This is a genomic window from Mesorhizobium huakuii, assembly GCF_030160235.1.
GTDB classification, from domain to species: domain Bacteria; phylum Pseudomonadota; class Alphaproteobacteria; order Rhizobiales; family Rhizobiaceae; genus Mesorhizobium; species Mesorhizobium huakuii.
This window is the reverse complement of the sequence record NZ_BSNY01000012.1, coordinates 115344-173014: the sequence shown is the minus strand read 5'-3', so window position 1 is coordinate 173014 and position 57671 is coordinate 115344. Positions and strand designations below refer to the sequence as shown.

At 62.8% G+C, this 57671-nt stretch carries 51 protein-coding genes and 1 pseudogene (2 of these 52 cut by a window edge); 28 read left to right on the top strand and 24 right to left on the bottom strand.

Annotated features, from left to right (window positions below; all coding sequences use genetic code 11):
- Positions 1-1008, bottom strand: partial view of a substrate-binding domain-containing protein gene (locus QQK95_RS05605; protein WP_284269806.1) — the 5' portion only. It extends 24 nt beyond the left edge of the window; only the first 1008 of its 1032 coding nucleotides appear in the window; its start codon is at positions 1006-1008; its stop codon lies off the left edge, out of view.
- Between the two features lie 175 nt (positions 1009-1183).
- On the opposite strand from QQK95_RS05605, the pseudogene QQK95_RS05600 reads away from it, so the two are divergent.
- Positions 1184-1389 (top strand): annotated as a pseudogene (locus QQK95_RS05600) (hypothetical protein); the annotation flags it as partial.
- On the opposite strand, the gene QQK95_RS05595 reads toward QQK95_RS05600, so the two are convergent.
- The 5 genes from QQK95_RS05595 to QQK95_RS05575 form a co-directional block, all read right to left on the bottom strand.
- Positions 1346-2425, bottom strand: coding sequence for an ABC transporter ATP-binding protein (locus QQK95_RS05595; protein WP_284269805.1), 1080 nt, complete (start codon positions 2423-2425; stop codon positions 1346-1348). The pseudogene QQK95_RS05600 and the gene QQK95_RS05595 sit on opposite strands and share 44 nt — an antisense overlap.
- Before the next feature lie 10 nt (positions 2426-2435).
- The gene (locus tag QQK95_RS05590; RefSeq protein WP_284269804.1) at positions 2436-3281 is read right to left on the bottom strand and encodes a carbohydrate ABC transporter permease; all 846 of its coding nucleotides are present in this window, start codon (positions 3279-3281) and stop codon (positions 2436-2438) included.
- Complete coding sequence (locus QQK95_RS05585; protein ID WP_284269803.1) at positions 3274-4176, bottom strand: carbohydrate ABC transporter permease; 903 nt, start codon at positions 4174-4176, stop codon at positions 3274-3276. The genes QQK95_RS05590 and QQK95_RS05585 overlap by 8 nt, the downstream gene beginning before the upstream one ends.
- Positions 4177-4283: 107 nt before the next feature.
- Positions 4284-5516 carry an ABC transporter substrate-binding protein gene (locus QQK95_RS05580; RefSeq protein ID WP_284269802.1) on the bottom strand — a complete coding sequence of 411 codons (1233 nt, stop codon included), beginning with the start codon at positions 5514-5516 and terminating at the stop codon, positions 4284-4286.
- Positions 5517-5643: 127 nt separating this feature from the next.
- Positions 5644-6279, bottom strand: a complete 636-nt coding sequence (locus QQK95_RS05575) for a GntR family transcriptional regulator (RefSeq protein WP_407660590.1) — start codon at positions 6277-6279, stop codon at positions 5644-5646.
- Between the two features lie 133 nt (positions 6280-6412).
- Between QQK95_RS05575 and QQK95_RS05570 the strand changes: the two genes are divergently transcribed.
- On the top strand, positions 6413-7588 hold the full coding sequence (locus tag QQK95_RS05570) for a mandelate racemase/muconate lactonizing enzyme family protein (RefSeq protein WP_284270544.1): 1176 nt from the start codon (positions 6413-6415) through the stop codon (positions 7586-7588).
- A 435-nt stretch (positions 7589-8023) separates the two neighbouring features.
- Here QQK95_RS05570 and QQK95_RS05565 read toward each other — a convergent pair whose 3' ends face one another.
- From QQK95_RS05565 to uxuA, 13 genes are all read right to left on the bottom strand, one after another.
- Complete coding sequence (locus QQK95_RS05565; RefSeq protein WP_284269800.1) at positions 8024-8860, bottom strand: SMP-30/gluconolactonase/LRE family protein; 837 nt, start codon at positions 8858-8860, stop codon at positions 8024-8026.
- Positions 8861-8867: 7 nt separating this feature from the next.
- The gene (locus tag QQK95_RS05560) at positions 8868-10637 is read right to left on the bottom strand and encodes a CoA-transferase (protein ID WP_284269799.1); all 1770 of its coding nucleotides are present in this window, start codon (positions 10635-10637) and stop codon (positions 8868-8870) included.
- 14 nt (positions 10638-10651) lie between these two features.
- Complete coding sequence (locus tag QQK95_RS05555; RefSeq protein WP_284269798.1) at positions 10652-11668, bottom strand: hypothetical protein; 1017 nt, start codon at positions 11666-11668, stop codon at positions 10652-10654.
- Positions 11665-12453, bottom strand: coding sequence for an enoyl-CoA hydratase/isomerase family protein (locus tag QQK95_RS05550; protein WP_284269797.1), 789 nt, complete (start codon positions 12451-12453; stop codon positions 11665-11667). The genes QQK95_RS05555 and QQK95_RS05550 overlap by 4 nt, the downstream gene beginning before the upstream one ends.
- 2 nt (positions 12454-12455) lie before the next feature.
- On the bottom strand, positions 12456-13661 hold the full coding sequence (locus QQK95_RS05545; protein ID WP_284269796.1) for a CaiB/BaiF CoA transferase family protein: 1206 nt from the start codon (positions 13659-13661) through the stop codon (positions 12456-12458).
- A 19-nt stretch (positions 13662-13680) separates the two neighbouring features.
- On the bottom strand, positions 13681-14466 hold the full coding sequence (locus tag QQK95_RS05540; RefSeq protein WP_284269795.1) for an SDR family NAD(P)-dependent oxidoreductase: 786 nt from the start codon (positions 14464-14466) through the stop codon (positions 13681-13683).
- A gap of 1 nt (position 14467) precedes the next feature.
- Positions 14468-15463, bottom strand: a complete 996-nt coding sequence (locus QQK95_RS05535; RefSeq protein ID WP_284269794.1) for an ABC transporter permease — start codon at positions 15461-15463, stop codon at positions 14468-14470.
- 48 nt (positions 15464-15511) lie between these two features.
- Positions 15512-17044 carry a sugar ABC transporter ATP-binding protein gene (locus tag QQK95_RS05530; protein ID WP_284269793.1) on the bottom strand — a complete coding sequence of 511 codons (1533 nt, stop codon included), beginning with the start codon at positions 17042-17044 and terminating at the stop codon, positions 15512-15514.
- On the bottom strand, positions 17034-18017 hold the full coding sequence (locus QQK95_RS05525; protein WP_284269792.1) for an ABC transporter permease: 984 nt from the start codon (positions 18015-18017) through the stop codon (positions 17034-17036). The genes QQK95_RS05530 and QQK95_RS05525 overlap by 11 nt, the downstream gene beginning before the upstream one ends.
- 68 nt (positions 18018-18085) lie before the next feature.
- A complete protein-coding gene (locus QQK95_RS05520; protein ID WP_284269791.1) occupies positions 18086-19069 on the bottom strand; it encodes a sugar ABC transporter substrate-binding protein in 984 nt (327 codons plus the stop codon).
- Between the two features lie 76 nt (positions 19070-19145).
- On the bottom strand, positions 19146-19997 hold the full coding sequence (locus QQK95_RS05515) for an IclR family transcriptional regulator (RefSeq protein WP_284269790.1): 852 nt from the start codon (positions 19995-19997) through the stop codon (positions 19146-19148).
- Complete coding sequence (locus QQK95_RS05510) at positions 19997-21139, bottom strand: ABC transporter substrate-binding protein (protein WP_284269789.1); 1143 nt, start codon at positions 21137-21139, stop codon at positions 19997-19999. The genes QQK95_RS05515 and QQK95_RS05510 overlap by 1 nt, the downstream gene beginning before the upstream one ends.
- A gap of 119 nt (positions 21140-21258) precedes the next feature.
- Entirely contained in the window at positions 21259-22443 is a 1185-nt protein-coding gene (uxuA, locus tag QQK95_RS05505) for a mannonate dehydratase (protein WP_284269788.1), read from the bottom strand.
- Positions 22444-22598: 155 nt separating this feature from the next.
- Between uxuA and QQK95_RS05500 the strand changes: the two genes are divergently transcribed.
- The 4 genes from QQK95_RS05500 to QQK95_RS05485 are packed head-to-tail and all read left to right on the top strand — an operon-like array spanning position 22599 to position 25960.
- Positions 22599-23363, top strand: coding sequence for a FadR/GntR family transcriptional regulator (locus QQK95_RS05500; RefSeq protein WP_284269787.1), 765 nt, complete (start codon positions 22599-22601; stop codon positions 23361-23363).
- Complete coding sequence (locus QQK95_RS05495) at positions 23356-24141, top strand: SDR family NAD(P)-dependent oxidoreductase (protein WP_284269786.1); 786 nt, start codon at positions 23356-23358, stop codon at positions 24139-24141. Before QQK95_RS05500 ends, QQK95_RS05495 begins: the two co-directional genes overlap by 8 nt.
- A gap of 2 nt (positions 24142-24143) precedes the next feature.
- Positions 24144-25262 (top strand): mannonate dehydratase, encoded by a 1119-nt coding sequence (locus tag QQK95_RS05490; RefSeq protein ID WP_284269785.1) that lies wholly within the window; start codon positions 24144-24146, stop codon positions 25260-25262.
- Positions 25259-25960 (top strand): RraA family protein, encoded by a 702-nt coding sequence (locus QQK95_RS05485; RefSeq protein WP_284269784.1) that lies wholly within the window; start codon positions 25259-25261, stop codon positions 25958-25960. Before QQK95_RS05490 ends, QQK95_RS05485 begins: the two co-directional genes overlap by 4 nt.
- Positions 25961-26092: 132 nt before the next feature.
- Here the strand turns inward: QQK95_RS05485 and QQK95_RS05480 are convergent, their stop codons facing one another.
- Positions 26093-26413, bottom strand: a complete 321-nt coding sequence (locus tag QQK95_RS05480; RefSeq protein ID WP_284269782.1) for a hypothetical protein — start codon at positions 26411-26413, stop codon at positions 26093-26095.
- Positions 26414-26667: 254 nt separating this feature from the next.
- On the opposite strand from QQK95_RS05480, the gene QQK95_RS05475 reads away from it, so the two are divergent.
- Positions 26668-27102: a hypothetical protein gene (locus QQK95_RS05475; RefSeq protein WP_284269781.1), complete on the top strand. Its 435-nt coding sequence runs from the start codon at positions 26668-26670 to the stop codon at positions 27100-27102.
- A gap of 222 nt (positions 27103-27324) precedes the next feature.
- The gene (locus tag QQK95_RS05470) at positions 27325-27480 is read left to right on the top strand and encodes a hypothetical protein (RefSeq protein WP_284269780.1); all 156 of its coding nucleotides are present in this window, start codon (positions 27325-27327) and stop codon (positions 27478-27480) included.
- Between the two features lie 346 nt (positions 27481-27826).
- Here QQK95_RS05470 and tssH read toward each other — a convergent pair whose 3' ends face one another.
- Positions 27827-30664, bottom strand: coding sequence for a type VI secretion system ATPase TssH (tssH, locus tag QQK95_RS05465; protein WP_284269779.1), 2838 nt, complete (start codon positions 30662-30664; stop codon positions 27827-27829).
- Positions 30665-30995: 331 nt separating this feature from the next.
- Between tssH and tssA the strand changes: the two genes are divergently transcribed.
- The 17 genes from tssA to QQK95_RS05380 all read left to right on the top strand — a co-directional run bounded on the left by tssA (position 30996) and on the right by QQK95_RS05380 (position 50983).
- Positions 30996-32171, top strand: coding sequence for a type VI secretion system protein TssA (gene tssA, locus QQK95_RS05460; protein ID WP_284269778.1), 1176 nt, complete (start codon positions 30996-30998; stop codon positions 32169-32171).
- 5 nt (positions 32172-32176) lie between these two features.
- Positions 32177-32713, top strand: a complete 537-nt coding sequence (gene tssB / locus QQK95_RS05455) for a type VI secretion system contractile sheath small subunit (RefSeq protein ID WP_140722556.1) — start codon at positions 32177-32179, stop codon at positions 32711-32713.
- 3 nt (positions 32714-32716) lie between these two features.
- Positions 32717-34222, top strand: coding sequence for a type VI secretion system contractile sheath large subunit (tssC, locus tag QQK95_RS05450; protein WP_284269773.1), 1506 nt, complete (start codon positions 32717-32719; stop codon positions 34220-34222).
- 82 nt (positions 34223-34304) lie between these two features.
- Positions 34305-34754 carry an Hcp family type VI secretion system effector gene (locus tag QQK95_RS05445; RefSeq protein WP_284270542.1) on the top strand — a complete coding sequence of 150 codons (450 nt, stop codon included), beginning with the start codon at positions 34305-34307 and terminating at the stop codon, positions 34752-34754.
- A complete protein-coding gene (gene tssE, locus QQK95_RS05440) occupies positions 34741-35493 on the top strand; it encodes a type VI secretion system baseplate subunit TssE (protein WP_284269772.1) in 753 nt (250 codons plus the stop codon). Before QQK95_RS05445 ends, tssE begins: the two co-directional genes overlap by 14 nt.
- A 1-nt stretch (position 35494) precedes the next feature.
- Positions 35495-37369, top strand: a complete 1875-nt coding sequence (tssF, locus tag QQK95_RS05435; RefSeq protein WP_284269771.1) for a type VI secretion system baseplate subunit TssF — start codon at positions 35495-35497, stop codon at positions 37367-37369.
- Complete coding sequence (gene tssG, locus QQK95_RS05430; protein ID WP_284269768.1) at positions 37333-38400, top strand: type VI secretion system baseplate subunit TssG; 1068 nt, start codon at positions 37333-37335, stop codon at positions 38398-38400. The genes tssF and tssG overlap by 37 nt, the downstream gene beginning before the upstream one ends.
- A complete protein-coding gene (gene tagH / locus QQK95_RS05425) occupies positions 38397-39857 on the top strand; it encodes a type VI secretion system-associated FHA domain protein TagH (protein ID WP_284269766.1) in 1461 nt (486 codons plus the stop codon). Before tssG ends, tagH (QQK95_RS05425) begins: the two co-directional genes overlap by 4 nt.
- A gap of 3 nt (positions 39858-39860) precedes the next feature.
- On the top strand, positions 39861-40313 hold the full coding sequence (gene tssJ, locus QQK95_RS05420; protein ID WP_202355662.1) for a type VI secretion system lipoprotein TssJ: 453 nt from the start codon (positions 39861-39863) through the stop codon (positions 40311-40313).
- A gap of 34 nt (positions 40314-40347) precedes the next feature.
- A complete protein-coding gene (gene tssK / locus QQK95_RS05415; protein WP_010910851.1) occupies positions 40348-41682 on the top strand; it encodes a type VI secretion system baseplate subunit TssK in 1335 nt (444 codons plus the stop codon).
- A 4-nt stretch (positions 41683-41686) separates the two neighbouring features.
- Entirely contained in the window at positions 41687-43015 is a 1329-nt protein-coding gene (gene tssL, locus QQK95_RS05410) for a type VI secretion system protein TssL, long form (RefSeq protein WP_284269754.1), read from the top strand.
- Between the two features lies 1 nt (position 43016).
- Positions 43017-46559 carry a type VI secretion system membrane subunit TssM gene (gene tssM, locus QQK95_RS05405; protein ID WP_284269752.1) on the top strand — a complete coding sequence of 1181 codons (3543 nt, stop codon included), beginning with the start codon at positions 43017-43019 and terminating at the stop codon, positions 46557-46559.
- Entirely contained in the window at positions 46541-47083 is a 543-nt protein-coding gene (gene tagF / locus QQK95_RS05400; RefSeq protein ID WP_284269750.1) for a type VI secretion system-associated protein TagF, read from the top strand. Before tssM (QQK95_RS05405) ends, tagF begins: the two co-directional genes overlap by 19 nt.
- Positions 47083-48186 (top strand): DUF2169 family type VI secretion system accessory protein, encoded by a 1104-nt coding sequence (locus QQK95_RS05395; protein ID WP_284269748.1) that lies wholly within the window; start codon positions 47083-47085, stop codon positions 48184-48186. Before tagF ends, QQK95_RS05395 begins: the two co-directional genes overlap by 1 nt.
- Positions 48183-49208 carry a beta-ketoacyl synthase N-terminal-like domain-containing protein gene (locus QQK95_RS05390; RefSeq protein WP_284269746.1) on the top strand — a complete coding sequence of 342 codons (1026 nt, stop codon included), beginning with the start codon at positions 48183-48185 and terminating at the stop codon, positions 49206-49208. Before QQK95_RS05395 ends, QQK95_RS05390 begins: the two co-directional genes overlap by 4 nt.
- Positions 49205-50140 (top strand): DUF4150 domain-containing protein, encoded by a 936-nt coding sequence (locus tag QQK95_RS05385; protein WP_284269744.1) that lies wholly within the window; start codon positions 49205-49207, stop codon positions 50138-50140. The genes QQK95_RS05390 and QQK95_RS05385 overlap by 4 nt, the downstream gene beginning before the upstream one ends.
- 3 nt (positions 50141-50143) lie before the next feature.
- Complete coding sequence (locus QQK95_RS05380) at positions 50144-50983, top strand: hypothetical protein (RefSeq protein ID WP_284269741.1); 840 nt, start codon at positions 50144-50146, stop codon at positions 50981-50983.
- A 155-nt stretch (positions 50984-51138) separates the two neighbouring features.
- Here QQK95_RS05380 and QQK95_RS05375 read toward each other — a convergent pair whose 3' ends face one another.
- The 3 genes from QQK95_RS05375 to tssI are packed head-to-tail and all read right to left on the bottom strand — an operon-like array spanning position 51139 to position 54238.
- The gene (locus QQK95_RS05375) at positions 51139-51474 is read right to left on the bottom strand and encodes a hypothetical protein (RefSeq protein WP_284269739.1); all 336 of its coding nucleotides are present in this window, start codon (positions 51472-51474) and stop codon (positions 51139-51141) included.
- A complete protein-coding gene (locus QQK95_RS05370; RefSeq protein ID WP_284269736.1) occupies positions 51474-51899 on the bottom strand; it encodes a DUF6484 domain-containing protein in 426 nt (141 codons plus the stop codon). The genes QQK95_RS05375 and QQK95_RS05370 overlap by 1 nt, the downstream gene beginning before the upstream one ends.
- 11 nt (positions 51900-51910) lie before the next feature.
- A complete protein-coding gene (tssI, locus tag QQK95_RS05365; protein ID WP_284269734.1) occupies positions 51911-54238 on the bottom strand; it encodes a type VI secretion system Vgr family protein in 2328 nt (775 codons plus the stop codon).
- Positions 54239-54484: 246 nt separating this feature from the next.
- On the opposite strand from tssI, the gene tagH (QQK95_RS05360) reads away from it, so the two are divergent.
- The 3 genes from tagH (QQK95_RS05360) to tssM (QQK95_RS05350) all read left to right on the top strand — a co-directional run.
- The gene (tagH, locus tag QQK95_RS05360; protein WP_284269732.1) at positions 54485-55564 is read left to right on the top strand and encodes a type VI secretion system-associated FHA domain protein TagH; all 1080 of its coding nucleotides are present in this window, start codon (positions 54485-54487) and stop codon (positions 55562-55564) included.
- A gap of 293 nt (positions 55565-55857) precedes the next feature.
- Entirely contained in the window at positions 55858-57372 is a 1515-nt protein-coding gene (gene tssL / locus QQK95_RS05355) for a type VI secretion system protein TssL, long form (protein ID WP_284269730.1), read from the top strand.
- Positions 57372-57671: the 5' end (the start) of a type VI secretion system membrane subunit TssM gene (gene tssM, locus QQK95_RS05350; RefSeq protein ID WP_284269728.1), read on the top strand. It continues 3231 nt past the right edge of the window; only the first 300 of its 3531 coding nucleotides appear in the window; its start codon is at positions 57372-57374; its stop codon lies beyond the right edge, outside the window. The genes tssL (QQK95_RS05355) and tssM (QQK95_RS05350) overlap by 1 nt, the downstream gene beginning before the upstream one ends.

Here is a 57671-nt window from a genome sequence, read left to right as displayed (position 1 = left end):
GCGACGCTTGAGGTACTTGTCCCAGTAGAAGTCGTCGGCATTGTCCTTGGAGACGATGGAGAATCCATTGTCGACGAAGGGCACGCTCATCGGATTGAAGCCCGAGCGCTTGGCGTCGTTCATCGGGTCGATCAGGTCGGGATGCTTGGCCATCCACAACAGCATGAAGCCCATATAGCCCTGCATGCCCTGGTTCGGATTGACCGAGCCGAAGATTTCGCCGGCCTTGATCATGTCGAGGATCTTGGCATTGACGTCAGCGAGCATGACGCGGATCTTGCCGCCGCCTTCCTTGGTCGCCTGGGCAGCGCCGATGGCCGAGTTGGCCTCCGGCATGAACACCGCACCGAGGTCGGGATGCGCCTGTGCCAGGCTCAGCACCGCCTGATAGGCCTTGGTCGGATCCTGGTTCGAAGCGGCGCGGCCGACGAGCTTCATGTCGGGCCATTTAGCCTCCATGCGGGCGACGAAGGCGTTGACGCGCTTGTCGTGGTTGTCCTGGCCTGGATTCTCCAGCACGGCATATTCGCCCTTGCCGTCCATTGCCTTGGCGACGGCGTCGGCGGCATAGGTGCCTTCGGCGACATTGTCTGACGTGATGTAGGAGACACGCTTGGAATTCGGCGAATCGGCGGCGAAGGTCACCACCGCCGTGCCCTGTTCGATGGCGCGGTTGATCGGCTCGATGAACGGGTCGGAGTTCATTGGGTGCACCATTATACCGGCCGGCTTCTGCGCCAGCGCCTGGTCGAAGGTGGCGATCTGCTTGTTGACGTCGTATTCCGGCGTGCCCGTATAAGCGGTCTCGCAGCCGAACTGCTGGCCGGCCTGCTTGAACATTTCATAGACCGGGAACCAGTATTCGACGCCCGAGACCATGACGTTCATGACGTATTTTTCACCCGGCTCGCATTTGAACGGGTTGGCGGTTTCGGCGCGTGCCAGCATCGGCCCAAAGCAGGTCGATGCAGCCGCCGCGATTGCAAGCGTGCTCAGAAATTTGCGCAAGTTTCCTCCCTTGGCCGAAGCCATCCTCAATGACCGCCGCAGACGCCCTGCGAACGCTGCCGTATGGATTTGATGAAGCCGGCCTTCCTCCGAAAGCCGACGACCCGGACATTACAGTCCCGGCGCGTTCTGTCAATATAATTCATATAGTGAAATATATTTCAGAAGGGATGATAGCGCCTTCCTCTATCGCTACCGCAACCTCGTCGAACGCTTCTTCAGCAAACGCAAACACTTCCGCGCCGCCGCCAGCCGCTTCGAAAAGCACAGCGAAAACTACCTTGCTCTCGTCAAACTCGCTCAGCCAAAATCTGGATGCGCTTTATGAGTCGGTGCCTTAGATATCGATGCGCTGTTCGCTGCCGGGGTCGAACAGGTTGACGCTGGCCGGATCGACGGCAAGGGATATCGGCTCGTTTCGCCGGCCAGCAAACCTCGGCGGCAGGCGGGCGATGATCGACTGGTCGCCAACCTGCACCGTCACCATGGTTTCAGGCCCTGTAGGCTCCACAACGTCGATCACCCCGGTGACCGACGCTTCATCGCGCCCGGCCACCTTCAGCTCTTCAGGCCTTATGCCCAGGATCACCGGGCGCTCGGAATCAACCGGCTGCTTGCCGGCCTGCAATGCGACCGATACGCCGCTTGCTGCGAAACGCACGCCATTGGCGTCCGAGACCAGGCGCCCGGGCAGGAAGTTCATTGCCGGCGATCCGATGAAACTCGCGACGAATACGTTGGCCGGCCGTTCATAGATGGTGCGAGGATCGGCAAACTGTTGGATGTGGCCGCCCTTCATCACCGCCACCTTGGTGGCCAGCGTCATCGCCTCGATCTGATCATGTGTCACATAGACGATGCTCGTGCCGAGACGCTCGTGCAGGCGCTTGATCTCCGTGCGCATTTCAACACGAAGCTTTGCATCGAGATTGGAAAGCGGCTCGTCAAAAAGGAACAGTTCCGGGTCGCGCACGATCGCGCGCCCCATTGCAACGCGCTGCCGCTGTCCTCCCGAAAGATTGGCGGGGCGCCGGTCGAGCAGATGCGAAATCTGCAGCAGCCGCGCGGCATCGTCGACGGCGCGCTTGCGCCGGTCGGCGTCCACGCCACGCATTTCCAATCCAAAGCCGATATTTCTCTCCACCGACATGGTGGGGTAAAGTGCGTAGGACTGGAATACCATCGCGATATTGCGGTCCTTAGGCGCGAGATCCACAACCGAGCGTCCGCCGATCAGGATGTCGCCGCCCGACGTGTCGTCCAGGCCCGCAATCATGTTGAGCAGGGTCGACTTGCCGCATCCCGATGGTCCGAGCAGAACCAGAAAGCCTCCGTCCTCGAGCTCGATATCGACCCCGTGAAGGACTTGAACGGAGCCATAGGACTTGCGCACGTCCTTGATGGAAAGTGTCGCCATGCGAATACTCCTAACCTTTGATGGCGCCCGCGGTCAGCCCCTGAACCATGGTTCGCTGGACGATGGCGAAGAGGACGATGACAGGCAGAATGCTGAGAATGCCGCCTGCCGCCAGGACACCCCATGGAAGCTGGAATTCGCCGACCATCAACTGCAGGCCCACGGGCCAGGTGCGGGATCCCTGCCCCGTGGTCAGCATCAGCGCGAACAGGAACTCGTTCCAGGCGGCGATGGCGATGAACACCGAACTTGCCACCAGGCCGTTGCGTGCGAGCGGCATGACGATGCGGACCATGGCGCCAAGCCGTGTCGAGCCGTCGATGCGCGCCGCGCTCTCGAGTTCCTTGGGTGCGGAATCAAAGAAACCTTTGAGCATCCACACGAACAGCGGCAAAAGGAAACTCGTATAGGCAAGCGCAAGTCCGAAACGGCTGTCGACGAGGCCGACTCCGCGCATGACGACATAAAGGGGAATGATCATCATGACCGCGGGGAACATGCGTACCACGAGATAACCGAGCATGAGCTGCGTTCGGCCGCGAAAGGCGAAGCGTGAAAATGCATAGGCAGCAAGCGTGCCCGTGGCGACGCAGATCGTCACCGTCAGGAAGGTGACGACCAGGCTGTTGGCTATCAGCCGCGGAAAGCCGGACTGCGTCCAGATCGCCACATAATTGTCGAAGGTGACGCGCCTCGGTATGTACTGCATGGTCTGGGTGACAATGTCGGCCTCGTATTTGAGCGATGTCAGAAACATCCAGATCATCGGACCGATGCAGAACATCGACAGGGTCGCGAGGACGAAATAGGTGGCGATGTTGGCAATCACCCGCCGGCGGCGCTTGCTTTCAATCATCGCCCTCTCCCTTGGTAATCCTGGACAGGCGGATATAGGCCGCCGCGAAGATCATCAGGATCACGAACATGACCACCGACAGCGCGGATGCGTAGCCGAAATTGAATTCCTTGTAGGCGGTCTGGAAGGCGTATAGCGACAGGACCTGCGTGGCGTCTCCCGGTCCGCCGCCGGTGAGAATGAGGAGCAGATCGGGCGAATTGACCAGACCGATGACGCGCAGGATCACCGCCGCCGCTATCACGGTCTTGAGCATGGGCAAGGTGATCAGCCTGAGCTGCGCCGAGACGCCCGCGCCGTCCACCGCCGCTGCCTTGTAAAGATCTTCGGGAATACTCTTCAGGCCCGCAAGCAACAGCAGCGCGAAGAATGGAAATCCGTGCCACGCCTCGACGAGGACGGTCGCCGCGAGCGCGGTATTGGGATCCGCGAACCATGCCTTGTAGGTCTGCAGGATGCCCGCGCGAACAAGGAGATCATTGATGACCCCAAGCCTCGGATCGAGCAGCAGGGCCCACATATGACCCGCCACGACGTTGGGCAGGAAATAGGGAAGCAGGATCAGCACGGCAAAGACCTTCGTGCCGGGCAAATCCCTGTTGAGAGCCGTCGCGGCGAGAAGGCCAAGCGCCAGTTCCAGCACGACGGCCGCCGTCACCCACACGACCGTATTCTTCAGGGCGATCCAGAAGACAGGGTCGGACCACATTGCCGCATAATGTTTGAAGCCGACCCAGCCACCCAGCCCGGGACGCGTCAGACGCATCTCACGAAAACTGATGGCCATGCCGTAAAGCGTCGGATAGGCGATCACCAGGAGGATCATGACGAGGCTGGGAAGGAGCAGCAAATAGATCCAGTACCGGGTCTCGGACAGTTCGCCGAGAGCCCGCAAAGGCCGATATCCGCTCGAGCTTGGTGTCATGGATCCGCGATGCGAAGGCATCGTCCCGTTGCGTTCAGGGCATGGCCGCAAGTCGGAGCAGGCCGTGCGGGGATGTATCAGCGAAGGGCAGCCTCGAGGCCCTGGATCATACGGTCCACAGCCTGTTCCGGTGTCGACTGACCGGTGAGCACCGATTGAAAAGCCGGGTTGACGACATTTTCGGACCAACCCGCCGCGCCGACGAAATTGTTCGGCAGACGACCGAACCCGAGCGTTTCGACCGCCGCGTGATAGATTGGATTGCCGGTGATCCGCGGATCTTGCAGGGCAGCTGCGGAGGCCGGGAAATAGCCCGTGCCTTCGAGCAAGGCCAGGGCAGCTTCGGTCTCGCCCCAGAAACTCACCCACCGCCAGGCAGCCTCTATATTGTCTTCCTTCATGATGCCATTGCCGGCGTAGGCAACGCGAGCGATATGCGCTTTCGGACCAGCCGGCATGGGCGCGGTCGAGAATTGTTTGCCCTGCTTCATCGCGGCCGAGATTTCATTCAGCGAACCGGTGTGGTGCCACACCATTGCCGTCTGCCCGGTGCGGAAGCCCTCCATGATCTGGCGGTAGCTGTCGTTGGGCGCGCTCGGCGGGACGACCTTTTCCTTCAGGAAGAGATCGGAATAGAACGTAATCGCCTCGATCGCCGCGGCCCTGTCGATGGCTGGCTGCCCATCCTTGACGATCGGCGAACCGAACGCCTCCATGACATCGATGACATATTTGAAACCGCCGGCGCCGGCGCGCATGCCGAAGGCATATCTACCCTTCGACGGATCGGTCAGCTTGCGGCAGGCGCTCAGGAATTCGTCGAAATTCCGCGGCGGCCCGGCCAGTCCGGCTTCCTCGAAATGGTCGGCGCGGTAGTACATCCAATCGACGAAGGCGGGAACCGCGTAGATGGCGCCGTTGCTGGAAAGCCCGGTCCAGCGATTTTCGGGGAAATTGGCCTTGCCCTTCCAGCCGTTCACCCGCTCGGTAAGATCGACCAACCCCTCCATCGCGGTAAGATCAGCGAAACGCTCGGCGATCACCATGGCGGTGTCCGGCCGGCCACCGGCCAGCACGGCCGAAGAGACCTTCGCCATATATTCGGAGTTCGGGATGTTCTCCTGCGTCACCGCCACATCGGCATTCGCCGCCTGAAACAATGCGATAATCTTCAGCAGGCTGGCCATTTCCGACTGGCTGGTGAAATGGTGCCAGTAACTGATGGCACTCGCGGCGCGGGCGCCGCCGATATGCCCTGCCATCGCCAGGGCCGCCGAACCCATGAGAAACTGCCTCTTGTTCAACTGCATGCGATCTCCTCCAAGATATCAGATCATCAATCTGATCGATCAGTTGACGTTTGGGTAGCATCCTTTCCCACGCCATGCAACCGCCCCGGAGCGCAACTGGGCAAAGCGACGGATCGTCATTGACGTGTCAGACAAGACCCAGGCTTCGCTGCATCGCCGCCTGGAAATGCGCCTGCAGTTTTGCCTCGGCGGCGTCGGCATTCCTTGTGCCGCAAGCCTCGAGGATGTCGAGGTGCTCCTTGAGCGTCCGGATCATGATGGGTGTCGTGATCTTCCTGTCGAGCCGCAGCAGGCGCAGATAATTGTGCATGCGCCGGTAGGTGCTGTCGATCAGGGGATTGCGCAGCGCGGCGATGACCGCGCCGTGCAACTCTCCCTCCAACGCGTCCATCTCCTCCAGCTGTTCTGCTCCAAGACCATCGCGCTCCACACGTCGAAGCAGCCTGGAATGCCGGATTTCCAAGGCATTCATAACGGCTTCATCGCCCTGTTCGGCAAAAACACGGACCGCCGCGCGCTCGACGATGGAGCGGAATTGGTAGGTGGCGCGCGTAAGCTCCAGGCCTGGCCTGACGAACTGGATGCCGGAGCGCGGGTGGATGGTCAGGATCCCTTCCGCTTCAAGGACACGCAGGGCGTCGCGAAGCGGGGCAACAGGCACGTCGACGATCGCGGACAGCTCGTTTTGCGAGATGAATGCCCCGGCCGGAACGCGCCGGTCGAACAGGCCCTCCAGGATTCGTTCATAGGCGACGTCGCTCATGCGGGCGGCCGCCACGAGGGGAGAAGAGTCAGTTTTTGCTTTGCCCGCCACTTGCGGCCCCTCCATTGGTTCGGTAGTAAGATACCATCTGATAGATCAGTTTGATATCGTAACCGATCAGAAAGCCCCTGTGATGAGCCTTTCGCATTTTCGTATAACCCGATTTCAGTTCGCTCGCGACCGGGTAATCGGGGACAGTCAGGTTCGGGCGGACGATGTCAACGTCGCTGCGCTGGAACTCGTTTCCGAAAGTGGCGAGGTGGGGCTGGGATTCATCCAGACGCTCTTCAATCCACTGCCTGATCAGCAGGAGATCGAGAGCGTTTTCGAACATGAGGTCTGGCCGACCCTGAAGGGAAACAGGGCGATCGCCCTGGTCCACCGAGTGAACCGCCCGCGCGGCGGCAATCAGCGGGCTTACTCCCTGCCCTTTCACGAGGCGGTTCAGGTAGCGCTTTGGGATCTTGCGGCGAAGGAAGCCGGCCTGCCCCTGCATGTCCTGCTTGGCAGTCGCCGCAATCGGGTGAAAGCTTATGCCAGCGGCCTCGATTTTCACCTCGACGACGATGCCTTCGTCTCGTTGTTCTCCCATGCGGCGTCGATTGGCTACTCGGCTTTCAAGATCAAGCTCGGCCACCGGGATTTCGACCGCGATCTGCGGCGCCTGGAACTGTTGAAGACCTGCGTGCCGGCCGGGTCAAAAGTCATGATCGATCCGAACGAGGCCTGGACCTCGAAGGAGGCGCTCACGAAATTGGTGGCGATCCGCGAGGCCGGTCACGAACTTCTGTGGGTCGAGGATCCGATCCTGCGTCACGACCATGAAGGGTTGAGAACACTCAGGCATGCCGTCACATGGACCCAGATCAATAGCGGCGAGTATCTGGATCTCCAGGGCAAACGGCTGCTCCTGGAAGCCCATGCGGCCGACATGCTGAATGTCCACGGCCAGGTGACGGATGTCATGCGCATCGGCTGGCTGGCTGCCGAACTCGGGATACCGGTCAGCATCGGCAACACGTTCCTGGAGGTTGGCGTGCATATGGCGGTCGCGCTTCCAGAGGTCGAATGGCTGGAATATTCATTTCAGAACTTCGATCATCTGGTGGAACAGCCCATCGAAATCCGGGACGGCTACGCCTACGCGCCCGATCGGCCAGGCCATGGATTGGTGCTGTCGGAAAAAGCGCGCGGCGAATGGACCAGGCCAAGGCGCCTGGCAAGGTCGGAGCTTGGCGCCGCGCCGGAAAATCCACGCCTTCCCGTTGAAGCAGCAGGGCAGCTGAAGTCCAGATCAGGGCCGCAGTGATCGTTCGCTCTAACTCTTTGTTTCGACGCAATTCCCCAGGGAAAGCGCTACGCGCTTTCACACTTTTCCTGAAATTGCTCTAGCCGCGTCTCAGGGTGGTCCGAACGGGGCCATTTCGAGGCAACAGAGATTTTACTTGGCTTTACGAGGCTTGGACCGGCGAGGGATTGCCAGCACGGCAGACAATCTTCAATCTTTTGAAGGCAGTAATTCAGGCAGGTATCGGAGATAGTCATACTTGCCGAGATGCTGGCACGCCGGCCAAACGGCCTGCGAGACCCTTGCCCAGATCGCCAGACGCTCTACACGAGCGTTCCGATACGCTGCCATGTGGCTTCAGCGGTTCGTTCTGCGGCCTTTCGCATGAGGTGCCTGAGGTCGGCAAAGATTGCTTGACGTGATTGAGATCGCGGCCGTAGGCGGCCGAACGTCCTTTTATCGACCGGGCAAGGTCAAATCGATCTCGGTAATGTGCCAGCGGCCGAGATTGGCGGTGTAGAGTTTGTTGCCCTTAAATGCGATATTGGTGGGGTGTGCGAGCGTCGTCGCGGCCGAATCCTCGATCAGTATCTCGAGTCCCCGGTCCTTGCGCCAGCGGTAGATCCGGCTGGGCTCATAGCATGAAATGAACAGCGAGCCATCCGGGGCGAAGGCTAGACCATCCGGGACGTTATGCACATCTTTGATAACGACCCGTCGCGGCCCAGCCGCACCGTCGGCAAGGATTGGCACGTAGCTGACACACGACGCATTGCTTTCCACCACATAGAGCCCGCTTCCCTCCGGCGCCATGGCCATGCCATTGGCGAAGGACATCGGCTCCTGACACCACAGACGGCCCTCGCCCGTTTTGAGATCGTACCGGAAGATGCCGGAACGATTGTCTTCGCCAACGCTATCCGACACGTAAAGCCAGCCTCTCGCCTCGTCGACGATAGGATAATTCGGCACGCGGATGCCGGACGACGCGAAGCGCTCCATGCGCGCGGTCGCGGCATCCCACCGAAAGATCGCGGCATATCTGAGATCGCAGACAAAACAATTTCCCAAATCGTCGAAGGCTATGCCGAGCAGAAAGCCATCCGTCCCGCCCATACGTTCGACCGAGCCGCCGTCGGCGGCCAGCCGCAGGAGGTCGCCGGTTTCGGTGCCGCACCAGATCGACCCGTCGCGGTGGACGGCCACGCCTTCCGGGTGCGCGACGCGAGGGCTGGTGAAGATGCCGTCGAAGAAAACGCGCGCGGCGGACATATCGAGCAACGGCTTTACCATGGGGCCCTCAGCTTGCGATGTACGATCTCTGTGCGGCGATGCAGCGCCCGACCATCGCGCGGTCGGCAGCGAGGATCTCGGCGATCAGCGCACCGCGTTCCTTGGCGCTGACAAATTCGAGGCGACGCAGGCCAAGCGGGTCGATGCGATTGCGCAAAACGGCGAGCGTATCGCGGGAAGGCAAGGGAACCTCCCGGCAATCGTCGTCGAAGGTCACCGCAAACCCGGTGGCATCGCGAATCTGCTGCCGCATGACGCCTGGCATGGTCTCAATGACGATCAATTCCCGGGATATCAGGTCAAGCCGGAAGACGCAGAGATCGGTGAACACCAGCGCCTGGCCGGTCCGATAGCCCATCGGCTCCCGCTCTGCCGGCGTCAGTAGCCCGCGGGCGGAACTCGCGATCTCCACCTCATCCACCAGCGACTGAACCGAATGACGAGGAATGTAGAGCAAATAGTCGCGGTGCATGTTGGCAACGTCGGCCATGCCTCCCTGCCCCGGCAGCCGAATGAGGCCGCCGCTCGGTTTGCGCAGCGCGATGGTGTTGACCTGGCCGCGCCGGTCGACCTGCGCCGCGCCGACAATCTCATGCGTGACGGCACCCGCCTGATAGTAGGTCGAATAGGTGTCGTCGCCGCCGGCATGCGTCACCGCCGTCTCGCAATCCAGGCTTTCGATCAGCGACAGGATCATCGGGCTCGGCTGAATGTCCAGATGGCCGCAACTCATTGTCGCGATGATCATGTCCGGCGCGTGCGTCGCCTTGGCCAGCCGGTAGGCGACGTTGGCTAGTGGCGACACCGCGCCCGCGCTGGCAAAGCTCTCATTATCGAGTTCGGCGGCAATGCGAGCGGCAATGATCTCGTCGACGGATGGGGTCTTTTTCTCAGGCGCGAGCGAGGGCACGGCGATGACCGTTTCGGCACGGACTTTCGCAGCGTCTTGAACGGGAGCCGGCATGCCCTCTGACGGCAGGCGCAGATTGTGCGCCAGAGGCGTTTCCCTGGCCGCGAATGCCTCCGACAATTTCTGATAATCCGTGACATAAAATGGCAGACAGGATGCCGGATAGGCGCCGCCTGGTGCCAATGCGATGGCCGAAACCTGATTGCGAGTGAGAATGCTCTGGCGCCCGTCCTGCCGCAGCGCCCCAACCGGGACGATTTCCTCGACCGTGACCAGTACCTGCCGCGCGGCACCCGCCATGGCGAAGTCCAGTGCACGCGGCCCGATGATCTGGACGTTGCCGCTTTCATCCGCGCGCTGAGCGTGGGCGACGAATGTATCGAGCCGCAGCGGCGGGATAAATCCGGTAGCGGCCCCTGAAATCGAATCGGGCCTGCAGCTCGCACCCGGTACTCGCGCCAGCATGTCGGATCCATCCGGCAGCTGGAACGGCATTGACGGCAGGTTCTGCTGCGCCGCTCGCAGGGCCTGGATCATGGCCAGGGCAGTCCAATCGCGGACCGGTAGTGCGCCGCTCTCGGCAGCCGCCCGGAACCTTGGCGGAAGGCCAAAAATGTCGAGGCTGGAAAAGCAGAGGTCTATTTCCGCTACCGCATTCGCCTCGAGCAGCAGTTCGAGCGGCAAGCCGCCGGCCCAGCAAACATAGCGCAAGTCCTTGATGCAGGACCGGGCGATCGCGCGCAGCAATGCGACCGGCAGGCGGGCAAAATGGTGGCCGCCGACCCCGAAGGAGTCACCCTGGCAGACCATCGCGGCCAGTCCCTCGACATCGGTGAAGCGTGGCCGGTTCGGCTTGACCAGGGACATTGCGGCATGATCTTTCACAGCGCGGATGCCTCGATGCGGTAGCGGGTCACAAACGGTCTTTCAGGCGAAAATTCCACCGCCGTCGCAATGCCGGATTGCGCAACGGGATTGTCGGCGAGTGCGGTCGCCGGGCCGAGCCCGAAGGGCGAGCAGATCGGCTCGATGCCGATGGCGACATGACGCCCATTCCAGGGGGCCGCCTTGCGGCCGCGATTGGAATACCAGAGCAGCAGGCTCGGGAAATGCTCCTTCTGCCAGGAGAGCGCTACCCGGTAGCCCTCCTCGTGATTGACGAGCGCTGCCATACCGTCGGCACCCTCGATCTGCAGCAACTCCTCCGTGGCGGCAGCCAGGGGTAGCCGCGAGGCATCGACCACCTTTCCTGTGCGCGATGGCACGGCTGTCAGTTCGGAAAAAGTTCTATCCGGGGCAAACAGCGCTGCGCCGGGTTCGACATCGTGCGGATAGGTGCGTCCCTCATCGAAGCCACCGAATTCCAACCCGGCGGCACCGGTCTCGAGTGGCAGCCGGAACACCGGGTGCAGGCCGATCGGCAGGCGGCAGGCACGGCGAACGACGATCTTGAATTGAATATCGATGGCCGGAACCACAGGATCGGGTGTCACCGTCCGCTCGACATATTCGACCGGGCTTGCCTGGGGATAGGTGAGCGCCAGCGACAATGATCCGCTGCCGCTGTCGCGCCAGGTCCAGTCATGGTTGGAGCTGTGGCCGTGGATTTCTTCGTCCGGCTCCGGCGGACCCATCACGCAGGCCCAGTTCTCCGGCCATCCTTCAGCAGGCACCGAATAGCCGAAGGGCACGCAAGGCCATTCGCCGCGCAATCGGCGCAGAATGCCCGGCAGCACCTCCGCACCAGGCTCGTTCGCCCATGGTGCGACATGCATTGGTGATATCTGCTGGCCATTCGCCAGCAAGAACGTAACAGGCGCCAGCATCGCGCCGAGCCGCTGGACGGTCAGCGCGCCATGCGCCCAGCCCAGCCCGCGATAGTCCTCGCCACTTTTCACGGCTCGGCCTTCTTCACCGGCGCAGCACTCCGGTCAGCGAACTCCTTGATGCGCTGCTGACCAATCTCGCCGCGGTAGAGGTCACCCAATATGCCGCGCTCCATGGCCAGACCATCAGCCAGATGGCCCGACAGGGCATGCGCGGTCAGCATCTTCAGGCCTTCTATCGCCGCGGCGGGCTCGGCGGCGATCATCTCCGCCATTTCCAACGCGCGTGGCAGCAGCCGGTCGACATCAACGATCTCGTTGACCAGGCCGGCGGCAACGAATTCGGAGGCCGGCACGATGGCGCCGGTCATCAGCAGGAGGTTGGCGCGGTTCCGGCCAAGCTTGGCGACGCTGCGCTGCGTGCCGCCACCGCCGGGGATCAGTCCGAGCTTGATCTCGGGCAGCCCGAGTTTTGCAAATTGGTTCGCGATCACGATGTCGCAGCACAGCACCAGTTCCATGCCGCCGCCCAGCGCGAAACCGTTGACCGCCGCGATCACCGGCTTGCGATTGTTCTCGATGGCCGCATACATGCGGGTTCCGGCGGCTTGGAACGTATCGAATTCAGGTCCCGTCTGTGCGGCATATTCCTTGATGTCGGCGCCGGCCATGAAGCCGCGCCCCTCACCGGTGACGACGATCGCACCAACGCCGGCATCTTCCGAGAGCGCCTCGAAGGCTTCGGTGATCTCGCCTTGCATCAGCCGGTTCATGGCGTTGAGCTGGTTGGCGCGTCGGAAGGTGACCGTCGCGACGCGGCCCGAGGTTTCGACCGTCAGTGTCTGGTAGTCGCTCATCGTCAGGCCGCGTCTACAGTCATGTCACCGGACGCTTCCAGAGCGGCAATCTCGTCCTTCGACAGGCCGAACTCGGCCAGGATTTCGCGGCCGTGCTGGCCGACGAGCGGCGCCGGGCGCTCGATGGTTGCCGGCGTCTCGCTCATCTTGACCGCCGGTGCGACCACCCGAACTTTGCCGCCGCGTGGATGATCATAACTGGTGATCATGCCCATATGCCTGACCTGCGGATCCTCAGCCGCGCGGCGGATGTCCTTCACCTCGGCGCACCAGATGTCGACCGCCAGCAGCCGTGCCAGCAGATCCTGCGTCGCGAATTTCCTCGTCTCGGCGTTGACCTTCTCGAACACCTCGTCGCGCTTGTCGAACAGGGTTTTCAGTTCGTCATAGATGGCAAGCTGGGGCGCATCGAGCACCTCGTAGAGCGTCTTGAACGGGCTCATGGCGATCGATATGTAGCCACCATCCTTCGTCTCGTAGATGCCGAACGGCGCCTGCATGCCGGGATGGCCGATGCCGGAATTGGGCCGCACGAAATCTTCGCCGAGGTTGAGCACGGCGACATATTCCTGGTTGAGATGCGCCATCAGGCCGGCCAGAAGATTGACCTCGATCTTCTGGCCCTTGCCGGTCTTCTCGCGATAGTAGAGCGCCGACAGGATGCCGTAGACCATGTTCATGGCACCGATCTGATCGGCGAGGCCGGCGCCGGCGGGAACCGGCGCCTGATCGCCGCGGCCGGTGTTGGCAATCAGCCCGGCGAGCCCCTGGATCAGCATGTCCTGGCCGGGACGCTCGACATAGGGGCCCTCCTCGCCATAGCCGGACCCAGAGCAGTAGATGATGCGCGGATTGACGGCCTTGAAATCCTCATAGCCATAACCGAGCTTGGCCAGCACGCCGGGCCGGAAATTCTGCACAACCACGTCGGCGTTCTTGGCCATCTCCATCAGGATTGCATGCACCTTGCGGCTCTTCAGGTTGAGCGCGATGGAGCGCTTGTTGCGGTTCCAGGCAAGGAAATTCGGGCTCTCCGAGCCGCCGACCCATTTGGCGAAGAAGGTCATGCCGCGGAACATGTCCCCGGCCCCGGCGCGCTCGATCTTGATGACATCGGCACCCATGTCGCCGAGCAGTTGCGTGGCGAACGGCCCTTGCAGCAGATGGCTGAAGTCGAGGATCCGGACGCCTTCGAGGGCCTTGTTCATTTCATGTCTCGTTTCGTTTTCAAAGCAGTTCGGGGACGTAGCGTGGGGCGGCGGTCAGCCCGCCGTCGACGCGCAGATCGGTGCCGGTGGTGAAGCCGGCGGCATCGGAGGCGAGGTAGACGGCGGCTTCGGCCACTTCGGATGGCTCGCCGATGCGGCCGAGCGGATGCATCTTGACCCAGGCTTTGGCGAGGTTGCTGCCGATTTCCTTGACCAGCCTGTCGTTCATCGGCGTGTTGATGGTGCCCGGCGAGATCGAATTGACACGGATGTTCATCGGTCCGAACTCGACCGCCATCTGCCTCGTCATCGCCATCACCGCGCCCTTGGCGCCGGCATAGGCGGTCCAGCCATCGAGCCCAATATGGCCCTGCGCCGAGGCCATATTGATGATCGAGCCCGACTTTTGCGCGATCATGTGCGGCAGCGCGTATTTGCAGCAGCGAAACACGCTGGTCAGGTTCACCGCGATCAGCCGGTGCCACTGCTCGTCGGTCATCTCGTGCACCGGCATGCCGCCGATGGCGACGGCGGCGTTGTTGACGAGGATGTCGAGGTGCCCGGCCTTGGTGACAGCGCTGTCGATGAGGCCTGATATGTCGGCCTCTTGCGAGACGTCGCAATGCACATAGTCAGCCTCGTAGCCGGCCGCGCGTAGCGCGACGGCGAAATCCTCGCCCGCGCCGTCGGCGATGTCACCGAGGAAGACATGCGCCCCTTCGCGCGCCATCGCCTGCGCGATCGCGTGGCCGATGCCGTCGGCGGCACCGGTGATGACAGCGGTTTTTCCCGCAAGACGAGTCATGTCAGCCTCCATTCGCGCGCCGGCGCTTTGCCTCGTCGAGGGCGACGGCGGCGATGATGATCATGCCGGTGATGACAAGCTGCCATTCCGTCGGCAGGCCAAGCCCGCGCAGGCCGTTGGACAGGAACTGCAGGATCAGCACGCCTAGCGCCATGCCCGTCAGGCTGCCGATGCCGCCGGCAAGGCTCACCCCGCCGAGCACCGTGGCGGCGACCACCTGGAATTCGAAATTGAGCCCCGCCGTGTGCTGCGCCGAGCCGACGCGTGCCGCCAGGATGATGCCGGCGACCGTGGCCAGCAACGCACTGATGATGAAGCAGATGAACTTGACGCGCCGTACATCGTAACCCGCCAGCCGCGCCACTTCCTGATTGCCGCCGACGGCATAGATCTGCCGCCCGAACGGTCGGTGCTGCATCATGTAGGCAAAGACGGCGAGCAGGACGATGGCGATGACCGCCGAATAGGGCAGGACGTTGAACAGCCGGCCATCCGACAGCGCGATGAAGCTGTCGAGACTGGCATCGTCCGGGATGGCGCGCTGGCCGGTGTAGAGATAGACGCCGCCACGCATGATGAACATCGTGCCGAGCGTCACGATCAGCGAGTTGATGCCGGCATAGGCGGTGAGATAGCCGTTCACCACGCCAATAATCAGCCCAAACAGCAGCGCGCCGCCGATGCCGAGCAGCAGCGAATTGGTATCGTTCATGATAATGATCAGCGGCAGCGCGATGGTCGCCAGCAGCGAACCGATGGAGATGTCGACCTCGCCGGAAATGAAGACGATGGCGCAACCGATGCCAGCGATCAGGGGCAGTGACGCCTGGCCAAGCACGTTGGTCAAATTGCGCACCGAAAAGAAATTGTCGACCGTCACCGAGAAGAACGCCAGCACCAGGACGAGGCAGACGAGCAGCGCCACTTCCTGCCGGGCAAAGAGCCGCGCCAGCGGGGACGGCTGGGCCTTTGTCGAAGTCGTGCTTGCAAGGCTCATCGCTTGCTCCCTTCGAAGAGGCGGGGCAGATCGCCAAATGTCATCGTCCTACCCAATCGCTGCATTGAGGATCTTCTCCTGCGTGGCTTCCTCGCGCGACATGATCACGGTCAGGCGGCCCTCGCACATCACCGCGATGCGGTCGGCGAGGCCGAGCAACTCCGGCATCTCGGACGTCATCATGATGACCGCCAGGCCTTCGCCGGCGAGGCGGTCGATCAGTGCAAAGATTTCCGACTTGGCACCGACATCGATGCCGCGTGTCGGCTCGTCGACGACGATCACCTTCAGGCCCCGCATCAGCCAACGCGCGATCAGCACCTTCTGCTGGTTGCCGCCCGACAGATTCTTCACCTGCTGGAAAAGGCTGGGGGTCTTGATGCGGAAGCGGTCGACATAGTCCTGCACCGCCCGGTGCTCCCTGGCCTTGTCGACGAACCCCAGGCGGGCGAAGGCGCCGAGCGAGGCCAGGCTGGCGTTCTGGTAGACGGGCAGTTCACCCATCAGCCCCTCGCTCTTGCGATCCTCGGTGAGCAGGCCAATGCCAAGCTTGACGCCGGTGCGCGTATCGTGTGGGGCCAGCCGGATGCCGTCGACAGCTATCGTGCCCGACGTGATCGGGTCATAACCGACGATCGCCTTGGCGAGTTCGGTGCGTCCCGCACCCATCAGGCCGAAGAAGCCGAGCACCTCGCCGGCGCGCGCCTCGAAGGACACGTCGTGCAGCTTCTTCGCCGTGCTCAGTCCTTCCACCGACAGGGCAATCTTGCTGCCGGCCGCCCCGCGCTGACGGGGAAACAGATTGTCGATACGCCGGCCGATCATGTCCTGGATCAGCGTATCGTTGGTGTGCTCGCCGATCGGCTTGGTCGAGATGTGGCGCCCGTCGCGCAGCACCGTCACCGTGTCGGCGATCTCGAACACCTCGTCGAGCTTGTGGCTGACATAGACCACCGCTATGCCGAGGGCCGCGAGCCTGCGGATAACGGTGAACAGCAGCGACACTTCATTCGGCGTCAGTGAGGATGTCGGCTCGTCCATCACCACGACCCGGGCCTCATGGGCGAGCGCGCGGGCGATCTCGACCATTTGCTGCTGGCTGACCGGCAACGATCCCGTGCGCGCCGCCGGATCGACATTGAAGCCGATGCGGTTAAACAGGGCGGCAGAATCGGCGCGGATCTTCTTCCAGTCGATCGAGCCCATTTTGCCGGTCGGATAGCCTTCGAGGAAGATGTTTTCGGCAACGGTGAATTCGGAGATCAGCGCGATCTCCTGGAACACGACCTTGATGCCTTCCTTCAAGCTGTCGCGCGGTGACTTGATGTCAACCTCGCGCCCGCGCATGCGGATGGTGCCGGCTTCCTTGCCGTAGACCCCGGCCATGATCTTGATAAGCGTCGACTTGCCGGCGCCGTTCTCGCCCATCAAGGCATGGATCTTGCCGGCCTCCAGGGTGAAGTCGACATTTTCCAGCGCCACGACACCCGGGAAGCGCTTGTCTATGCCCCGCAGTTCAAGCGCCGGCACATTTCCATCGATGGCCGCGCCTTCGCTTGGGTGGAGAAAATCAACGGACATTGGCTCTGTTCCGGATGATGTCGAGATAGGTGGCCAGGATGATGACGACGCCCGGCACCACCATCTGCAGATCCTGGTTCAAGCCGAGAATGATGATGCCGTTGTCGATCACCTTCAGCACCAGCACGCCGAGCAAGGTGCCGAACAGCGACCCACGGCCGCCGAGCAGGCTGGTGCCGCCGAGGATGACGGCGGCGATGACCGTGAGTTCGAAGCCGCGGCCGGCTGTCGGCTGCCCAGCATTCATCAACGACGACAGGATCATGCCGGCAACGCCGACGCAAAGGCCGGTGACGACAAAGGCAAACAGCTTGAGGCGCTCGGAGCGCAGGCCGGACAGGCGCACCGCCTTTTCATTGGCGCCCACCGCATAGAGGTAGCGGCCGAGCGTGGTGAAGCGCAGCGTCACATAGGCAACAACAAAGATCAGGGCCGCCAGGATGACGGGCACCGGCACCGCGCCGACATAGCCGGCGCCAAGATCGGTGAAGCTGGCCAGCTGATTGTGGTTCTGCACCGCCTCGCGCGTGAACAGGTAGACGCCACCCTGCAACATCATCATCGTGCCGATGGTGGCGATCAGCGAATTGACCCTGAGCCGGGTGACGACCAGGCCGTTGAACAGGCCGACGCCACCGGCAAAGGCGAGTGCCGCCAGCATGCCGAGTGCAAGACTGTGGGTGGAATTGAGCACCGCCATGCCGATACAGCCGACGAAGGCGAGCGACGCGCCGACCGACAAGTCGACCTCGGCGGTGATGATCAGCATGGTCATGCCCGAGGCAACGATCAGCACCAGCGCGCATTGGCGCAGGATGGCGATGATGTTGGCCTCCGAATAAAATTGCGGCGCCGCGATCGAGATGGCGATGCACAGCACCGCCAGTATGACACCCAGCACAAGCTGGCTGCTGCCCAGCAATTGGCCGCCGATAAAGCGCTTTGGCGCGGAGGCGTGTGTGAGTTCGCTCATCTCAGTCCATTCCGGGCCGATTGCCAAGGGAGCCCCTCCCGCTTTGCGGGAAGGGCGGAGGGCCGGCCTTACTTCTTCAGATCAGCCGAGGTCTTCATGCACTTCGCCGGCGGCTGCAGCGCGTTGACGGCATCCCATTTGATGGTGCGGGTCTTGCCGTCATAATCGTAATATTTCTTCCAGTCCTCGCCGTTCATGGGCGCGGTGGGGCTCACGATGTGCTCCGGCACTTCCTCGTTGTTGAAGAGCTTGACCGCGGCGTCGATTGCCGTGAAGCCTTCCTTCTCCGGGAACATCGCGGCCTCGATGCGATAGGACGGCTCGTTCTGCATGGCGTTGATGAAGGCAAGCCCTTCGCCGCCGGTGCCGACGGTGAGCAAGCCATCCTGCGACTTTCCGGCCGCCTTCCAGGCCTGCAGGCCGCCGAGCGATGACGAGTCGTTGATGCCGTAGATGATGTTGATGTCGGCGTTCTTGGCGAGTGCGGCCGAAGACACTTCGAGCGCGCGGTCCGGATTGCCACCGCCGTCAAGGTCGTGGACCATGACGGCGTCAGGGACAATGGTCTTCAGCCCGTCCATGAAGCCGTGCGAGCGCAGCACCGTGGCGGAAAGCAGGGGAAGGCCGACATTCATAACCTTGGCGACGCCACCGAGCTTCTCCTTGGCGTATTTGCCCGCCTCAACGCCGGAGAAATAGCCTGTGTCGTAGTCGCAGATGGCGACCATCGTGGTCATGCCCTTGACCGGGTTGCCCTCGAGCACCACGGGGATGTTGGCGGCCTTGGCCTGACGCAGCAGCGGCACCACGCCTTCTTCATTCACCGGGGTGATGATCAGCACGTCAACGCCCTTGGCAATGAAGTCCTCGGCCGCGGCGACCTGCTTGGATATATCGAGATTGGCGTCCTGTACCTCGACCTCGATGCCGAGCTCCTTGCCATGAGCCTTCATGCCCTTGATGACGTTCTGGTACCACTCGTGAGTGGCATAGTTGGTGACGTAGCCGATGCGCTTAGGCATGTTCTCGGCATGCGCGGCCGCGGCACTCATGGCCAGCGCAGCCGCGGATGCAAATAGGATTGACTTGGACCAGTACATGTCTCTTCTCCCAGGTTTATCGCTTTTGTTAATCGCTGAACGGGTAGTCCCGCCGTTCCGGGTCGGCACGTAACGGAGCGGTAGCTTCGCCCCAGCCAAGCGCCGCCGATATCTTCTCGGCGGCGGCTCGGGTGCGTTCGAAGACGGTTTGCCGGTCGAACCGCGCCGCCTTCTGCGGCAGCAGCGGGACGGTAAGCGCGGCGACAACGCCGCCGGTGTGATCGCGCACAGGCATGGAGATGTTGGTGCAGGCTTCGACCGCCAGGGAAGCGCGCATCTCGTAGCCGAGTTTGGCTACGTCGTTCAGCCGCGCCTCGATTTCCGCGCGCGTGCCCTGCCCTTCGCCGGCGGCCACGATGCGCTCGACAATCCGATCACGCTCGGCGCGGTTCGAATGGGCGAGCAGCACGGCACCCGAACTGGTCTCGAGGATCGGGAAATGCGATCCAAGCGCAACCGAGTAGCGCATGGGCAATGGTGAATCGATCTGCAAGACGACCAGCGCGTTCTGACCTTCGCGCACCACGAGGTGACAACTTTGGTCGGCATTGGCGGTCAGTTCGCGCATCACCGGCAGCGCGCATTCGACCAGCCGGTTCACCGGTGGATGCATGTGCGCGAGCTCGAACAGTTTAAGCGACAGTCGGAAGCGATCCGACTGGGTGCGGAAGATGTAGCCGCGTTTCTCCAGCAAAAGCAGGATACGGTAGATTTCGTGAATGGAACGCCCGAGGCCAGCCGCGATCTCGGTCTGGGTCAGCGTTTCGGCGCTGGCGGCCATGAACTCCAGGACGTCGAGCGCCTTGTCCACTGCCGGCACGCGATAGCCACTGCGGCCGCCTTCGGCTTCGTCGAGCGTTTCGGCAATACTGGCGGCCATCACGCGACGCTCCGTTCCGGTTGCCTGGTTTCGCGATAGAGGCGATTGACGTGGTCAGCGAGTTCGGCCGCCGATATGTCGCCGGTGATGGCAGCGGCGGCATGCGGTGCGCATTCGCGGAAGAAGGCGATGAAGCCGGGATGCGTCGGACGCAGGTAAGACGAGGCGATCGTCCGCAGCGTCGAACTGAAGAAATCGCCCGAGAGATTGTTGACCCCGGCGTCCATCCAGGCCGCCCGCGATCCCGGCTGCCCGCCCGACTTCACATAGTCGCCTCGCTGATATTCGGGCGAGCATAGGAACAGTGCGTAGTCGATCGCGGCCTGCTTGTTTTTCGACTGGGCGCTGACGCCGATGCCGGCACCACCGAGCAAGGCACCGGCGGAGTGGGGGGTCGGCACGTCGGAGAAGCGCAGATATGGCCCGTCGTTCTTCGCCGCGTAGTTCACATAGCCGAAGGCGAACGGCACATAGACCACGTCATCATGCGCGATCATATGGTCATAGCAGCGGATCGGGTTCCATTTGCCTGAGCTGGGATGCGACAGCGCCGCAAGCTCCCGCAATTGCCCGATGGCCTGTTCGATCGCTTCCCTGGCAATGAATTGCTCGCCGTCTTCCTGCGGATGGCCGAGCGTCAGAAGCATGCACATGGCATCCGTCGGCACCGAGGGCAGGCCGAGCCACTTGTCGTCCTTGCGCGCACGCCGGCCAAGTTCCACCACCTCATCATGCGTGCGCGGCACCGATCCGTAACGCTCGAGGAGATCCGGACGATAGGACGCGACCTGGCAGGCGGCATCGATCGGCAACGCCCACTGGCGTCCGCTCTTTTCGTAGGAACGCCAAGACGCACCGACTGAATCGCGTTCGAAGAAACGGATTTGCTCGACCGATAGATAGGCGTCGAACGGAACCATAAGCGCATCCTTCGCGATGTCGCCGATGAAAGGGTGGTCGAACACGACCAGATCGTAAGTGTCGAGCACCGGGCCAAGCGCGCCCTCACCGAATTCATAGAGGCTGCGGCGGTCCCATTCGATTTCCAGGCCGGGATTGGATGCGCAAAACGGCGCCACGCTGGCGTCGAGCGGACCCCAGCAACGTCGATGATCCCACGCAAGACCGCGCAGTCTTGTCATTTCAGGCAATTCCTCCCTGGAACCGGGCATGTCTGCCCTGCCCCGCAGTCGTAGCAGGTATTTTCACATAGACAAGTAATTTTCACATATGCAAATCAGTACTCGCCTCCCTGATTGCCTCAGGCCAGCCCGAACCGCTCCACGGCGCGCATGATGCCACGCAGTTCGGCGAGGCCTTTCAGCCGGCCGATCAGCGAGTAGCCGGGATTGATCTTCTTCTTGCCGATGTCGTCGGCGAGCAGGTGGCCGTGGTCCGGCCGCATCGGGATGCGCCAGTCGGCACGGCCCTCCTTGCGGCGGCGCGCCTCCTCCTGCATCAGGGCGAGGATGACATGCGCCATGTCGGTGCCGCCCTCGAGATGCTCGGCTTCATAGAACGAGCCGTCCTCCTCGATGGTGATGTTGCGCAGATGGACGAAATGGATGCGGTCGGCGAATTCCTTGACCATGGCCACGATGTCGTTGTCGGCGCGCGTGCCGTAGGAGCCGGTGCAGAAGGTCAGCCCGTTGGCCGGGCTGTCGACGGCCTCGAGGATGAAGCGCGCATCCTGCGCGGTCGACACGACGCGCGGCAGGCCATAGAGCGAAAAGGGCGGGTCGTCGGGATGGATGCACATGCGCACCCCTTCCTCTTCGGCGACCGGAATGATCTCGCGCAGGAACCAGGCGAGGTTGTCGCGCAACTCCTTCGGCCCGATCCCGTCGTATTCGGCCAGGGCCTCGCGAAAGCTGTCACGGTTGTAGCTGCGCTCGGTCGCCGGCAGGCCGGCGATGAGGTTGCGCTCGATCTGATCGACCTGCTCTGGCGCCAACGCCTTCAGCCGCCTCTCGGCCTCGGCGATCCGCGCCGGCGTGTAGCTGGCGGCGCCATTCTTGCGCTGCAGCACGAAAAGGTCATAGGCGGCAAAGTCGATGGCGTCGAAACGCAAGGCATAGCCGGTTGTCGGCAGGCGATACATGAGGTCGGTGCGGGTCCAGTCCACCACCGGCATGAAATTGTAGCAGATCGTCTTGATGCCGGCCTTGGCGAGCGTGCGGATGCTGTCGCGATAGTAGCCGGCGTAGCGCTCGCGTTCCGGCGCGCCGATCTTGAAGGAATTGTGGACCGGGATGCTCTCGACCACCGACCATGTCAGGCCGGCGGCCTCGATGATGCGCTTGCGTTCGAGCACATCGGCTTCGGGCCAGGCCCTCCCATCGTAGATGTGGTGAAGCGCTGAAACCACGCCGGTGGCGCCGGCCTGCCTGACATGTTCAAGCGTCACCGGATCATCCGGACCATACCAGCGCCAGCACTGTTCCATGAAGCCTCCTCAATGTTAGGTGGCGACCATATTGTTGGACCAATAGCCTGTCAATAAGCTAATTTCGACTCGAATCCGTGGTTTTTATGGCTCGCCAATTGATTTTCTATTCGACAGGCACTAGTCTGGTCCAACAAATGACAAGGAGGGAACCCTTGGAGCAAGAAGTGGCGGAAGATGCGGGAGTCAGCAGCTCGGCCGTCGACCAGACCGTGCGGCAGATTCTCGACCTCATTCGAAACCGCGCCATGTCGGTCGGCGACGTCCTGCCCACCGAACGCGAGCTTGGCGAACTGTTCGGCGCCAGCCGCAACACGATACGCGAAGCGCTGCGCACCATTCGCACCTATGGTCTGATCGACCCCAAGCCGCGCGTCGGCGCGGTGCTGGCCGATCGCCATGACATTGCGATCCAGAACTTCTTCGCTGCCCAGATGGATATTTCAAGAACCTCGTTTAACGACATACAGGGGTTTCGCCGCATCATTGAAGTGAGCATCGGCGACCACATCATTCTCAATGCCAGCGCCGCCGAACTCGACGCCCTGGACGAGGTCAACGGCCTGATCGAGACCAGCAAGGATGTCCAGGAAGCCGCTCAGCGCGATTTCGATTTCCACATGGCACTGATGAAGCTCGCCGATAACCGCATGCTGGTGCAGACCTACCAGTTCCTGTCGCCGGTCATCCTGCACATCATGACAGTCGGCAAATCTATCCGGCCTGTGTTGAGCGAAACGCGCCACGCCCATGGCGAGATCATCGCCGCGCTTCGCACGCGCGACCGCATTGCCTACAGCTATTTGATGAGCCGGCATCTCGATTTCGGGCTGCGCTTCGTTCCGGACGACCTCGAAAACACACGGATCTCGCCGGCAATGCCGGGCCAGACTTCTTCCAAGGATTCGGACAATGCATGACTTTGAAAACAAGGTGGCGCTGATCACCGGCACGACCGGCATCGCACTCGCCACCGCAAGGCGGCTGGCGCAAGGCGGTGCGGCGATCGTCGCCTGCGGCATCGACCAGGCCGCCAATGCCGCCATGCAGGAAAGCCTTGCCAAAGCCGGAACAGACGCCCTGGTGCAAACGGTCGACGTGTCCGTTTCCGATCAGGTGCGTGACGCGGTCGCGGCCGGCGTCACGCGTTTCGGCGGCATCGACATCATCGTCAATTCCGCCGCGGTCCACCCCTACGGAACCGCGACGACGACCGATTGGGAAACCTGGAACCGGGCGATGACGGTCAATGTCGGCTCGATCTACCTGACCGCCCATTTCGGCATTCCGGAAATGATCAAGCGCGGCGGCGGCGCCATCATCAACGTCGCTTCGGTGCAAGGCTTCGCCTGCCAGCAGAACGTCGCCGCCTATGCCACGACCAAGGGGGCCATCCATACGCTGACACGCTCGCTGGCGCTCGACTACGCGGCATCAGGCATAAGGGTGAATTCGGTCAGCCCGGGCTCGATCCGCACGCCGATCCTGGAGAAGGCCGCGCGTGGCGACCACGGCAGCGATGCCGATGTCGAGGAGGCCTACAAGCGCTTCGGCGCAGCCCATCCGCTTGGCCGCATCGGCGAGCCGGAGGAAGTGGCCGAACTCATTGCTTTCCTGTGCTCGTCCAAGGCCAGCTTCTGCACCGGCGCCGATTACAGAATAGATGGCGGCCTGACCGCCGGCATCGGCGTGAAGTAGCCATGAAGATTGGTCTTGGCCTTTACCGGGAATCGCTCACCCAAGGCAATTTCCGCTTCGCCCGCCAGGCAGGCGCCACCCATGTCGTAGCCCACCTCACCAATTACTTTCGCGGCCGCGACCCTTCGCTGTCCGCCGGCAGCGAGAAGGAAGGCTGGGGCGACTGCTCCACCGACGAACTTTGGAGTTACGAGGATTTCGCCGGCCTGGTGAAGACCGTGCGCGACAACGGCCTGGAACTCGCCGCGATCGAGAATTTCTCGCCCCGCTTCTGGTCCGATGTGTTGCTCGGCGGACCCGACAGGGCGAAGCAGATCGAAGGGCTGAAGCGCCTGGTCCGCGATGCCGGACGCGCCGGCATTCCCTGCATCGGCTATAACTTCTCGATAGCCGGCGTCTGGGGCTGGTCGCGCGGACCGTTCGCGCGTGGCGAGGCGATGTCGGTGGGGCTCGACCTCACCGCCATAGACCCCGATCTTTCCCTGCCCGACGGCGTCGTCTGGAACATGCGCTACCGCGCCGGCCGGCCGGATGCCGAACCGGTGCAGGTCAGCAGCGAGGAACTCTGGCAGCGGCTTGGTGTCTTTCTGCGCGAGATCGTGCCGGTGGCCGAAGAGGCCGGTGTCATGCTGGCGGCGCATCCCGACGATCCGCCGGCCGAGGCACTGCGCGGTGCCGCGCGTCTCGTCAACCGGCCGGAGAAATACGACCGGCTCCTGGGCATCGTCGATTCGCCGTCCAACGGGCTCGAGCTCTGCCTCGGTTCACTACAGGAAATGCCCGGCACTGATGACATCTACTCGCATGTCCGGCGCTTCGCCCGAAGCGGACGCATCGGCTACATCCACTTCCGCAACGTTCGCGGCAAGGTACCGAACTACCACGAGACGTTCGTCGATGACGGCGACATCGATATGGCCGAAATTGTTCGCATCCTGCGCGACGAAAGCTATCACGGCGTCATGATCCCCGACCATACGCCGGAAATGTCCTGCGATGCGCCCTGGCACGCCGGCAAGGCCTTTGCACTCGGTTACATGCGTGCGCTGGTCCAAAACGCCGCGGCGCTAGGGCCTTCGCACAACACGCAGTCGACGACCGGCAGGAGTCAAGCCTCATGACCACACCGAAGCGCCTCTATGCCGACGACACCGAAATGTACCGGCTGTTCGAGAAGGAACTCTTCGTCGCCGTAGTTGGTGACGTCATGGACACGCTCGGGCTGCGGCATCAGTTCCTTCCGCCCGTGTTCAAGCCGGTCGACGGGGAGACGCGGCTGCTCGGCCGGGCCATGCCGGTGCTGGAATCCGACATATTTCCGTCCGACCAGCCGACGCGCAATCCGCTGATGACCAAGCCGTTCGGGCTGATGTTCGAGGCACTGGACGATCTCAAGCCTGGCGAGATCTATGTCGCCAGCGGCGCCTCGCCGCGCTATGCGCTGTGGGGCGAGCTGATGTCGACGCGTGCGAAGATCCTGGGCGCCCATGGCGCACTGGTCGACGGCTTCGTGCGCGATACGGATGGCATCAAGGCGCTGGATTTCCCCTGCTTCTGTACCGGCTACTACGCCCAGGACCAGGGTGTCCGCGGCAAGGTCGTCGACTATCGCTGCGCGTTGGAGATCGGCGGCGTGCGGATCGAGACGGGGACGCTGCTGTTTGGCGACAAGGAAGGTGTCCTCGTCATCCCGCGCCAAGCGGAAGAGGAGGTGGTGCGGCTGGCGCTTGAAAAGGCTCGCGGTGAGAAGCTTGTCGCTGAGGCAATCCGCGGGGGCCTCAGCGCGGTCGAAGCCTACAGAACCTTCGGAATCATGTGACCAGTCGCTCGATCGACGGGATGATTGCGGACGATAGCTTGTCACCTGGGATGAGTTGCAACCCGACTTTGACAGACAAAGCGGCCGGAACGGGATATTTCGGCTCGACAAGGGCCGCATTAAGCGAATTGATCAGGTGCTGGCTGCGCCATCCTCGTGTCGACCTTTCAGGAACCTAGCTTCGCGACGCAGCGAATTCCAATCGGTCCCAATGAGCTGGATCAGTCGCTCGGCTTCTTCTTCGCTGATACCGGTCTCCCTGGCCAGTCGATCGGCCAACATTTTTCGCTGGGCTTTGGGTTCATCCCCATTATCGAATGTCGGCCACATAGGTTCCTCCAAACACAAGGAACCGCGCTGAAACCAGGTTTTGTTGCAGGGCTTTTCTGGCTCTTCAGTGAGGACCTGAGGCGATGCATGGCGCGCGTCCTCGTCGCCGCGCACATGCTTCACACGGCCGATCTGCCCCCGGCTTGACCCATTGTGTGGCAAGCCGCACGAAATCTGCGCTGCCGCTGGAACATTAGAGATCGATGACGGTTCTTTCGCTTTATATGCCGCTGCTTGGTGTCTGCTGAAGGTCGCTTGGGCAACTCCACGGCTCGCGCCACGAGCCCTAAGACGCCGAGGGCAAGACCGTAGGTCGAAGACCACAGGCTGCGGAGGCCGCTGAGGGCTAAGAACAAAGCTAAGAACAGGAGGTAGCCATGAAACACCAGACACTTGAGGAACTGCAGTCGATCGCCGACATCAATCCGATGGCGCCGGCCCTGCTGACGACCAAAGAGCAGCGGATCGAACGGTGGGCCGAACTGCTCGAAATGAATCCGTCGCGCTGCCTGACCGCGCTGACCGGTACCGAGCATCTTAACTCCGGGCTCCGCGAAGAGGCGCGGGCAACCGGGTCGCCGATCACGGTTGCCTTCGATGATCCATTGCTGCGTGCTTCGGGCCTGCGATCGGACACTTACGGCGAGGCCAAGCGCTTCTTCGAACTGTCAGACTGGCAGTTGCACGACATCGTCTGCAGTTGCCATGCCGGAGCCACGATGCGCGCCGACTGGGCGGCCGGCAGGGTGCGGAGAATGCTCGGAGGCAGCAAGGTTCTTGCATGGCTGAGAAGTATAATGGCGCACGGTTGAGTGCCAAACGTTAGGTCAGCGAAGACGCTGCGCCGCCGCCTCAGCTGCAAAATTGCCAGCTGGCGAGGCGGCGCTCGCTGGCTTGCGGGGTTTTGCGGAGCAGGTCCTGGAGTGGGCCGGTGACCCATATCGGCCTTGCTGTGCCTCTCGAGCATCTTTCGGGCTTGACCTCACCGGCTTCTGCGGCTCCTGCGCAATCAGGCGCAGCGATGGTGCAGGGGCTTGGCACAACAGATCGGCAGCGCGACCCTCGATCTCGAACGCGGCACGTTGCGGCGCGACGGCGAGATTGTGGCCATCAGGCCAAAGACGTTCGACCTGCTGGCCTTCCTCCACGCGAACTCCGACATCAAGGCCGTCAAGAAGTTACACTTTTGATTTTAAAGGGAAAATCGCGGCAAAAATATATTGAGGCTTCACCAACTATCGAGACCAATCGGCGATTTTTGCACCTTTTAGCGTTCGACGGCGCGCCCAGCCGTCTCGAAAAATACCGTCATCGATCGAACTAGGGCATTTCTTCATTGCAAAATCAATGGTCATCGCGGACCCGGAGGTGTCTTAAATTCATTGATTTCATTGAGTTTTTCGTGGGCCAAAATCAGACATTTTCCCGTATCGTCCCGCAGTGCCTTTCACCAGTGCCTGTACGCTGAAGATTGGCCTAACCAGTCACAGGAATGCGCTTTGGTCATTGCGAAGGGACGAACGGCCCCAACGAGCTCTATTCGAAAGAGTAGGTAAATCCTTCCGACGAGGCACCGACGGTGACTTTTGTCATCTTCTTGCCCTCCAGCGAGCGATTGAGCACGCCGCGGCTGAGTTCCGGCAGCAGCGTGTTGGTGAGGATGGCGTCGATCATGCGTCCGCCGGATTCGATCTCGGTGCAGCGCGCCTTGACCATGTCCATGACACCGTCGCCGATCACCAGCTCGGCATCGTTTGTTGCCTTGAGGCGCCGGGCTATCTTGTCGAACTGGTGTCTGGTGATCGCCTCTATCATCGCGTCCGAGAGCGGATAGTAAGGGATTGTCACCACGCGGCCGAGGAAAGCGGCCGGAAACACTTTCAGCAGCGGAGCGCGCAAGGCGGTGTCCAGATCGTCCATGCCGGTGCGCAAGGCGCCGTTCTTCGTGCGGTCCATGATGACCTCGGAGCCGACATTCGAGGTGAGCAGGATCAGCGTGTTCTTGAAGTCGATCCGGCGGCCTTCGCTGTCGTCCATCATGCCCTTGTCGAAGACCTGGAAGAAGATCTCGTGTACGTCCGGATGCGCCTTCTCGACCTCATCGAGCAGGATTACCGAATAGGGCTTGCGCCGCACGGCCTCGGTCAGGATGCCGCCCTTGCCATAGCCGACATAACCGGGCGGCGCGCCCTTCAGCGTCGAGACCGTGTGCGCCTCCTGGAATTCGGACATGTTGATCGAAATCAGGTTCTGCTCGCCGCCATAAAGCGTTTCGGCAAGCGCCAGGGCTGTCTCGGTCTTGCCGACGCCTGAGGGGCCGCAAAGCAGGAACACGCCGACCGGCTTCTCCGGCGCGCCGAGGCCGGCGCGGCTGGTCTGCACGCGTTTCGCGATCATCTCCATCGCATGGTCCTGACCCACGACGCGCTCGGACAAGGTCGCGGCGAGCTTGAGCGCCTTCTCGGTCTGGCTGGACAGCATCCGTCCCGTCGGGATGCCGGTCCAGTCCTGGACGACGGCGGCCACGGCATTGCGGTCGACCGACGGCAGGATCAGCGGGGTCTCGCCCTGCGCCTCGGCAAGTTCCGCCATCAATTCGCGCAGTCGTGCCAGATCAGCAGTGGAATCCGGCACGGGAACAGGCTCGTGCGCGGCAACAGCCTCCGTCTTTGCCGCCTTTGCTTTCCTGGACTTGGTATTCGAGCTCATGGGTTCAGCCGCCTCGGGTTTCGGCGTTTTGGCCTCAGGTGACTCCCTTTCATGCGCCTCGGCGGCTGGCGCATCGGCGGTCTCGCCCGGAGCGGCTTCCCCGCCGTCCACCGCGTCAAGCGGCACGCCCTCGCCTCGGAGTTTGGCGCGCAGGTCGAGAATCTCGGCGACCAGCGCCTTTTCCCGATCCCAACGCGCCTGCGCTGCCGCAAGCGTGGTCTCGGTTTCCGCCAATCCGGCCTCCACGCGAGCCTGTCTGTCGGCCACTTCGATGCCGATCGCCGCCTCGCGGCCAATGATGCCTTGCTCAACCTCGAGCGCTTGGCGGCGGCGCAGAATGTCCTCGACCTCCGCTGGCGTAGCGTGCTGCGAGACGGCAACGCGGGCGCAAGCAGTATCGAGGAGGCTGACTGCCTTGTCCGGCAGCTGCCTGGCCGGGATGTAGCGGTGCGAAAGCGAAACCGAAGCCTCGATCGCCTCGTCAAGGATCTGCACCTTGTGGTGCTGCTCGAGAACACCGGCGACACCGCGCAACATCAGCACGGCCACCGCTTCGGAAGGCTCTTCGATCTTGACCACCTGGAATCGACGGGTCAGCGCCGGATCCTTCTCGATATGCTGCTTGTATTCGGCCCAGGTCGTGGCGGCGATGGTGCGAAGCTCGCCGCGCGCGAGCGCGGGCTTGAGAAGATTGGCCGCATCGCCGGTTCCCGCCGCGCCGCCGGCGCCGATCAACGTGTGCGCCTCGTCGATGAAGAGGATGATCGGCGTCTCCGACGCCTGGACCTCGTCGATGACGGACTTCAGCCGCTTTTCGAACTCGCCCTTGACGCTGGCGCCCGCCTGCATCAGCCCGACATCGAGCATGCGTACGCTGACATTCTGAAGCGTCGGCGGCACGTCGCCCTGGGCGATGCGCAAGGCAAAGCCCTCGACGACCGCCGTCTTGCCGACACCCGCCTCGCCCGTCAGGATCGGGTTGTTCTGCCGGCGCCGCATCAGGATGTCGACAATCTGGCGGATTTCAGGATCGCGGCCAACGACCGGATCGATCTTGCCGTCGCGGGCACGCTGGGTCAGGTCGGTGGCGTATTTGGCGAGTGCTGAATCCCCGCCCGGCCCGCGCTTCATCGGTGTTTCGGCCGCTGCTGCGGCAGGAGGTGAGCCGGCTTCGAGCGAGCCCTCGGTGACCTCGGCGAAGCGGGCAATGACCCCGTCGGCATCGATCTTGTCGAATTCGGTGCTGATTTTCGAAACCAGCCCTTCCAGCGCCGGTGTCTTCAGGCAGGCGAGAAGAATGTGCGCGCTGCGCACCTCCTCGACACCGAATTCCAGTGTGGCCAGGCTCCAGCCTTCCTGTATGGCATGGAAGATGTGATCGGAGAACTCCTCCACCGAGGTCGCGCCGTAGGGCAGCTTGTCGATTGCGCGGGTCATATCTGCCGTCAGCCGGCTGGCATCCAGCCCGGCATCGGCAACGATCATCTGCACATCCGAGCGCTCGGACAGCACCAGTTGCTGGACGAAATGGACGAGCTCGACATAGGGGTTGCCGCGCAGCTTGGCCGTGTCAGCGGCGGCCTTGAAGGCGCGCACCCCCGTGGGATTGAGCTTTGCAACGAGTTCCTTGCGCTTGAAACTCTGCGACGATCGGCGCTGTTCCATTTGAACCTGCCCCCGAGATCTGCTGACCCTACCCTGCCATAGAAGCAGCCGCTTGACAAAGCCGTGTGACGAACGAGGCCTTCCGATCCGGTTCGGGCGGCACCTCGTGGTTACACAAGCCCTGCAAACTCCTGCAACAAACCCGCATTGCGGTCTGAACCAGGCGAGCCATTTCACATACCCGGCCCGCCAATCGCGCAATGGGTCGGTCGAAAGATTACCGGAGCATTCAGCTTCTGTTAGTTTTTGAGGAAGTGCTCAATTGTCGTGGCATGGGACCGATGATAACGTTGCGTCACATGGGTCACAGGGCCCTTTGCTGGGGGTAGGTGTGATTGATCTCGCACTCTGGCTGAATCCTCTGGACGGTGCGAACCCGTCGGGAGAGGATTTACGCAACGACCCGGCTTTTCACGAGCTGGAGCGGCTCACGGAAGCCCAGCTCAAGGTCGTCCACGACGGTAGCAACAAGGCTTCGCAATCAACCAGCTCCGTCGACTGGGCGGCCGTCCTCGAAAAGTCGGAAGAACTGCGGTCGCGCGGCCGGGATTTGCGCCTTCTGGTCATCGTCACGCGCGCGCTGGTCAATGAAGAGAAACTCGCCGGCCTCACCCAGGGGCTAACGCTGATCGCAAGAACTTTCGACCAGTATTGGGATACGATGCATCCGGCTTTGCGGACGAGTGCCACGCCCCGCGACGCGGCGCTGCGACGCATCAATGCGCTGCTCGACCTCCAGAACGGCCAGGAAGGCTTGCTGGCGAACCTCAGGCAGACCGTCTTCTTCTCACCGCGCGCCATCGGGCCGATCAGCGGGCGGGACCTGGAACAGGCAGCGCTCGATGAGCGCGTCATGCTCCAGGAAGCGGCCTCCGGCCTGGGGACCGCCGAAAAGGCGGCGCTGACGGCCGCTCACAACCAGTTGCTGAACCGGGTGCGCACAGGATGCGCGGCGCAGATCGATCAGGCCGCGGACACTGTCACGACACTTCTGGCCGATGCGCGCGCCGCGATTTCGGCGCTGGAGGCGGTGGATACCGCGCTCAATGCCCGCATCGAGGGCAATGGCGCGGCCGTTCCGGACCTGAAGAAGTTCCTGCAGCGCCTGCTGACGACGCTGGAGCGGAATTCCAGCGCCGGCGCCATGGCCAACGGTGCGGCAAAGCCTGCCCCGCAGCCGGCCCAACCGGCATCGACGCCCACCCAAAACGGTCATGGAGCCGAGACGATGGCAAGTGTGGCAAGCTCTGTGGAACCCAGCGCCGGCCTGCCTGACCGGATCAACTCGCGCGATGAGGTCGTCAAATGCCTCGATCTCGTGGTCGCCTTCTACGACCGCACTGAACCGTCCAGCCCTATCCCGCATCTCGCCCGGCGCGTGCGCAGGATGGTGCACATGGATTTCGTGGAACTGATGGAAGATCTCGCCCCGTCGGGGCTGAAGGAATTCCGGCTGCTTGCCGGTGTCGCCGATCCCAAGAAGCCGGCCCAGAAGGATGAAAGGTAACCAGCATGCCAGCAGAGAGCAAAGCCAAGGTCATCGAAAGAAACCGCGCCCCGCGCGTGCAGATCGCCTACGACGTCGAAACCTACGGCAGCCCCACGACGATAGAGTTGCCGTTCGTCATGGCTGTCATGGCCGACCTTTCCGGCGCCTCGCAGACCAAGGAAGCGTCGAAGTCGGTTCTGGACCGCAATTTCGTCGAAACCGACGCCAATCGCTTCCCCAAATTCATGGAGGCGATGGGACCGCGCGTGAAGGCCCGCGTGAAGAACACGTTGCCGCAAGCCGAAGGCGCCGAGCGGGACGAGGAATTGGCGATCGATCTCACCTTTTCCAAAATGGGTGATTTCGCGCCGGACAAGATCGCCGAGCAGGTGCCGCAACTGGCCGAGATCCTCAAGATGCGGCGTCAGCTCGAGGAACTGCTGGGCTTCATGGACGGCCGGGTCGACGCCGAAAAGCGCATCGCGCAGCTTCTGAACAACGAGCCGCTGCTGAGCAAGATCGCCAGCCAGGCGATGTCTGATGGCAAGGGCGAGGAGTAAGTCATGGCCGAACAGCAAAAGACCGCAGCCGCTGCCGCCGAGGCCGAAGCCATCGATCTTGGCGAATTCAGCGGCCTCCTTGAAAAGGATTTCAAGGTCAAGAAGGACGACAGCGAGAAACTCCAGCAATTGGTGCGCAACCTGGCGCTGGCCGCTCAGTCCCGTTCCGAGACGACGACCATCTCGTCCAACGCGATCAAGTCGATCAAGTCGCTGATCGCGGGCATCGACAAGATGCTGACGACGCAGGTCAACGAGATCCTGCATGCCCCGGAAGTACGGGAGATGGAAGGCACCTGGCGAGGCCTTTGGTATCTCATCAACAACACCGAGACGGATACCAAGCTGAAGATCCGCGTGATGAACATCTCCAAGGAGCAGTTGGCCGACACGCTGGAAGACTACGAAGGCCAGATGTGGGACCAGAGCCCGATCTTCAAGAAAGTCTACACGGACGAGTATTCGATGCTGGGCGGCGAGCCGATAGGCTGCATCATCGGCGCCTACGAGTTCTCCAACCATCCGCGCGACGTCGGCCTGCTGCGCAACATCTCGGGTGTCTGTGCCTCGGCGCACACGCCATTCATCGCGGCCGCCTCGCCGCGGCTGTTCCGCATGGACAGCTGGCAGGAATTGCCGAACCCGCAAGACCTCCAGATGATCGTGAACAACCCGGCCTATGCCTCATGGCAGTCGCTTCGCGAGAGCGAGGACGCCCGCTATATCGGGCTCACCATGCCGCGCGTGCTGGCACGCCTGCCCTACGGCTCGGAAACCGTTCCGGTGAAGGGCTTCACCTTCGAGGAAGAGGTGGGCGGCGACCACAACAAATATGTCTGGATGAACGCCGCCTTCCCGATGGGCGTCAACATCAACCGCAGCCACAAGCTCTATGGCTGGGGAACGCAGATCCGCGGGGTCGAGAATGGCGGCACGGTGCTCAACCTGCCGGTGCACGCTTTCCCGACGGACGACGGTTCGATCGCAATGAAATGCCCGACCGAGGTCGCCATCGACGACCGGCGCGAGGCGGAACTGGCGAAGCTCGGCCTGATGCCGATCTTGCACCGCAAGAACACCGATCTCGCAGCCTTCATCGGCGCGCACTCGCTCCAGGATGACGAGACGCGCGCCGGGCGCCTCGTTGACCCCGACGCCCAGTCGAACGAACGGCTGAGCGCCAACCTGCCCTACCTCTTCCCGGTGTCGCGTTTCGCGCATTACCTCAAGGCGATCGCGCGCGACAAGATCGGATCGTTCAAGGAACGCACCGATATGGAGATCTGGTTGACCGAATGGATCAACCGGTACGTGCTGGCCAATCCAGCCTTCGCCGACGACAAGGCGCGGGCCAAGCGTCCGCTTGCCGCGGCCGAGGTTCAGGTCGACAGCGTCGAAGGCCGGCCCGGTTACTACAATGCCCGTTTCTATCTGCGTCCGCACTACCAGTTGGAAGGCATCAACGCCTCCCTCCGGCTGGTGTCGGAACTGCCGTCAGTAAAGGGCTGAAGTCGCAGCGAAGTCATCTTGTTTCGTTTGAAAGCGGTGGAGAAACACAATGCCGACCACAGAGAGAAGCGAGGCTCCTTCCATGAAGATCGATGGTTTTTTGAAAGTTCCGGACATCAAGGGTCCGAGCAAGCGCGACGGCCATGAAGACGAGATCGAGGTGCATGGCGTCGACTACAAGATGATGGCGCCATACGACCCAAATTCACTTTCGCGACGCGGCCGTGTGTCGATGGGAATGATCAAATTCTTCAAGCACTACGACAAGTCGTCGCCATATCTGAAGAAGGCACTTTTCGAGAACAAGGCGCTCGACGAAGTGGTGTTCTCGGCACGCCGCACCATTGACGGCGAGACCAGCGACTATCTGGTCGTGACGCTCACCGACGCCTCGGTGATGGAGTACGACATGCGGCAGGCCGCCGACGAGGCCGATCTTATCGAAGAAGAAGTCAGCTTCGCCTACAAGAAGATCAAGTTCGTCTACAACAAGGACGACGAGATCGAAATGGACGTCTATGTCGGCAAGTGAGGCCAAGCGGCCTGGCGCGAAGCCGCAGCTTGCCGGCAGTTCGCGGGCAAAGCGCGAGGCGGTCCAGCCCTCGCTCTGGGACCGCCTCGTCAACGACTTGCCGGGTGTGGCGTCGGAGATCGACGGGCTGCGCCGTCTGCTGGATGAAGAACTCGGCGCCGAGCGCGTCGGGGCTCTTCTCGACGGCAGCGCGCGCGGCATCGATACCGACGCCGAACTCACGCCCGAGCAGAGACGGCGCCTGCACCGGCTGGCCTTCCAGACCGAGCATCGCGCCGAGATCGAAAGCCGCGGCGTGGTGGTTTCGGCACGCGTGTTGAGAGAAGCCGTGCGGCGCGACATCGAGGCCCTGTTCAACACCGAGCGCTTCGAATCCGTGCCGATGCTCTCCGATGCCGAACACGAACAGCCCCTGGACGAACTGCCCTCGCTCGCCGACTTTCCGGAGGTGCGCCGCAGCGTCGTCAATTATGGCGTGCCCTCCTTTTCCGGCCGCTCTTCGCGGGATTTCGACCGCGATGCGCTGGCGCGCGAAATCCGCACGGTGCTTGCCACCTTCGAGCCGCGCCTGAAGGAGAGCGCCACGACCGTCAACGTCACGCTCGGCGACAAAACCGTCGGCCTCAAGATCGAGATCGACGCGGTGCTGATCATGACCCCGACACCGGAGCGTATGCGGCTGCGCACCACGATCAATCTCGACAACGGCCTGGCACGAACCGAATTCCGGGAGACCTGAGATGGATCGGGTCTTCGTGGAGTATTACGAAGAAGAACTGACCCATATCCGGGCGTTGGCGGCGGAATTCGCCGACATGCATCCGGCGGTGGCCCGCAATCTTTCCCTCGACACGGTCCCATGTCCCGATCCTTATGTGGAACGGCTGCTCGACGGCGTGGCCTTCCTGGCCGCGCGCACCCGTCTGAAGGTCGACGCGGAGCGCTCGCGCTTCTCGCGCGCCGTGCTCGATGTGCTTTACCCGGATCTGGTGACACCGGCGCCCGCGACGGCGATGGCTGTGCTGAAACCCGGCCAGCAGGTGCAGTCGATGCTTGCCGGCCACGCCGTCCCGCGCGGCACACGACTGGTCTCCGGCCTCAATCCAGGGCTTTCGACACGTTCGACCTTCACCACCGCGCAGGAGGTCACGCTGTGGCCGATCGCGATCACCTCGGTCGGCTATTTCCAGGATCGCAGCGCGCTCGCCGCCGCCGGAATCGCGCCGATCGGCGGCACACGAGGCGAAGCTGCGTTTCGCATCACCCTAGCGCGGTCGGGAAAGGGCAAGCTCAGCGAACTGTCGCTCGACCGTCTCGACCTCTACTTCGCCGGGCGTACCAGGGCGCCCTTGCTTTTCGATGCGATCTTCGGCGCCTGCTCGGCTCTCGGCGCGCGGGCGGAAGGCAAGACCAATCCGCTGACGGCGTTGCCCGAGCCCGAAATGATCGGCATCCGCGACGACGAAGCGCTGATGCCGCGCACCCGTCCGACCTTCGAGGGATACCGGCTGCTGCGCGAATATTTCATGATCCCGGAGCGCTTCCATTATGTGCGGGTCGCCGGCCTCCAGCCGGTGGTGCGCAAGTGCGACGGGGGGATCGACATCATCTTCCTGTTCCGGCGTCCGGTACCCGAGCTCGCCGATGTGACGGTTGCCGATTTCGAGCTCTTCGTGACACCGGTCATCAATCTCTTCGAACGCGAATGCAACGTCATCGAGATCGATCCGCGCAAAACGCGTCAGATACTGCACGCCGACCGCACCCGGGCGCGGGATTTCGAGATCTTCCGGGTCACCCGGGTCGAGGACGCCGATGCGGAGAGCGGCGAGGCGACAATTCCCGAATTGTTCAGCCTGGGGCAGAACCGCGGCAGCGGCTGGGTCTATTCGACGGAGCGACGTCCGCGCCGAGCCACCGAAGACGAGCGGCGCGAGGGCCTGACCCGCACCTCCTACACCGGCGACGATGTCTTTATCGCCGTCTCGCGGCCGGCAGGAAGCCCGCCAAATCGACCGCTCAAGCGTCTCGACATCAAGGCGCTGTGCACCAACCGCGACCTGCCGATCCTGGACGACACGCCGACGCTGACGCTGGAGACGGCCGACCCGGTCGAAGCGGTGCGCTTGCTTGGAGCGCTGCGGGCGCCGCAGCCGGCAATCCCGGCGTCCCTCCCGGCCAGCGCGGCGGGCGAATCCCGCACCGACAATCTCGCCTGGCGACTGGTGGCGCAGCTCTCTCTCAACTTCCTCAGCCTTGCCCAGGAAGGCCGTGGCGTCGATCCGCTGCATGCCTTGCTTGACCTCTATGCCGATCGCGGCGATCCCAGCCTTGCCCGCAACGTGCATTCGATCGTGCGCATCGATTCACGCCCGGTGATCGAGCGGCTCCAGATCGACGGGCCCATGTGTTTCGGACGCGGCACCGAGGTGACACTGCATGTCGACCAGTCCGTGCTGGCCGGTCAAAGTTCGCTGCTGCTTTCGGCCCTGCTTTCGCGGCTTTTCGCCCGCCATGCAGGGATAAATGGATTTATCCGGACCCGTACGCGGTTGCTGCAGAAGCAGGAGGATGTGCCATGGCCGATGACGCCCGGCAATCGCTACCTGATCTAGCGGAGCCCGCAACGGCGGCGGCCGAACCGTTGCTGGAGAGCTACGACTTTTTCGAGCTGCTGCGGCGCCTGGAGCAGCGCGGTGGATTGTTCGGCCATTCCGGAACGGCCGAACGCGAGCCGGCGAGACTTGGCCAGCATGTGCGCCTGAGCTTCTCGGCCCGCGACGTCGTCAAGCTCCAGGACGCGGGGGAGAAGGCCCCTGCCCGTGTTACCGTCGCCAATCTCGGGCTGCTTGGACCGGAAGGACCGATGCCATTGCATCTGACACGCTGGGTGCTCGACCGGCTGTCGCAGCGCTGGTTCACCGGGGCAGATGCCGAGCAGACCAGCGACACGACCTTCGTCGATTTCGTCAATATCCTGCAGCACCGCATGATGGCCCTTTATTATCGCGCCTGGGCTGACGCGCATCCGGCGGTGCAGGTCGAGCGGTCCGTCGGCGGGCGTGTTCGCGCCATGCTGGAGGCAATGTCCGGGATCGGTCTCCCCGGCACCCAGGATCCCGAACTCGACACTGTGCGACTGCGACAGGCTGGATCGCTCGCCAGCCAGGTCGACGGCGTCGAGCGGCTGACGCTGTTTCTCGCCACCGCCTTCAAGGTGCCGGTGCAGATCAAGGAATTCGTCGCCGCTTGGATCACCATACCGAAGGCACTGCAGACGCGTCTCGGCAAGGCCCATGCCGGGCTCGGACGCGGCGCGACGATCGGGCCGCGGGTGTTCAGCCGCCAAAGCAGGATCGAACTGCGCGTTGGTCCGCTGAGCTTCGACGACTTCAGGTCGTTCCTGCCCGGCGAACGGCGCCTTGGCCTGTTCAAGAAGGCGGTGCGCGACATGATCGGCGAGACGCTCGATGTCGATTTGCGCATCGTGCTCGCGCGCGACGCCGTGCCGCCGCCACGGGTCGGGACTGTCCAGCTTGGCCGCACGGCCTGGCTGGCGCGTCCCGCCGAAAAGGGTGACGCCGACGATCTCAGGTTGCACACCATCGTCGGTTGGCGGCCGGAAATGGCGGAGGCCGCCGCATGAGCCTGCTGCTGACGCTGGAACAAGGCCCGCGCTCGCAAGTGGTCAGGCAGACCCGGCTTGACGAAGGCGAATTGGTGATCGGGCGCAGCGCCGATGCCGGCTGGCAGATCGACGACCCGGACATGTTCGTCTCGCGCGCGCATTGCAAGATCAGCGGCGACCGGGATGGCTATTTCATTACCGACACGTCGAGCAGCGGATTGTTCGTCGATGACTCCGACAGCCCCCTGGGTCCTGGCAGGTCGATGCGGCTGCAGAGCGGCATGCGGCTGCGCATGGGCGACTATGTCTTCCACGTCGAGGTTCAATCCAAAGCGAACCGGACGTCGGTCGGCCCGGCCCCTGTCGCCGGCCATCCCGCGCCTGCGTGGTCATCGCCGGGAGCGCGAACGCCCGCCAGCATCGGCGGCGACGACTTCTTCTCGGCCAAGGTCGAGGAAGAACCGCGCCCGCCACGCCCGGCGGACCTGCCGAATCCGTTCGATCAGCCCGTTCCAGGGGCTTACGATCGCGCACCCAGCCAACGCAGTTCGCCTGCCTTCGACGACCCGTTCAGCCTCGATCCGGTGGCGACGCCGCCATCCAGTGATGTCGCTGCTCCGGGCCAGCCGGATCCGTTCGGGTTCGGCGAAATGCCCGCGCGCAACGATGCCTCAGGGCATGTGGCAAGGCCGGCCAGCTTCGACGACGATTTCAGCTTTGGCCCGGCCGCGGCGCCGCCTCTCGGCAACGGCGCCGACCCGCCGGGACGTGTGCAGCATCAGGCTGAAAGGCCGCGCGCCGGGCGTCCCTGGGACGTGCCGGCTCAAGCTGCCGAGCCGCCGCCGCCGCGACGCGCCGTTCCAGCGCCCAAGCCGGCGCGCCCGGCGCAGCCCGCATCCAGCGATATGGCGCTTCGCGCCGCTTTCTTGCGCGGCATGGGTGTCGAGGAGGCCGATTTTCCCGGCCGCGACCCGATCGCCGAGATGGAGAAATTCGGGCGTGAATACCGGCTGATGCTGGATGGCTTGATGCAACTCCTGCGCAAGCGCGCCGAGGAGAAGGGAAGCGCGCGCGTCGCCCAGACGGTGGTCGGCGCTTCCGAGGTCAACCCGCTTAAATTCCTGCCGACGGCCGAGGATGTCATTGTCACCATCATCTCGGAACGCAGTCCGGGCTTTCTCTCCGGCGAGGCGGCGATCGACGATGCGGTAAAGGACCTTGCACAGCATCACGTACGCGCCTGGCGCGGCGTTCAGGCCGCGCTTCGACGCATGATCGACCGTTTCGATCCGGCCGCGATCGAGGAAGAGCTCAAGTCCAATTCCGCCATCGGCAATCTGCTCTCCGGCGGACGTAACGCCAAGCTGTGGGAGCTCTACCAGAAACGCCATCGCGACATCGCCCAGAGCGCGGAATCGAGCTTCCTGGGCGAGATCGGCGCAGACTTCAGGAACGCATACGAAGAGGAGGAGTAGGACATGATCGACAGACGCGAATTCGTCGTTGCCCTCGGCGCTACGGGGCTGCTTGCGGCTTGCCAGAGCGGCCCGCCGAAACCATCGGTTATCACGGTCAACGTGACCGGAGGCGCCGGCATGAATCCGGGACCGGGCGGCGGCGACAGGCCGGTGACGGTACTGGTGATGCGGCTTGCCAGCACCGGCAAGTTCAACTCGGCCGACTATTTCGCGCTGCAGGGCGACGCGGGCTCGGCGCTCGGTGCCGACCTCATCGGCTCCGACACGATCTCGGTCGCGCCAGGCAAGACGGCGGCCAAGACCATCACGGTCGAGCCGAACGCCGCGGCACTCGGCTTCGTGGCGCTGATCCGCGAGCCGGGCGGACGCAACTGGCGCACGACCAAATCGGTATCGCCAGGCTCGAAATTCACCATCAACGTCAGCCTCGGCAAAGGCGGCATTTCCGCCTAGCAGGCAAGGATGGTCGTGTGCAGAAAGTAATGGCATGAGCGATGCAAACAGGGTGCTGTGGTCGGAGGGCCTGTTTCTCAGGACCCAGCATTTCCAGCAGCAGGATCGGTTCTTCGAGGGCATGGTGCGCGGCGCATTGCAGGCCGGCCAGCTCCATACTTTCGGCTTCCAGCAACTGACCCTCGACCAGTCGCTGCTCGACGCCGGCCAGGTCTCGATCGTGTCCGCCCGGGGTATTTTCCCGGACGGCACGCCCTTCTCCATCCCGGAACTGATGGATGCGCCCAAGCCACTGCCGGTCACGGCCGACACCGGCGCCGGTCCGGTGCTGGTGGCACTGCCGCTCGAGCCGCCCGGTGGCGTCGGATTCGATCCGGCGCATGCGGCATCGACGGGCGCGCGCTACCACGGCAAGATCGTTTCGGTGCGCGACGCCGTCCAGAGCGGCGCCGATCCGGAAGAGATCGAGATCGCCCGGCCGCAAGCCGCCCTGCTCGCGCCCGGCAAGTCGGTCGGCGGTTACACCGCCTTGCCGATCGCCGACATAAAGGGTGTGCGCGCCGACGGCGGCATCTCGCTCGATGAGACGTTCCTGCCGCCGACGCTGATCACCGGCGCGGTCCACTGGTACCGGCAATTGCTGCAGGAGGTCGTCACCGGCCTCGACCAGATCGCCGAAGCGCATGGCAAGATGGTGATGGGTGGCGCAGGCCGCAGCGTCGAAGACCTTCTGATGCTGCACCTCGCCAATGCCGCTCGCCCGCGGCTTGCCCACATGCTGGCGCAGGATGTCTTTCATCCGGCCGAACTCTATCTCGAATTGGCCGGACTCGCCGGCGAGATGGCAACCTACGGCTCGAGCTCGCGGCGGCTCGGCGAATTGCCGGCCTACGATCACATGGCGCCCGGCCCCGCCTATATGGCGCTGGCCGACGCCCTGCGCTCGCTCATTCTCAGCCTGCGCTACATCGAGCCGAAATCGCGCGCGCTGCCGGTCATGCGGCACGCGACCAATGTCTGGAAAGTGCGCATCGACAACCCGAAGCTCTTGGTCGCCAGCCGCATCGTCATACGCGTCGGATCGGAACTGTCGGAAGACGCGCTGCGCAAGATCTTCGTCAACCAGGCGACAGTCGGCGCCGCTGACCAGTTCGAGGGTCTTTGGAAGTCGCGCCTTCCGGGCATTCCGCTGAAACCGCTTCATTCGCAGCCACGCGAGATTCCCTACGATGGCGACCGGCTGTGCCTGGAGCTTGACCAGAAGAGCGAACATTGGGCCTCGTTGCTCGACGCCCCCGGCTTCGTCATCGGCGTTTCCGGTGTCCTGCCGAGCGAGCCGCAGGTCGACTGCTACTCAGTGAACAGGTGAGGCCATGAGCCGGGATGATCCTTTCGGACTGTCGGAGGATCGCGAACGCACACGCATCAGGCTGGCGGGCGCCGCGCCACGGCCGATGGCGCCGCTGGCACCGGGCGCGCCGGTCAAAAGGGCGCGCGCCCATCCCAACACGCTCATCAATATCTTCGCGCCATTGCTCGAATTCGCGCCGGAGCTCGAAAGCGCGCTGGCGCCGGAGAACCCGGAAGCGATGCGCACGCGCCTGCTCGACGAGCTGGTTCAGGCGCGCGACGCCGCGATGGCAGCGGGCTCGTCGCTCGAACGGGCCGACCAGGCGGCCTGGGCCGTGGCGGCGTTGCTCGACGACCTCGCGCTGAATACGCCATGGGGCGGCGCCAGCGCCTGGCCCCGCCAGCCGCTGGTGGTCATGCTGCGCGGCGACGTCGATGCCGGCACCCAATTTTTCACCCGCCTCGATGAGCTGGAGCGCCATCCCAACCGCGACCGCGAGATGCTGGAGCTTCAGTATTACTGCCTGGCGCTCGGCTTCCGCGGCAAATATCGGGTGCCCGGCCGCGCCGGTGACCGCTCGCTCAATGCCGTGCGTGTGGCGGCCGCGCGCTTCCTGCGCAATGCGGACGCCGAGGACGCGCCGCTGTCGCCGAACTGGAAAGGCGTGATCGCTTCCGACGAGCCGCAGCGCTTCATCGTTCCGATCTGGGTGATGGCGCTTGCCGCAGTTGTCGTCGCCGCCGTCGCTTATATCGGTCTGTCGATGGGCTTGAGCAGCCAGGCGGTCGAACTCTCCGCCCTCGTGCGCACGCTGCCGCCGGCCTCGCGCGCGGACGTTACCCGCGCCGCGCCCAAGCAGGATACGCCCGCACCCGAACCGCCACAGCCGGTCGAATTCGCGCTGCTGCCCGCGTTCAAGGCCGAAGCGCCGGCGAGCCTCAAGGACGCGCTCAGCGGCACGGAGAGCGTCTCGCTGGCCAAGCTGATCATCCAGTCCTCCAACCCCGAACTCTTCCAGTCTTCGCGGCCGACACTGTCGCAAGGCTATGAACCCCTGATCCAGTCGATCGCCAAGGTGATCCTTGCCAATCAGGAGCTGATCGGAAACATCACGATCGTCGGCCATACCGACAATGTGCGCCTGCAACGGTCCAATCCGCTTGCGAGCAACCAGCGGCTCTCGGAGGCACGCGCCCAAACCATAGCGGACCTTCTGGTGCAGGCTGGCGTGCCGCAGGAGCGCATCCATTCCGAAGGCCGCGCCGACTCCGATCCGGTGGCCGACAACTCGACGCGCGAGGGCCGCGCGCTCAACCGGCGCGTCGAGGTCCTGGTCGAGAAGAGGCTCTGAGATGTTCATCCTGCGCTTCCTCTGGGCGATCATCACCTCGCGCTTTCTCTGGACGCTGATCGGCATAGCGCTACTTTCGCTTTTGATCTGGGTGTTTGGCCCGATCGTCCAGGTCGGCCCGTACGCGCCATTCGAATCCGACAATGTGCGCATCGCCATGATCGCCGGGCTGATCATCCTGTGGCTGATCTGGCTGATCATCGCGCAACGGCGCGCGATCCGTGCCAACCGCATGTTCGTCGCCGAGATCGCGGCACCCGTGGCCGAAAAGCAGCTCACCCCCGGCGAGGAGAGCGTTGCAGCCGTCGGCGCCAAGTTCGGCGAGGTGATGGCCGAGCTCAAGCGGCGCAAGCTCGGCGGACGGAAGTTCCTGCGCGAGATGCCGTGGTATGTGATCGTCGGACCTCCTGCCACCGGCAAGACCACGGCATTGCGCCAGTCGGGCCTCAATTTTCCAATCGATCTGACCGATGATCTGCAGGGTGTCGGCGGCACGCGCAACTGCGACTGGTTTTTCTCCGAGAACGCGGTGCTGATCGACACCGCGGGCCGCTACGTCCAGCAGGAGAGCCAGCCGGACGTCGACGCCGCGGAATGGCTGGGCTTCCTGGACCTCCTGAAGAAGCACCGGGGTCGCCGCGCGCTCAACGGCGTCATCGTCGCGCTGTCGATCGATGCGCTCTCGGAGGGCGACGAAGCGATCAAGGCGCACGGCCGCAAGATCCGCCGCCGACTGGCGGAGCTCAACGATCGACTGGAGATCCGCCTGCCCGTCTACCTGATGCTGACGAAGGCGGACCTGATCAAAGGGTTCGAAGCCTTCTTCGGCGGCTTGTCGACGAGCGCGCGCGAGCAGGTGTGGGGAACCACCTTTCCGCTGGATGCCCGCGTCAACGCCAGCATGATCCAGGCGGAGCTAGGCAGGCTTGCCACCGAGCTGGAACGAAGGCTGGTGCCGCGCCTTGAAGACGAAGACAAGCTTGGCTCGCGCGCCGAGATCTTTCGCTTTCCGGCGCAGTTGGCGAGCCTTTGCGGGCCGATCCAGGTGCTGATCGAGGCCATGTTCGGCGAAAGCCGCTACGAGGAAACCGCATGGCTGCGTGGCCTTTATCTGACATCGGCGACACAGGAAGGAGCGCCCATCGACCGTCTGACCGCGGCGTTGTCGTCCTCCTTCGGACTGCCGCCGCGCCGCGCCATGCCGGCGGCGCGTGTCGAGAAGCGCAGCTTCTTCCTGAGGAACCTTCTCACCGAAGTGATCTTCAAGGAGGCCGGCCTCGGCACGTTCGATCCGCTGGCGCAGCGCCGCCGCGCCTGGATCTGGCGCGGGGCCGCCGCCGCCTGTGCGCTCGCGGCCCTGCTGGCCGGCGGACTGTTCACCTGGTCCTACCTCGACAACCGCAATGCAATCACCGAACAGGCCGGCCAGTTCGAAGCGCTGCAAGGGCCGCTCACCCAGGTCGCCGCCATGCCGGCCGCGGTCGAGCAGCCGACCATGGATGGCGCGCTGGCGGCGATGGACGCGGTGGCGACCGCCCGGACCCCGCCGCCAGACGCCGTCCATAACCTGCTTGGCCCGACCGCTTCGCCGGAGCTGGTGCGCGCGCAGACCGACACCTACGACCATGCGCTGCGCAACGTGCTCGAGCCGCATATGGTCGCCCTGCTCGAGGCCACGATGTGGCGGCAAATCCGCGACCCGGATTTCATGCTCGGCGCGTTGAAGACATACCGGATGATGACCGGCCTGTCGCAGATGGACACCGATTTCGTCCAGAACTGGTGGGTGAACAGCCTGCCGCAATTCGCGCCGGCTCCCCCCTTCCCCACGGCCGACGCCGAAGAGCACCAGCTCGCCGCCATCCGCCGCATGGCCGTCGACGACAGCTACATCGCTCCGGACAAGGCGCTGGTCGCGGAGGCGCTGAAGACCGTATGCACGATCTCACTGCCGGAGCGCGCCTACAAGCAGCTCCTGGCCGACCCGGAGGTGGCAGCCGTCAAGGAATGGGTGCCGGCCAATTTCGCCGGGCCGAACGGCGCCAAAGTGTTCGCGCGCCGTTCCGACAAGACGTTGCGCGTCGGTGTTCCCGGCCCCTACACCTATTCTGGCTTCCACGACGCGATCCTCGACCGGGTCGAGGATGTGGCGGGACAGGCGGCTCTCGATCGCGCCGTGTTTGCCGGCGGCTGCTCGGAGAATTCGGAGACGTCGGTTTCGGCGCTCTCGCAGGACATCTTGAAGCTCTACTACGACGACTATATCGCGCAATGGGACTCCTTCCTGCGTGACATGCGGCTTGCGCCGCTTACCGATCTCAACATCGCCAGTGAAAACCTCAAGGATCTTTCCAGCGCCGACTCCGCGCTGAAGCGCCTGTTGGCGGCAGTGGTGCAGGAGACCGACCTCACCCGCTCCGACGATGCGCCGGCCGACGACAAAAGTGGCGCCGCCGCCAAGACCGGCTCCAAGCTGCTCAGCAAACTCGGCAAGTTGGGCAAGGTGGTGACCTCGGGCGCGAAGCTCCTGCCGCGCGCCGGCTCCGCCAACCAGGTGGACATGACCGGCAGCCTGGTTGCCGATCATTTCAAGCCGCTCAAAGGCACCATCGCCCAGGTCGACGGCCAGCCGCCAGCGCTCGACGCCGCCGTCGTGGCGCTGACGGCGCTGTCGAACGTGTTGCAGACGGTGACCGCCAATCCCAACCCGCAGGATGCGATCAAGAAGCAGGGCGGGCTTGCCGAACTGACGGGCGCGGTCGCCAGGCAGGCGCAGATCCTGCCTTCGCCGATCAACGAGTGGCTGGGCGGCATTGCCGGCGACACCAGTGGCCTTTCGCAGAAGGCCGTCACCAACGAGCTCAACGCCATCTGGCGAGCGGACATACTGCCTTTCTGCCAGGCAGCGCTCAACAACCGCTATCCGTTCAGCCCGGACAGCGCGGTCGATGTCAATGTGCGCGACTTCCAACGTCTGTTCGGACCGACCGGCCTGATCGATGCCTTCACCAACGACCATCTGATCAACTATGTCGATACCGCCAGCGAGCCGTGGAAATGGCGCGCCGATTTCGGGCTCGACCCAGCGGCGCTCGCTGCGTTCGAGCAGGCGAGGCATATCCGCGACGATCTGTTTCCGGGCGGCACGGGCCCGGTGATGAACTTCACGCTGGAGCCCAAGGACCTCTCTCCCAACGTGACGCGGGTCACGCTCAACCTCGATGGCCAGAACCTCGTCTACTACAACAACGCCACCAGGCCGCAACCGATGACGTGGCCCGGCAAGGATGGCACGGGAGTGATCTCGCTCGCCTTCCAGCCGGTCGACGGCTCGCCTGAAGTGATGCTCAACGAGACCGGCAGCTGGGCGTGGCTCAGAATGCTGCGCGGCGGCCGCTTCGCCGCGACCAAACTCACCGACGTCTACAGCCTGCGGCTCGGCACGAAAGGAATGTGGGCCGATTTCGAACTCAAGGCCGCCAGCGTCGAGAACCCCTACACGCTCGAAATGTTCAAGAAGTTCACATGTCCGCCGCAGATCTGATCGTGCCCGGTTTCTATGGCAAGATGCCCGCCACCGGCGATTTCGTGACCCGGAGGCTGCCGGCGGATTTCGTGCGCGCATGGGACCGCTGGCTGGCGCAGCATATCGTGCCGCTGTTCGGGATGGAGACCTGGCCCCAGGACACGGCGCTGCGTTTCCTCAGTGGGCCTGGTTCCTTCGGCGCCTCGGCCGGCATCGTCCTGAAGAGTGCCGATCGGGTCGGCAGGCAATTTCCGCTGAGCGTCGTCGCGCGGCTTGATGAAGCACCGCTGAAGCTTGCCTATGCCGATGCCTGGTTCGAAAACATCGAAAAAGCCGCCTTCGCCGCGCAACGGGGCGAGATGACGCCGGACGAACTCGACGCGGCGCTGGCCGGCCTGCCCGTTCCGCTTGTCGATGGCGAGGGCGATCTCATCGACGAGTTCGTGGCCTGGACGGCGCATACGGATATTTTCGACGTCGATCCGCAGGCGCCGCAGCCGACCTTGGAGCAGATCTTCGCCGCAAGCTGGGAGACCAGCTGATGCAGATCTGGAACCAGATGGGCTATCCGCACCAGTTCACCATGGGCATGGATAAGGCCGGCCATGAGTGGTTGGTCGTGGTGGTGAAGGCTACCTTCGATTTCCCAGCGAAGCCTGGCGGACTGGTGCAGAAATCAGCAGAACAGGTTCCGCTGGTCATGGCCGACACGCAAACCGGCGTGCCTGGCTATTCGGCAACGTTGTGGGAGACCGATTTCGCCTTCCGCAAGCCGCGCTGCGACGTGGTCGCCAATGGCTTCGCCTACGCACCGGGTGGGCGCCCGGCCGAGCGGGTTCCGGTCGGCATCAAGGTCGGCAACTGGTCGAAGCTGTTCGAGGTCGTTGGCCACCGCGAATGGCGCTCCATCGGTCCGGTCTTTACCGCCACGTCGCCACAACCCTTCCTGAAACTGCCTATCTCCTATGACGTTGCCTGGGGTGGCGTCGACAGGCTGGATCCGGAGGACAAGCTTCCAGCCAGCTATAAATACAACCCGGTCGGAACCGGATGGTCCCGAACCAAGAACCAGCGTCTAGTCCCAGGCCTGCGGCTGCCCAACACGCAGGCGGTCGGCGAGGAAGTGCGCTCACCCTTCGGCGACTACAAGCCGATGAGTTTTGGGCCAATGGGCCGCGGCTGGCCGGGACGCATCGAATATGGCGGCACTTACGACCAGAACTGGATCGACAATATTTTTCCGTTCCTGCCGCCGGATTTCGATGAGCGCTATTTCCAGATGGCGCCGCCCGACCAGCAGATCGACCATCCGCGCGGCGGCGAGGACGTGGTGCTGGTCAATCTCGTGCCCGAAGGACGCGTGAGTTTTCGACTGCCGCCGGCCGCACTGCCGATCACTTTGTTCAAGGGCAGGCAGAAGGTGTACGAGGCCGACATACTTCCCGACACCGTTCTCCTGGACCCTGAGAAGCGGTGCTTCTCGCTGGTCTGGCGCGTCTCACAGCGGATCCAGCGGACAATCCTCGATTTCTCGGAATGCTGGGTCGGACCGCCGACCGAGTCAATGCTGCGGGCACGCGCCACCGGGCGCGCCTATGTTCGGGCCAGCCTCGCTGTTTCTGATGACGAAACCGAGGACGCATGAGTATCGCCATCGATATAGCCGCCATCGGCATGGTGACTGCCGTCGGTCTGGATGCGCCCTCGGCCTGCGCAGCGATGCGAGCCCGACTGGACGGTTTCCAGGAAACTCGTTTCCTGGGGCCAGGCGGTCAATGGCTGATCGGTGCCCCGGTGCCGCTGCCACGCGGCTGGATCGGCGAAAAACGGATGGCCCACCTTGCCGCAGCGGCGATCTGCGAAGCCTTTGAAACCGCTCCCGAGGCACGCGGTCAAGCGGCGCTCATTCTCTGCTTGGCAGACGAGAGTCGGCCAGGCCGGCCGATAACCGACGGAGCTCGCCTGCTCCGCCATATCGCTGAAATCGTCGATGTCGAGCCGCATGCACGCTCGCGCATCATCAATCACGATCGTGCTTCAGGACATGTGGCCCTGGAACAAGCGCGCAGGATGATTGCATCAGGTGAGGCGTCTTACGTGATGATTGCCGGCGTCGACAGCTATCTGACGGCTCCAGCCATCGAACATTACCGAAAGAACAACCGACTTCTCGCGCCCGGAAATCCCAACGGCTTCATTCCCGGCGAAGCAGCCGCCGCTGTTTTGTGCCTGCGATCGGGGCGTGGTGGCTTTCGCCTTTTCGGCCTCGGCCTGGCTCGTGAGGCCGCGTCGATCTACAATGGCGAGGACTTGCCCCTGCGCGGTGATGGTATGACCGCGGCATACGATATGGCCTTCAGGGAAACTGGCATCGAGATGCGGCAACTCGGCTATCGCATAGCCGATTTGATTGGTGAGCAGTATTGGTTCAAGCAGAGCGCACTGGCAAGCCTGCGTCTATTGCGCGGCCGTCATGATTTTCAGGATATCTGGTCCCCAGGTGAATCGCTTGGCAATGTCGGAGCGGCAACCGGTCCGCTCATGATTGGCATGGCTTGGATGGCGGCCCGCAAAGGGTACGCTGCCGGCAGTCCGGTCCTGGTCGAAGCATCAAACGATGCCGGCGCCTGCGGCGCCGCGCTCTTTGCGACGAGGTCCGGATCGTGAGCAATGTCTTCGCAAACGGTCTGGAAATTTCCGGCAAGGCGGTCAATGCCCAAACGATCGCCGCATTTCCCGACGTTTGCTTTACACCACCCGAAAACCCGGCGACCCCCCCTGGGGTACCCATCCCCTACCCTAGCTTCGGGATGGCCGGTGATACCGAGCAGGGAACGAGCACGGTCAAGATCGGCGGCCAGACTGTTAACATCAAGAACAAATCCGACTTGTCCAGAACGTCAGGGACTGAGGCAGGCTGTGCTGCGAAAAAAGGCGTTGTCACTTCGAAAAACACCGGCAAGGGATACTTCAACTCCTGGTCGAATGACGTGAAGTTCGATGGTGAGCCGGTTATCCGAAATACGGACCTTGCCACCAACAATCACGCTTCTCCAGTCGGCAACACTCCGCCTTGGGTCCACATAGCGGCCTTGTCCGTAGGCGGGCAAAACTGCCTGGCGTTGCTTGCCTCGATCGACATCCACGTGCACCCCTACGACGAGGCCGACAATCACTGTAAGAAAGGCAAGCAGCAGTCCGACCATGTTATCCAGAACGCGTTTTTCGAACCCGATCGCGGTGGCGGGCCCATAGGTGCGTTCCCGCGCTACACGGAAGGCGACGCGCCCTGCATCTGCCTCAACGATGGCAAGAAGAGAACCACTCAGCACGGCAAGAAGTCCCGCAAGCAGATCAAGCGAGCGGCGGCCCAGCGCCGGGCCGCAGGTGCCGGTAAGTCGGGAGCTTGTTCGCAAAGCTACGAATCCGCCCGCGATGCCGAACTTCAACACACCGCCGAAAGCCTGCCAAAGCTGGCAGCTAGCCCTGACGCCCAGGAATGCCTGAAGGCCATATGCGACACATACTTCAAATGGGCCACCAGAAAACGCAGCCAAGACCGTCTTGATGAAGTCCAATGCGACGTACCGAAGGTGTGAACAATGGAATGCACGGATGCATACATCGCCCTCAAAGATGCTTTTTACTGTCTGTTCTATGAGGAACTCGGCCCTGGCAACCACCTTTCTCGCATCTATCACTTCAGTGGGCGAACCAATCCACAGGTTCGGCTCGTCGCCGAGATTCGTGAGTGGATAGTGTCGATCTGGGCCAACCGCGCAGGCAGGCTTTTTGGCGCGGTTTGGGATGGCCAAATCCTGTCGATTGGAGAGAGGGTCGAGCCAATTGCCAGCGTCGATCTTCTGGGTACGATCAAACTCGCAGGTTTCGCAGACGAACCTCAGTTCATCATGGGCGAGGATGGTCTTATCTTTGAAAACCGGCGCGGCGCCTGGCAGCGAATTCCATTCCGCGGCAAGCAGGACGTCTATTCGGTCGCTCGAAGGAAGGCGGATGAATATGTGTTCGCAGCTTCCACTGGTCGGATCATCACGTACGCCTCAGGCACGGCTTCCGTTGATCACTTGCCGACCAACGTAGATCTGCATGGAATCGCCTTCACTTCGCATGACAAAGGCGTGGTCGTGGGAGATGAAGGCGTCGCTTTCCTGTACCGCACCGGGACATGGACCGACATTTCCGAGGATCGGCCGAGCTTGCAGGATGCCCACGCGTTCAAAGGCCGCATACTGACCACCTTGGAAGCCGAGACAATAGACGAGATCGCCGGAGATGGTTCCTTCACAACAGCCTATGATCGGCCGGGGTATTTCTTCTCCTCGAACGATGACTTCTGCGTAACTTTTGACGATGAGGCAGCACATATCTTCGACGGCCGGGCATGGGTCTCGGTGCCGTTCGCCGGCTTAATTCCGTCCTAGCAGATACATGTCACCCGAAGGCGCACAGCGTTTGGAAGAATGCCAGACATAGAAAATAAGGGCGGAAGCTCGCGGCAAGAACCCACTTCTGCGCAACATGGTCGGCATTTCGTCGCGTCGATCAACGCTCTAATTCTGGCTGGAGGTAGACTTTTTCAGTCTCTGTTGGCCGACAGCCAAGAGCGGACCTTTTCAACATCCAGATCAACGATGCGCGGTGGTTGCGCCACTGAAAGCATCCGCAGGACAAACAACTCTCCGGGTTCGGGATACTCGGCATAGCGCTCCCTCGCGATCTGGCTGCCCACGTCTCCGGCTACTTTCAGGCCGTCAAGATGCGCCTCCAGTCGCTCGACCAACCGGGCGAGGCGCACCTCGTCCATTTCAGGATTTTCGTCTGGATGTAACAGATGATGGTCGTAAACGGTCCAAAGGAACGCCGCCATCTCGGCGTGCTGACGGACCATTTCGCGAAGAGCTGGCGCTGGCATTAGTTCAGATTCACCGAGCCACCGCGGATTCGATTTGCCGCGCTGGCATGACTTGTCAAATACGTACCGCGTATGGTGATGTGACCATCCTTCTCCATGACGATAGTCGCCTTGCCGCAGCGAAACTCGATACGTTCGTTGGCGGTAATTCGAATCCGCTCACCATCTCGCGTGACCGTGGAAGCATCTGACCTGGGAACGGGATCAATGATCCGCCCGACAATAAGTGGTCGATCGGGATCTCCGTCCTGAAACAGCAGCGCTACCTCCGCGCCGATCATTTCCGAGGTGAGTTCCGCAAGGCTACGGGCGGGAACAGCCGTCTCTCGCAGGTTGCCCGGAAAGACGACAAGCGGGGCATTCTCGCCGAAGCCCAGGAATATGCCTATCACAACTCCATCGATCCGTTCGGCCGTCCGTGTCATCGCCAACATCCTCAATTCTGTTTTATTTCCGAACCCTTCATCGTGATGTCGCTTGAAGCCTTCACGTTGATTTTGCCCGACCCCTTGACCGTGATGTCCTTGCCTTCAATCGTGATGGTGCCGTCCTTCTTCATGCCGATCGCGGCTGATCCGCACTTGATAATGATCGAGTCTCCCGCGTCGATGACCAAGTCTTTCCCGACCTTGATAGAGCCGTCTTCGTTAATTTCGACCACGCTTCCCTTGCCAATCTTCAGCGCGCGCGCCCCGGCCACTTGCGTGGCGTCATCTTCACCAATCTTGGCGCTGCGGCCTTTCCCGATTTCCGTTGTCTGTCCACCTCCAACCTTGAAACTCTGATCCGAGCCGACATTGACGCTTTGGGCGGCTCCGATGTTCCAGCTATCAGCTGCTCCAATATCGTGGCTCTGCTCGGCACCCACGCTCACAGACCGCGCCGCGCCGATGGAGTTCGTCTGAGAAGCGCCCACGGTCCTCGCTTCGGCCGCCCCTACTGAATCGACACGTGCCGCGCCCACCGTAACCGTCTGCACCAGACCCACCGTCTGCGAATGATTGGCGTCGATGTTCTCGGTCGAATTGGCAACGACGTGGATCGTCTCGTTCGCCATCACCGTCAGCGAGCGGTTCGCGCCCACCGTCTCGGTGTCGTTCGACCCGATGTTCGTCGTCTGGTCGACACCGACCTTGACCGTCTTGTTGTTGCCTACGTCTTCGTCGAGGTTGTGGCCGACGGAGTGCTTGGCGTCGTGGTCGATACGGTCGGACTGGTCGTGCTGCACCGTCTTGTTGCGGTCGTGCTTGATCAGCAGGTGGTGATCTTTCTGCGCCTGGAAATTGACCAGTTCGGAACCGGCCTTGTCTTCGAACATCAGTTCGTTGTAGCCGCCACCGCCTTTCGAGGAATTGGACTTCCAGCCCGATTGCGTGGCGTTGGCCGGCAGCGCATAAGGCGGCATCTCGGAGGCATTGTAGACGCGGCCGGTGATGATCGGCAGGTCCGGATCGCCCTCGATGAAATCGACGATGACCTCCTGGCCGATGCGCGGGATCTGGATGAAGCCCCAGCCGCTGCCGGCCCAGGTCTGCGACACGCGCACGAAGCAGGACGAGTTCTGGTCCTTCTTGCCGAGGCGGTCCCAGTGGAACTGCACCTTCACCCGCGCGTATTTGTCGGTGAATATCTCCTCGCCCGAAGGGCCGACCACCGTTGCCGTCTGCGGTCCGCGCATGATCGGCCGTGGCGTGATGCGCGGCGGCCGATAAGGCAATTTCGTCGGCGCTACGCCCAGCACCACCTTGAAATTCTCGCTGTGGGCCTCGTTCTGGGTCCGGTAGCCCGGATCGAACAGCCGGTATTCGGCGCTCACAACCAGATATTCCGTGTTCTGGTCGTCGCGCGGAAAGCTTTCAAGCGTGAACTTGCAGCCAGAAAAAAGGCCACGCACCGTGCCGACGGCGGTGTTGCGCTGATGCACTGCCTGAAGTTCCTCGCGGCGGATCCCCGCGATCGTATCGCCGCGCCCGACATCGAGATGCGCTCCGGGCTGGCGGTAGTTTTCGCCCGAAGCCTCCTTGTGGCCAAAGGGCTGGGCAGACTTCGCCATCAGATCGGCGCCGGGCTTCTCGAAATCATAGTCCGTATGGGCGTAGGCGCCTGGCCGCACCGCACTGCCGGGGATCCATTCGGTGATGTATTCGACGTCGCGGCGCGAGCCATAGCCCTCGAAATTATAAAGCACCTTCTCGTAGCCTGGAGCCGGCTTCAGCTTGCTCATAGCGTCGCACAGCACGAGCGTGTGCTTGTCCTCGTCATGCTCGAAGAAATAGAAGATGCCTTCGTGCTCGAACAACCGCTGCACGAAATCCAGATCACTCTCGTCATACTGGACGCAGTATTCGCGCGATGGGTAGGAGCCCTGCAGGCGCTTCTCGAATTTTGCGATGCCGTATTTCGAAAAGATCTTTTCGACGATCTCCACAGCGGTCATGTTCTGGAAAATGCGGCAATCGGTGGTGTTGCCGAGGAACCAGAGCCATGGCCTGACGGTGGCCTCGTAATAGGCCAGCCGGTCCTCTATGCGCGTAAGCTTGAAATCCGACACCAGGCCGCTGAACCAACGCTTTGGATCGGATTCACCTTCGACCGAAACGACGCCGCCAAGCATCTTCAGCGGATCGACGTCACGGCTCTTGCTGACGAACCCGACAGTATAGGCAAAACTTCGGCTGATCTCATCACGACCGACGAGATGGGTGAAAGTCAGCACATCGGCGCCAACCGGCGTGTGTACAACCGTGGCACGTTCGTTCGGCATGGGTCGTGCCCCTCCTGGACGCCGCCGCCAATGTGATGGATTGAAGCTCCCGCTCCGCAAACCGCATCACGGTCGGGAGGGATTCGAATTCACCGCATCGGACGGCCGCAAGCCTAGCATATGTTTGATGGAGGCCAAACAGAAGCAATGTCTAAACCGTGGCGTGCATTCAAGTGAACGCACCTCTCCCACTGCGATGGCAAGATGCTAGAATGTCTGGGATTTCAGCTTTGCCAGTGGCGTCGAATGTTCATTTCGCTTCAGATCAGCAATGTTGACAGCTTGCCGCCGGGCATCGCGGCGAGCTATGCCGCGCGCGACCGCAGCTTCGAGATCGGGCGCGAAAATTGCGACTGGACGCTGTCCGATCCCGACAAGTTCATCTCGGGCCGGCATTGCGAAGTCCTCTATCAGGCGGGCTCGTTCTGGCTTCATGACGTCTCGCGCAACGGCACTTTCGTCAACGGTTCCAGCCAGCGCATGAAGGCGCCGCATCGGCTGACCCAGGGCGACCGGCTGCTGATCGGCCGCTATGTCGTCGCCGTTTCGGTCGATGAAGACCGTGTCGCCACCGGTCATCCGCAAGCCAGGACTGGTTCGACGCAACGCGAGTTGCCGCCCTCGACGGGAACGCCGCTGGAACCCGGCAGCGCATTGTTCCACAATCCGGCGGAGCAGCGCCCGGCCGAAGTAATGCCGGTGCCGACGTCTTCGGCGCTGCAGCCCAGCCCGAATGTCCCGGCCAGGCAGCCAGGGGAAGCGGACGGGATACTGCGCGATATCGCCAGGGCGGCTGGCCTGTCGCCGGAGCTGCTGCAGTCGCGCGACCCGCATGACGTCGCTGCCGAGATCGGCGCGGTGTTGAGAACCACGGTCGAGCAACTGTCCTTGCTGCTCAAGGCGCGCGCGGCCGCCAAGGTGCTCGCCAAGAGCGCGCATCGCACGATGATCGGCGCCGAGGACAACAACCCATTGAAATTCGTGCCGGGCACCGACGACATACTCGAGATCATGTTTGCCAAGCGGCGGGCCGGCTATCTCGATGCCAGGCATAGCATCGAGGATGCGTTCCGCGACCTGAAGACCCACGAAATCGCAACCTACGCCGCCATGCAGGCCGCGCTCTCGAGGCTGCTCGACGACCTGTCGCCGGAGGCGATCGCCAAGAGAATCCCGCCTGCGTCCTTTTCATCCAGGAAAAGCCAGGCCTGGGATGCGCTCGTCGCAACGTGGCGGACGATGGAGGATAAGCACGAAAACGGCATGCTGGATGTCTTCCTCGCCTATTTCGCCGAAGCCTACGCCAAGGCTGGCAAGCAGAAATAGCCGCGCTCGGCAAATGCCGTCGGCAACGCTCTTTCGGGCTGTATGAAGGACCTTGTAGAAGAAGCCGCTTCCTTGATCATCCTGCTTCCCGGTTTCAATCGGCTTCCGGTGAGATTAGGATAGCGCATGGGTGCTTGCCTGGCTGGCAAAGCGGCGTGGCTTGGGGCGTGTGCAGGAATGTCATGTTTCGGCAAGATCAGTCTTTCCATCCGGCTCGCTGTTGATACCCAGCCTGGTACGCGCCTCTCATCCTGCCTGGAATATCCCCATTGCACCTCGACGGTGGTGCGCCGATGAGCTCGAAGGACGATCCCTCCGAGCCGCCGGACAAAACCGTCATCCGCGCGCCACGGCCAAGGCAAAAGCCGCGCGTGGCTCCCAACAGTGCGGAGGCTCCATTACCCACCGGGGAATCGACGGTGTTCGACCCCGGCCTCGGCCGACAAATGCCGCCCGGCTGGTCGTCCGGAACCGTGGTCTTTCAGGGGGCCAGCCACGGAGCTGCGCCTGAAGCGGCACCGGCGTTGCAGCAGGACGCCTTGCTCAACGCCACCGCTGGCGTAAGGTATGCCGCGACAAATTCTATTCTTGCCGCCGCAGCCCCCTTGCTCATGCTGTTCGGTCAGTTGCGGCTGATCCCGGTCGAAAGGCAAGCCGCGGCCTTGGCGGAGCATATCGCTGACGCCATCGAGACCTTCGACCATACCATCGCCAAAGCCGGTATTGGGGAAGAAGACGCACGGATCGCGAAATTTGCGCTTTGCGAGACCGCCGACGATCTCGTCGGCAACCTGCCCTGGCCAAGCAAGGAAACCTGGCTTCAGCACAGTCTGGGGGTGCAGTTCTTCCACACGCGACCGACAGGGACCGGCTTCTACGAAGCGCTGAACAATATCCTCGCCAGGCCTGAAGCGCATTACGACCTGCTCGAACTAATGCATGCCTGCCTGTCGCTGGGGTTCGAGGGCCAGTATCGGGGATTGTCCAGCGAACGGAACACACTCGAGCGCGTCCGGCGCGACGTCTACGATACGCTGCGCTACTTCAGGCCGCGTGCCGCCGAGGACATTTCGCCCCGGTGGCAAGGCATGGCGGCAGCAATGGCCAAGCCAGGAGGGCGGCTGCCTCTGTGGGCGGTCGCAGCCGCCGCGGCGACCTTGGTGACGGCGGCTTTTTTCGGGCTGCGGATATTGATCACCGATGAAGGCGATGCAACCGCCGGCGCGTTGCTGGCGCTCAATCCTTCCACCCCGGTTACCATTGAACGCGCCAGCGTGGCGGCGCCCGCCGAACCGGTGCAGGCCAAACCGCCGCCACCCGCTCCACCGGACACCACGCAGATCGACCGCATCCGCGCGGCACTCGCCCGGGAGATCGCCGCCGGCGGACTGAACGTCGGCACGAAGGGTGACTTCATTGTTGCCGAGATCAGTAACCAGCTTCTGTTCGCATCCGGCCAGGCTGAGTTGAAGGCACAGTTCCAACCCATCGCGGCCGATATTGCCAGGGCCCTCGACGCCGAACCCGGACCGATCAAGATCGTCGGCCACACCGACAATGTGAAGCCGAAGAAATCGAGCACGTTCAAATCGAATTTCGATCTCTCGGTCGCCCGCGCGAAGGCCGTGCAGGCGATGATCGCCAGGCAATTGGAGGATCCATCGCGTCTGAGCGTAGACGGCAAGGGCGAAGACGAGCCCATCGCCGACAACGCGACGGCGGAAGGCCGCGCCAAGAACCGGCGCGTCGACGTGATGATCCCGAAACAGGAGACCTTGCAGACCGGCTCGGCGGAGAACGGCAACTGATGCGCTGGATGCTGCGGATATTCAGCGTGCTTGCCTTGGCCGGTTTCTCGGCCGCCGTCTGGTATGCCGGACCGCTGATCCGCTTCGCTGATACCCGCCCGCTTGGATCCGTGTGGCTCAGGGCGGTCATCATCGGGGTGACGGTGGCGGTGCTGGTGTTGTTCTACGGCATCGGCTTCTGGCAGAGGCGCAAGGCGCAAAAGGCGCTCGAAGCGGCCATTGTGCGCAGCGACGAGCGCAACGACGATGCACAGGTGCTCGACGCGCGCATGAGCGAGGCCATCGCGACGCTGAAACGG

Bases quoted from the DNA above. Each gene is read 5' to 3' on its own strand.
- QQK95_RS05595 (WP_284269805.1), bottom strand. From the start codon at position 2,425: ATGGCGACACTTTCCATCAAGGACGTGCGCAAGTCCTATGGCTCCGTT.
- QQK95_RS05590 (WP_284269804.1), bottom strand. From the start codon at position 3,281: ATGATTGAAAGCAAGCGCCGCCGGCGGGTGATTGCCAACATCGCCACC.
- QQK95_RS05580 (WP_284269802.1), bottom strand. From the start codon at position 5,516: ATGCAGTTGAACAAGAGGCAGTTTCTCATGGGTTCGGCGGCCCTGGCG.
- QQK95_RS05575 (WP_407660590.1), bottom strand. From the start codon at position 6,279: ATGAGCGACGTCGCCTATGAACGAATCCTGGAGGGCCTGTTCGACCGG.
- QQK95_RS05570 (WP_284270544.1), top strand. From the start codon at position 6,413: ATGAGCCTTTCGCATTTTCGTATAACCCGATTTCAGTTCGCTCGCGAC.
- QQK95_RS05565 (WP_284269800.1), bottom strand. From the start codon at position 8,860: ATGGTAAAGCCGTTGCTCGATATGTCCGCCGCGCGCGTTTTCTTCGAC.
- QQK95_RS05560 (WP_284269799.1), bottom strand. From the start codon at position 10,637: ATGTCCCTGGTCAAGCCGAACCGGCCACGCTTCACCGATGTCGAGGGA.
- QQK95_RS05550 (WP_284269797.1), bottom strand. From the start codon at position 12,453: ATGAGCGACTACCAGACACTGACGGTCGAAACCTCGGGCCGCGTCGCG.
- QQK95_RS05545 (WP_284269796.1), bottom strand. From the start codon at position 13,661: ATGAACAAGGCCCTCGAAGGCGTCCGGATCCTCGACTTCAGCCATCTG.
- QQK95_RS05540 (WP_284269795.1), bottom strand. From the start codon at position 14,466: ATGACTCGTCTTGCGGGAAAAACCGCTGTCATCACCGGTGCCGCCGAC.
- QQK95_RS05535 (WP_284269794.1), bottom strand. From the start codon at position 15,463: ATGAGCCTTGCAAGCACGACTTCGACAAAGGCCCAGCCGTCCCCGCTG.
- QQK95_RS05530 (WP_284269793.1), bottom strand. From the start codon at position 17,044: ATGTCCGTTGATTTTCTCCACCCAAGCGAAGGCGCGGCCATCGATGGA.
- QQK95_RS05525 (WP_284269792.1), bottom strand. From the start codon at position 18,017: ATGAGCGAACTCACACACGCCTCCGCGCCAAAGCGCTTTATCGGCGGC.
- QQK95_RS05520 (WP_284269791.1), bottom strand. From the start codon at position 19,069: ATGAGTGCCGCGGCCGCGCATGCCGAGAACATGCCTAAGCGCATCGGC.
- QQK95_RS05515 (WP_284269790.1), bottom strand. From the start codon at position 19,997: ATGGCCGCCAGTATTGCCGAAACGCTCGACGAAGCCGAAGGCGGCCGC.
- QQK95_RS05510 (WP_284269789.1), bottom strand. From the start codon at position 21,139: ATGACAAGACTGCGCGGTCTTGCGTGGGATCATCGACGTTGCTGGGGT.
- uxuA (WP_284269788.1), bottom strand. From the start codon at position 22,443: ATGGAACAGTGCTGGCGCTGGTATGGTCCGGATGATCCGGTGACGCTT.
- QQK95_RS05495 (WP_284269786.1), top strand. From the start codon at position 23,356: ATGCATGACTTTGAAAACAAGGTGGCGCTGATCACCGGCACGACCGGC.
- QQK95_RS05490 (WP_284269785.1), top strand. From the start codon at position 24,144: ATGAAGATTGGTCTTGGCCTTTACCGGGAATCGCTCACCCAAGGCAAT.
- QQK95_RS05485 (WP_284269784.1), top strand. From the start codon at position 25,259: ATGACCACACCGAAGCGCCTCTATGCCGACGACACCGAAATGTACCGG.
- QQK95_RS05475 (WP_284269781.1), top strand. From the start codon at position 26,668: ATGAAACACCAGACACTTGAGGAACTGCAGTCGATCGCCGACATCAAT.
- tssH (WP_284269779.1), bottom strand. From the start codon at position 30,664: ATGGAACAGCGCCGATCGTCGCAGAGTTTCAAGCGCAAGGAACTCGTT.
- tssB (WP_140722556.1), top strand. From the start codon at position 32,177: ATGCCAGCAGAGAGCAAAGCCAAGGTCATCGAAAGAAACCGCGCCCCG.
- tssC (WP_284269773.1), top strand. From the start codon at position 32,717: ATGGCCGAACAGCAAAAGACCGCAGCCGCTGCCGCCGAGGCCGAAGCC.
- QQK95_RS05445 (WP_284270542.1), top strand. From the start codon at position 34,305: ATGAAGATCGATGGTTTTTTGAAAGTTCCGGACATCAAGGGTCCGAGC.
- tssE (WP_284269772.1), top strand. From the start codon at position 34,741: ATGTCGGCAAGTGAGGCCAAGCGGCCTGGCGCGAAGCCGCAGCTTGCC.
- tssF (WP_284269771.1), top strand. From the start codon at position 35,495: ATGGATCGGGTCTTCGTGGAGTATTACGAAGAAGAACTGACCCATATC.
- tssG (WP_284269768.1), top strand. From the start codon at position 37,333: ATGGCCGATGACGCCCGGCAATCGCTACCTGATCTAGCGGAGCCCGCA.
- tagH (WP_284269766.1), top strand. From the start codon at position 38,397: ATGAGCCTGCTGCTGACGCTGGAACAAGGCCCGCGCTCGCAAGTGGTC.
- tssJ (WP_202355662.1), top strand. From the start codon at position 39,861: ATGATCGACAGACGCGAATTCGTCGTTGCCCTCGGCGCTACGGGGCTG.
- tssK (WP_010910851.1), top strand. From the start codon at position 40,348: ATGAGCGATGCAAACAGGGTGCTGTGGTCGGAGGGCCTGTTTCTCAGG.
- tssL (WP_284269754.1), top strand. From the start codon at position 41,687: ATGAGCCGGGATGATCCTTTCGGACTGTCGGAGGATCGCGAACGCACA.
- tssM (WP_284269752.1), top strand. From the start codon at position 43,017: ATGTTCATCCTGCGCTTCCTCTGGGCGATCATCACCTCGCGCTTTCTC.
- tagF (WP_284269750.1), top strand. From the start codon at position 46,541: ATGTCCGCCGCAGATCTGATCGTGCCCGGTTTCTATGGCAAGATGCCC.
- QQK95_RS05395 (WP_284269748.1), top strand. From the start codon at position 47,083: ATGCAGATCTGGAACCAGATGGGCTATCCGCACCAGTTCACCATGGGC.
- QQK95_RS05390 (WP_284269746.1), top strand. From the start codon at position 48,183: ATGAGTATCGCCATCGATATAGCCGCCATCGGCATGGTGACTGCCGTC.
- QQK95_RS05380 (WP_284269741.1), top strand. From the start codon at position 50,144: ATGGAATGCACGGATGCATACATCGCCCTCAAAGATGCTTTTTACTGT.
- QQK95_RS05375 (WP_284269739.1), bottom strand. From the start codon at position 51,474: ATGCCAGCGCCAGCTCTTCGCGAAATGGTCCGTCAGCACGCCGAGATG.
- QQK95_RS05370 (WP_284269736.1), bottom strand. From the start codon at position 51,899: ATGACACGGACGGCCGAACGGATCGATGGAGTTGTGATAGGCATATTC.
- tssI (WP_284269734.1), bottom strand. From the start codon at position 54,238: ATGCCGAACGAACGTGCCACGGTTGTACACACGCCGGTTGGCGCCGAT.
- tagH (WP_284269732.1), top strand. From the start codon at position 54,485: ATGTTCATTTCGCTTCAGATCAGCAATGTTGACAGCTTGCCGCCGGGC.
- tssL (WP_284269730.1), top strand. From the start codon at position 55,858: ATGAGCTCGAAGGACGATCCCTCCGAGCCGCCGGACAAAACCGTCATC.